This is a genomic window from Magnetospirillum aberrantis SpK (genome assembly GCF_011022235.1).
Lineage (GTDB): Bacteria > Pseudomonadota > Alphaproteobacteria > Rhodospirillales > Magnetospirillaceae > Magnetospirillum > Magnetospirillum aberrantis.
The window spans coordinates 1-57130 of the sequence record NZ_JAAIYP010000039.1 but is presented as its reverse complement, the minus strand read 5'-3'; the positions used below and the strand labels follow the sequence as shown (position 1 = coordinate 57130).

General features: G+C 65.8%; 51 protein-coding genes (1 of these 51 cut by a window edge). 32 read left to right on the top strand and 19 right to left on the bottom strand.

All coding sequences use genetic code 11. From position 1 onward, the window contains the following. The 10 genes from G4223_RS13340 to G4223_RS13295 form a co-directional block, all read right to left on the bottom strand. Positions 1-387, bottom strand: partial view of an electron transport complex subunit E gene (locus G4223_RS13340; protein ID WP_163680578.1) — the 5' portion only. The gene continues 291 nt to the left of window position 1, outside the view; the window shows 387 of its 678 coding nt (coding positions 1-387); its start codon is at positions 385-387; its stop codon lies beyond the left edge, outside the window. 1 nt (position 388) lies between these two features. Further along, on the bottom strand, positions 389-988 hold the full coding sequence (rsxG, locus tag G4223_RS13335; RefSeq protein WP_163680575.1) for an electron transport complex subunit RsxG: 600 nt from the start codon (positions 986-988) through the stop codon (positions 389-391). Further along, the gene (locus tag G4223_RS13330) at positions 985-2058 is read right to left on the bottom strand and encodes an RnfABCDGE type electron transport complex subunit D (RefSeq protein WP_163680571.1); all 1074 of its coding nucleotides are present in this window, start codon (positions 2056-2058) and stop codon (positions 985-987) included. The genes rsxG and G4223_RS13330 overlap by 4 nt, the downstream gene beginning before the upstream one ends. Beyond that, positions 2055-3551 carry an electron transport complex subunit RsxC gene (gene rsxC / locus G4223_RS13325; RefSeq protein WP_163680569.1) on the bottom strand — a complete coding sequence of 499 codons (1497 nt, stop codon included), beginning with the start codon at positions 3549-3551 and terminating at the stop codon, positions 2055-2057. The genes G4223_RS13330 and rsxC overlap by 4 nt, the downstream gene beginning before the upstream one ends. Before the next feature lie 13 nt (positions 3552-3564). Then, positions 3565-4104: an RnfABCDGE type electron transport complex subunit B gene (locus G4223_RS13320; protein ID WP_163680565.1), complete on the bottom strand. Its 540-nt coding sequence runs from the start codon at positions 4102-4104 to the stop codon at positions 3565-3567. Positions 4105-4116: 12 nt separating this feature from the next. Beyond that, on the bottom strand, positions 4117-4698 hold the full coding sequence (gene rsxA, locus G4223_RS13315) for an electron transport complex subunit RsxA (protein ID WP_163680562.1): 582 nt from the start codon (positions 4696-4698) through the stop codon (positions 4117-4119). 13 nt (positions 4699-4711) lie between these two features. Continuing rightward, the gene (locus G4223_RS13310) at positions 4712-5209 is read right to left on the bottom strand and encodes a SoxR reducing system RseC family protein (RefSeq protein WP_163680558.1); all 498 of its coding nucleotides are present in this window, start codon (positions 5207-5209) and stop codon (positions 4712-4714) included. 8 nt (positions 5210-5217) lie between these two features. Further along, entirely contained in the window at positions 5218-6210 is a 993-nt protein-coding gene (locus G4223_RS13305) for an FAD:protein FMN transferase (RefSeq protein WP_163680554.1), read from the bottom strand. Positions 6211-6667: 457 nt separating this feature from the next. Beyond that, positions 6668-9670 carry an HD domain-containing phosphohydrolase gene (locus tag G4223_RS20405; protein WP_338086879.1) on the bottom strand — a complete coding sequence of 1001 codons (3003 nt, stop codon included), beginning with the start codon at positions 9668-9670 and terminating at the stop codon, positions 6668-6670. A 126-nt stretch (positions 9671-9796) separates the two neighbouring features. Further along, positions 9797-11980, bottom strand: a complete 2184-nt coding sequence (locus G4223_RS13295) for a heavy metal translocating P-type ATPase (RefSeq protein WP_163680551.1) — start codon at positions 11978-11980, stop codon at positions 9797-9799. 88 nt (positions 11981-12068) lie between these two features. Between G4223_RS13295 and G4223_RS13290 the strand changes: the two genes are divergently transcribed. Beyond that, positions 12069-12461 carry a MerR family transcriptional regulator gene (locus tag G4223_RS13290; protein WP_163680547.1) on the top strand — a complete coding sequence of 131 codons (393 nt, stop codon included), beginning with the start codon at positions 12069-12071 and terminating at the stop codon, positions 12459-12461. 131 nt (positions 12462-12592) lie between these two features. Here G4223_RS13290 and G4223_RS13285 read toward each other — a convergent pair whose 3' ends face one another. Then, entirely contained in the window at positions 12593-12763 is a 171-nt protein-coding gene (locus G4223_RS13285; RefSeq protein ID WP_163680544.1) for a hypothetical protein, read from the bottom strand. 478 nt (positions 12764-13241) lie between these two features. On the opposite strand from G4223_RS13285, the gene glpA reads away from it, so the two are divergent. The 10 genes from glpA to ptsP all read left to right on the top strand — a co-directional run bounded on the left by glpA (position 13242) and on the right by ptsP (position 24753). Next, positions 13242-14864 carry an anaerobic glycerol-3-phosphate dehydrogenase subunit GlpA gene (glpA, locus tag G4223_RS13280; protein WP_163680541.1) on the top strand — a complete coding sequence of 541 codons (1623 nt, stop codon included), beginning with the start codon at positions 13242-13244 and terminating at the stop codon, positions 14862-14864. 4 nt (positions 14865-14868) lie between these two features. Then, the gene (locus G4223_RS13275) at positions 14869-15951 is read left to right on the top strand and encodes an FAD-binding protein (RefSeq protein WP_163680538.1); all 1083 of its coding nucleotides are present in this window, start codon (positions 14869-14871) and stop codon (positions 15949-15951) included. After that, entirely contained in the window at positions 15938-17191 is a 1254-nt protein-coding gene (locus G4223_RS13270; protein ID WP_163680535.1) for an anaerobic glycerol-3-phosphate dehydrogenase subunit C, read from the top strand. The genes G4223_RS13275 and G4223_RS13270 overlap by 14 nt, the downstream gene beginning before the upstream one ends. Positions 17192-17255: 64 nt before the next feature. Further along, complete coding sequence (locus tag G4223_RS13265; RefSeq protein ID WP_163680530.1) at positions 17256-17894, top strand: glycerol-3-phosphate responsive antiterminator; 639 nt, start codon at positions 17256-17258, stop codon at positions 17892-17894. A gap of 111 nt (positions 17895-18005) precedes the next feature. Further along, the gene (locus tag G4223_RS13260; protein WP_163680527.1) at positions 18006-18224 is read left to right on the top strand and encodes a hypothetical protein; all 219 of its coding nucleotides are present in this window, start codon (positions 18006-18008) and stop codon (positions 18222-18224) included. 110 nt (positions 18225-18334) lie between these two features. After that, positions 18335-19834, top strand: a complete 1500-nt coding sequence (gene glpK, locus G4223_RS13255; protein WP_163680524.1) for a glycerol kinase GlpK — start codon at positions 18335-18337, stop codon at positions 19832-19834. Between the two features lie 18 nt (positions 19835-19852). Further along, positions 19853-20581, top strand: a complete 729-nt coding sequence (locus G4223_RS13250; RefSeq protein ID WP_163680520.1) for an MIP/aquaporin family protein — start codon at positions 19853-19855, stop codon at positions 20579-20581. Positions 20582-20636: 55 nt separating this feature from the next. Beyond that, positions 20637-21638: a dihydroxyacetone kinase subunit DhaK gene (gene dhaK / locus G4223_RS13245; protein WP_163680517.1), complete on the top strand. Its 1002-nt coding sequence runs from the start codon at positions 20637-20639 to the stop codon at positions 21636-21638. A 63-nt stretch (positions 21639-21701) separates the two neighbouring features. Next, positions 21702-22322, top strand: a complete 621-nt coding sequence (dhaL, locus tag G4223_RS13240) for a dihydroxyacetone kinase subunit DhaL (protein ID WP_163680514.1) — start codon at positions 21702-21704, stop codon at positions 22320-22322. Positions 22323-22335: 13 nt separating this feature from the next. Beyond that, positions 22336-24753, top strand: coding sequence for a phosphoenolpyruvate--protein phosphotransferase (ptsP, locus tag G4223_RS13235; protein WP_163680512.1), 2418 nt, complete (start codon positions 22336-22338; stop codon positions 24751-24753). Here ptsP and G4223_RS13230 read toward each other — a convergent pair. The 5 genes from G4223_RS13230 to G4223_RS13210 form a co-directional block, all read right to left on the bottom strand. Beyond that, positions 24750-25853: an FUSC family protein gene (locus tag G4223_RS13230; protein ID WP_338086878.1), complete on the bottom strand. Its 1104-nt coding sequence runs from the start codon at positions 25851-25853 to the stop codon at positions 24750-24752. The genes ptsP and G4223_RS13230 overlap by 4 nt on opposite strands. Before the next feature lie 37 nt (positions 25854-25890). Continuing rightward, the gene (locus tag G4223_RS13225; RefSeq protein ID WP_163680509.1) at positions 25891-27768 is read right to left on the bottom strand and encodes a hypothetical protein; all 1878 of its coding nucleotides are present in this window, start codon (positions 27766-27768) and stop codon (positions 25891-25893) included. A 289-nt stretch (positions 27769-28057) separates the two neighbouring features. Next, complete coding sequence (locus tag G4223_RS13220; protein WP_163680507.1) at positions 28058-29341, bottom strand: TRAP transporter large permease; 1284 nt, start codon at positions 29339-29341, stop codon at positions 28058-28060. Beyond that, positions 29338-30126, bottom strand: coding sequence for a TRAP transporter small permease (locus tag G4223_RS13215; protein ID WP_163680504.1), 789 nt, complete (start codon positions 30124-30126; stop codon positions 29338-29340). Before G4223_RS13215 ends, G4223_RS13220 begins: the two co-directional genes overlap by 4 nt. Positions 30127-30194: 68 nt before the next feature. Next, a complete protein-coding gene (locus G4223_RS13210) occupies positions 30195-31208 on the bottom strand; it encodes a TRAP transporter substrate-binding protein (RefSeq protein WP_163680501.1) in 1014 nt (337 codons plus the stop codon). Between the two features lie 211 nt (positions 31209-31419). Here G4223_RS13210 and G4223_RS13205 point away from each other — a divergent pair, with 211 nt between their 5' ends. The 14 genes from G4223_RS13205 (at position 31420) to G4223_RS13140 (ending at position 47085) form a co-directional block, all read left to right on the top strand. Then, complete coding sequence (locus G4223_RS13205) at positions 31420-33339, top strand: sensor histidine kinase (RefSeq protein ID WP_163680498.1); 1920 nt, start codon at positions 31420-31422, stop codon at positions 33337-33339. Beyond that, positions 33336-33947: a response regulator transcription factor gene (locus G4223_RS13200; RefSeq protein WP_163680494.1), complete on the top strand. Its 612-nt coding sequence runs from the start codon at positions 33336-33338 to the stop codon at positions 33945-33947. The genes G4223_RS13205 and G4223_RS13200 overlap by 4 nt, the downstream gene beginning before the upstream one ends. Further along, a complete protein-coding gene (locus G4223_RS13195; protein ID WP_163680491.1) occupies positions 33944-35515 on the top strand; it encodes an MASE1 domain-containing protein in 1572 nt (523 codons plus the stop codon). Before G4223_RS13200 ends, G4223_RS13195 begins: the two co-directional genes overlap by 4 nt. Further along, on the top strand, positions 35512-36132 hold the full coding sequence (fixJ, locus tag G4223_RS13190; RefSeq protein WP_163680487.1) for a response regulator FixJ: 621 nt from the start codon (positions 35512-35514) through the stop codon (positions 36130-36132). The genes G4223_RS13195 and fixJ overlap by 4 nt, the downstream gene beginning before the upstream one ends. 79 nt (positions 36133-36211) lie before the next feature. Beyond that, entirely contained in the window at positions 36212-37420 is a 1209-nt protein-coding gene (gene nhaA, locus G4223_RS13185) for a Na+/H+ antiporter NhaA (protein ID WP_241004116.1), read from the top strand. A gap of 83 nt (positions 37421-37503) precedes the next feature. Then, a complete protein-coding gene (locus tag G4223_RS13180) occupies positions 37504-37953 on the top strand; it encodes a CBS domain-containing protein (protein ID WP_163680484.1) in 450 nt (149 codons plus the stop codon). Beyond that, positions 37954-39282: an ArsB/NhaD family transporter gene (locus G4223_RS13175; RefSeq protein ID WP_163680480.1), complete on the top strand. Its 1329-nt coding sequence runs from the start codon at positions 37954-37956 to the stop codon at positions 39280-39282. It begins immediately after the preceding gene. 180 nt (positions 39283-39462) lie between these two features. Then, positions 39463-39984 carry a sigma-70 family RNA polymerase sigma factor gene (locus tag G4223_RS13170; RefSeq protein WP_241004115.1) on the top strand — a complete coding sequence of 174 codons (522 nt, stop codon included), beginning with the start codon at positions 39463-39465 and terminating at the stop codon, positions 39982-39984. A gap of 114 nt (positions 39985-40098) precedes the next feature. Further along, positions 40099-41052 (top strand): FecR family protein, encoded by a 954-nt coding sequence (locus tag G4223_RS13165; protein ID WP_163680478.1) that lies wholly within the window; start codon positions 40099-40101, stop codon positions 41050-41052. Between the two features lie 93 nt (positions 41053-41145). Beyond that, positions 41146-42363, top strand: coding sequence for an MFS transporter (locus G4223_RS13160; protein ID WP_163680475.1), 1218 nt, complete (start codon positions 41146-41148; stop codon positions 42361-42363). Between the two features lie 142 nt (positions 42364-42505). Continuing rightward, the gene (locus tag G4223_RS13155) at positions 42506-44821 is read left to right on the top strand and encodes a TonB-dependent receptor (protein WP_163680473.1); all 2316 of its coding nucleotides are present in this window, start codon (positions 42506-42508) and stop codon (positions 44819-44821) included. 124 nt (positions 44822-44945) lie between these two features. Then, complete coding sequence (locus tag G4223_RS13150) at positions 44946-45230, top strand: hypothetical protein (protein ID WP_163680470.1); 285 nt, start codon at positions 44946-44948, stop codon at positions 45228-45230. Next, a complete protein-coding gene (locus G4223_RS13145; protein ID WP_163680466.1) occupies positions 45227-45505 on the top strand; it encodes a hypothetical protein in 279 nt (92 codons plus the stop codon). The genes G4223_RS13150 and G4223_RS13145 overlap by 4 nt, the downstream gene beginning before the upstream one ends. Positions 45506-45507: 2 nt before the next feature. Beyond that, on the top strand, positions 45508-47085 hold the full coding sequence (locus tag G4223_RS13140; RefSeq protein ID WP_163680463.1) for a PepSY-associated TM helix domain-containing protein: 1578 nt from the start codon (positions 45508-45510) through the stop codon (positions 47083-47085). A 14-nt stretch (positions 47086-47099) separates the two neighbouring features. On the opposite strand, the gene G4223_RS13135 is transcribed toward G4223_RS13140, so the two are convergent. Both G4223_RS13135 and G4223_RS13130 read right to left on the bottom strand, forming a co-directional pair. Further along, positions 47100-48677 carry a sensor histidine kinase gene (locus tag G4223_RS13135; RefSeq protein ID WP_163680461.1) on the bottom strand — a complete coding sequence of 526 codons (1578 nt, stop codon included), beginning with the start codon at positions 48675-48677 and terminating at the stop codon, positions 47100-47102. After that, entirely contained in the window at positions 48674-49387 is a 714-nt protein-coding gene (locus G4223_RS13130; RefSeq protein ID WP_163680458.1) for a response regulator, read from the bottom strand. The genes G4223_RS13135 and G4223_RS13130 overlap by 4 nt, the downstream gene beginning before the upstream one ends. Before the next feature lie 138 nt (positions 49388-49525). Between G4223_RS13130 and G4223_RS13125 the strand changes: the two genes are divergently transcribed. From G4223_RS13125 to G4223_RS13095, 7 genes are all read left to right on the top strand, one after another. After that, positions 49526-49717 carry a hypothetical protein gene (locus G4223_RS13125; RefSeq protein ID WP_163680455.1) on the top strand — a complete coding sequence of 64 codons (192 nt, stop codon included), beginning with the start codon at positions 49526-49528 and terminating at the stop codon, positions 49715-49717. Beyond that, the gene (creD, locus tag G4223_RS13120; RefSeq protein ID WP_163680452.1) at positions 49714-51003 is read left to right on the top strand and encodes a cell envelope integrity protein CreD; all 1290 of its coding nucleotides are present in this window, start codon (positions 49714-49716) and stop codon (positions 51001-51003) included. Before G4223_RS13125 ends, creD begins: the two co-directional genes overlap by 4 nt. After that, positions 51000-52256, top strand: coding sequence for a glycoside hydrolase family 3 protein (locus G4223_RS13115; protein WP_163680449.1), 1257 nt, complete (start codon positions 51000-51002; stop codon positions 52254-52256). Before creD ends, G4223_RS13115 begins: the two co-directional genes overlap by 4 nt. Positions 52257-52354: 98 nt before the next feature. Then, positions 52355-52570: a hypothetical protein gene (locus G4223_RS13110; protein WP_163680446.1), complete on the top strand. Its 216-nt coding sequence runs from the start codon at positions 52355-52357 to the stop codon at positions 52568-52570. Positions 52571-52682: 112 nt separating this feature from the next. After that, positions 52683-53471, top strand: coding sequence for an enoyl-CoA hydratase (locus G4223_RS13105; protein WP_163680443.1), 789 nt, complete (start codon positions 52683-52685; stop codon positions 53469-53471). Positions 53472-53589: 118 nt separating this feature from the next. Then, complete coding sequence (locus G4223_RS13100) at positions 53590-54582, top strand: M48 family metallopeptidase (RefSeq protein ID WP_163680440.1); 993 nt, start codon at positions 53590-53592, stop codon at positions 54580-54582. A gap of 138 nt (positions 54583-54720) precedes the next feature. Beyond that, complete coding sequence (locus G4223_RS13095; protein ID WP_163680437.1) at positions 54721-55500, top strand: mechanosensitive ion channel family protein; 780 nt, start codon at positions 54721-54723, stop codon at positions 55498-55500. 49 nt (positions 55501-55549) lie between these two features. Here G4223_RS13095 and G4223_RS13090 read toward each other — a convergent pair whose 3' ends face one another. Then, positions 55550-56926, bottom strand: coding sequence for a M23 family metallopeptidase (locus tag G4223_RS13090; RefSeq protein ID WP_163680433.1), 1377 nt, complete (start codon positions 56924-56926; stop codon positions 55550-55552). Between the last annotated feature and the right edge of the window lie 204 nt (positions 56927-57130).

The window sequence follows — 57130 nt, the reverse complement described above, 5'->3', positions numbered from 1 at the left end:
GGACGGCAGCACCGGCTCCTTGGCGGCGAAGGATTCCAGGCGGGCCAGCGGCAGGCAGTTGGAAACGATCAGCGGGATGAACAGGCCCAGCACCTTGTACAACTCGTGCATCCAGGCGTTCATGGTCAAATCGACCAGCGTCACCATGGACGCCACGATCAGGATGAACACCGGCACGCGCACTTCATAGGTGATGTAGCCGCGGAAGATGGCGACCAGAAGGTTCGACGACGCCATCACGGCGGCCGTCGCCAGCCCCATGCCGAAGCCGTTGGTGGCACTGGTGGTCATGGCCATGGTCGGACACATGCCGAGCAGCATGCACAGCACGCCGTTGTTGTCCCAAAGGCCGTCCTTGACGATGGTGGAATAGGAGGGAGTGGCCATGTCAGCGGACCTCCAGCAATTGGGTCTTGTTTTCGGCGAAGAATTCCAGGCCGTGGCGAATGGCCGCGACCACGCCGCGCGGGGTGATGGTGGCGCCCGAGAACTGGTCGAACACGCCGCCGTCCTTCTTCACTTTCCACTTGTCGGCCGGCGGGTTGCCCAGGAACAGGCCGTCGAAGCGGGTGATCCAGTCGGTCTTGGCGGTGTCGATCTTGTCGCCCAGGCCGGGGGTTTCCTTGTGGGCCAGGGCGCGCACGCCCAAAATCTTGCCGTCGGCGTCGACCGCCAGCATCAGCCGCATCTCGCCGGCATAGCCCGAGCCCTCGATCTGATAGGCGACGCCCGTCACCTTGCCGCCCTTGGTGGCGCGGTAGATGGTGATCGGCTTGCCGTCGTGGTTGGACAGCGTGATGGTGTCGGTGACCGGCACGTTGTCGTGGATGCCCGGCGGGATGACCTTGGACAGGGCGTTTTGCTTGTCTTCAAGCGCACGCTGGGCGATGGGGGCGCTGGTCACCATGTCGGTGCCGGCCAGCACCACGCCGAAGCCCAGGCAGAACGCGCCGAGGATCAGGCCATGGACGTAGGATGGCTTGCTCATTTCTCCCCCTTCAGCGGCAAGGGTTCGCCCTTGCGGGTGCGACCGAAGGCACGCGGGCGGAATTGCTGGTCGATGATCGGCGTCAGCGAGTTCATCAGCAGCACCGCGAAGGCCATGCCCTCGGGATAGCCGGCATAACTGCGGATCGCCCAGGTCAGCAGACCGACGCCGACGCCGAACACCAGTTGCCCTTTCTTGGACACCGGCGAGGTGACGTAGTCGGTGGCGATGAAGAACGCGCCCAACATGGTGGCGCCCGACAGCACATGGAACATGCCCGGCGTGTAGCGGGCGGGGTCGAGGGTGTTGAACAAGGTGCCCAGCACGAACAAGGTGCCGATCACCGCCACCGGGATGTGCCACGAGATGATCCGGCGCACCAACAGGAACAGACCGCCCAACAGGATCAGCACCACCGAGGTCTCGCCCATGGAGCCGGGCTTGGATCCGAAGGCCAGATCCATCAGGTCGGGGACGTGCCGAAGCGATTCGGCCACCGGGATACCGCGCGACAGCTCGGTCTTGACGTAGCCCAGCGCGCTGGCGGCGCTCATGGAATCGACCGCGCCGGCGCCGAAGGTGATGGACAGCGCCTCAAGGAAGCCCGGCGCGCCGGCGCTGAACAGCGGCTGCGGCGCCACGAACAGCGTCATCTGCACCGGGAACGACACCAAAAGCGCCACGCGCGCCACCATGGCCGGGTTGAACACGTTCTGGCCCAGACCGCCGAACACATGCTTGGCCAGGGGGATGGCGAACACCGCGCCCACCACCGGCACCCACCACGGCGCCCACGGCGGCAGGCTCATGGCCAACAGCCAGCCGGTCAGCGCCGCCGAACTGTCGCGCAGGGTGGGGGCGACCGGCTTGCCGGCCAGCCAAAGGCATCCGGCCTCGGCCAGCTTGCACGAGGCGACGGAGATGACGAACAGGAACACCGCCGGCCAGCCGAACAGGTAAAGCTCGAACAAGGTGGCCGGTGCCAGCGCCAGCAGCACCGTGTTCATGATCCGGGGGACGGAGTTGGGCGCGTGGGTGAACGGCCCGCTCTTGTCGGTCAACGCGCTCATGGATTGCCCTGCTTGTCGGCGGAGGTTTCGGAAGAAGCCTGGGCGGCCGCGGCTTCGGCCGCGCGCTTGGCGGCGGCCGCGGCGGCCGCGGCTTTCTTGGCGGCCAGCGCCTTCTCGACGCGGTCGTTATGCGCCTCGATCAGGGCCTTGGTGCTGTCCTGTTTGCGGCGGTCGCGATCGGCGGCGGTGATGGCGCCCTTGGCGTAGTTGAAGTAATGCACCAGCGGAATGTGCGACGGGCAGACGTACGAGCACGACCCGCACGACACGCAATCCATGACGCCGACCTTGGCGGCGGCGTCCAGCTTGTCGTGGCGGATATAGGCGGCCATCTCGACCGGAACCAATCCGCACGGGCAGATGGTGACGCAGGTGCCGCAACGGATGCACGGTCCCGGCGGTTGCTCGTCGCATTCCCCGGCGGTCAGCGCCAGGATGCCGCAAGTCCCCTTGACCACCGGCACCTCAAGGCCGGGCAACGGCTGGCCCATCATCGGGCCGCCGTTGACGATGCGGCGCGGCGGCTGGGTCAGGCCGCCGCAAAAGGCGACCAGATCGGAAACCAGCGTGCCCAGCGGCACTTCAAGGTTGGCCGGCTTGGCGACGGCGCCGCCCGACACGGTGACCACACGGGACAGCAGCGGCCGGCCGAAGCGCACCGCGTGGTGCACGGCGCGTGCGGTGCCGACGTTGTGCACCACCACGCCGAGATCGGCGGTCAGCTTGCGTGCCGGGGTCTCAAGGCCGGTGATGGCCTGGGTCAGGTGGCGTTCCGACCCCATGGGATATTGCACCGGTACCGGCACCACTTCGACGTTGCCGAATTGCTTGGCTGCGTCGGTCATGGCGGCGATGGCGGCGGGTTTGTTGGCCTCGATGCCGACCACCACCTTGGGGGCGCCCAGGATGTGGGCCATGATGCGGGCGCCGTCCACCACTTCGGCGGCGTGTTCGCGCATGACGCGGTCGTCGCAGGTCAGGTACGGCTCGCATTCGGCGCCGTTCAGCAACAAGGTGTCGATCTTCTTTTGCGTGCCGAGAGACAGCTTGATCGCCGACGGGAAGGTGGCGCCGCCAAGGCCGACGATGCCGCTTTCCGCCACCCGACGACGGAGGATCTCGGGGGCGGTGGCGAAGGGATCGGCGATGGGGGCGGGCAGTTCGGCCCATTCCTCGCGGCCGTCGGGCAACAGGACGATGGTCTTTTGCGTCAGCCCCGACGGATGCGGCGCCGCTACTTCGGTGATGGCCTCGACCACGCCCGAGGTGGGGGCGTGGGTGGGGGCGGAGACCGAGCCGCCGGCATGGGCCAACAACTGGCCCTTCAACACCCGTTGCCCGGCCTCGACCACCGGCTCGGCCGGGGCGCCGATATGTTGTTGCAGCGGCAGGTACAACGCGGTCGGCAGCGGCAGCGGGGTGATGGCGGCTTCCGAGGTCGCGTCCTTGCGATACTCGGGATGGATGCCGCCGCGCACGGGAAACAGCTTCATGGCCGATGGCTCCTTAATGCGTGGCGGCGTCGGTGTGGGGTTTGTCCCAGTGCCAGGTGCCCAGCGTCACCGGAACCTTGCACATGTGGATGGCCTCGGTCGGGCAGATCTTGAAGCACTTGGCGCAGCCATGGCACTGGTCGGCGATCACGGTGTGGACGTGTTTCACCGATCCGACGATGGCGTCGGAGGTGCATTCGCCGATGCAACGCAGGCAGCCGATGCACAGATCCTCGTCGATCACCGCGTATTCGGGGCCCTTGTCCTCGTGCTCGGACAGGTCGGCCTTGACGCCCAGACGCTTGGCCAGCGTCTCGGCGGTGGTCTTGCCGCCCGGCGCGCACAAGGTGACGGGGGCGTGTTCGTGGGCCAGGGCATGGGCGTACTGGCCGCAGCCCACATAGCCGCATTGACCGCATTGCGAGCCGGGCAGCATGCCCAGCAACTCATGTTCGATGGGGTCTTCCTCGACATGCAGCAACTTGGCGGCGACACCGAGCAAGCCGCCCAGCGTCACGCCGATCACGGTGAGCGAACCAACGTCGAGCAACATTCTCCGTGTCTCCTACTTGGCGCCCATGCCGGAAAAGCCCATGAAAGCCAGCGCCAACAGGCTGGCGGTGATGAAGCCGATGGGCGGACCGGCGAACAGCCTCGGCACGTCGTTGAGCGCCACCCGCTCGCGCAGGCCGGCGAACAGCACCATCACCAGCGAATAGCCCACCGACGAGGCGAAGGCGAACACCACCGAATCCATGAAGCCGTAGCGTCCCTCGACCAGCAGCAGACAGACGCCCAGCACCGCGCAATTGGTGGTGATCAGCGGCAGATAGATGCCCAGCAGCTTGAACAAGGTGGGCGAGTAGCGGCGGAACAGGGCTTCGTTCAACTGCACCGCCGAGGCGATGATCAGGATGAACGCCACCGTGCGCAGATAGCCCAGCCCGTATGGCTCCAGCAGCCATCGTTCGATCGCCCAGTCGCCGATCGAGGAGATGGTGATGACGAAGGTGCAGGCCGCGCCCATGCCGAGCGCGGTATCCACCCGCGTGGTCACGCCCATGAACGAACACAGGCCCAGGAACCGCGCCAGGATGACGTTGTTCACCAGGGCCGCGCCGACGATCAGAAGGATGATGTCCTGCATGGATCTTGGGTCCCTAAGAGCGGTCCAGTCCGCACGCGGCGTCGATGCCGGAAGCGCGGCGCAGGTAATGGGGCGTGTACTCGACGCGCTTCGACAGGCGCGACGATTGCAGATGGACGATGCCGATGCCGAGGGCCAGACCGCCCAGGGTGGCGACCGCCGCGCCCAGGTCGCCGCCGCCCATTTTCTGGACGGTGACGCCCGACACCAGCATGGTTGCCAGCGGGATGCCATAGGCGGTCAGTGCGGCGCGGCGCACCGATTGCTCGGCGACGCCGACGACGATGCGCTCTCCCACCTGGAAGTCGTGGTCGTTGGGCAAGGTGAACCGCCGCGCCACCAGCCGGGCGCTGCCCGGTTTGGCGCCACAGGCGGCCGAGGCGTGGCATGAGCCGCAGGCCGAGGTCTGTTCCGGTTCCAGCCAGACGACGTCGCCGTCCACGTCGATGACGCGGACGACGCTTTCGACAACGTCGCGATCCTCGGGAAAGGGTTGGCCGGACGGCGACATTTCCTGCCTCAGGCCTCGATGCGTTCGGCGACGCCGTCCGGGGTCACCGTCAGCGCCAGACTGCCGCCGGCGGCGCGCAGGATGTGGGCGCGGCGGTCGGGGGCGGCCAGCAACAGCGCGGTGGACAAGCCATCGGCGCGGGTGGCGGTGTCGGCCACCACCGAAACGCCCAACAACGCCGGCGCGGTGCGCCCGGTGCGCGGGTCGATCAGGTGGGTGAAGCGGCCCGCATCGTCGAACAAGGTGCCATAGCCGCCCGAAGTGGAGACAGCTTGGTCGACCAGCGACAATTCGGCGACGGCGCGGCTGGGGTCGGCCGGATTGGCGACACCGATGCGCCAGGCGGAACCGTCGGGCTTGGTGGACAACGCGCGGGGTTCGCCCATGTCCACCAGCATGCGGTCGAAACCGTGTCCGCGCAGCACCTCCGTCACCTTGTCGGTGATATAGCCCTGGGCACCGGAATTCAGCGTCACCGCCATGCCCGGCTTGGCGAAGGCGACGGTGGCGCCGGAAATGTCGACGCCGTGCCATCCCACCAGCGACAGCGCCGCGTCAAGGTCGCGGGCATCGGGGCCCGAGGCCGCGGGATTGGGGCTGGTGAAGTGGCGGAAATAGGTTTGCCACACCGGCTGGACCGTGGGGTCGTAGGCGCCGTCCGAGACGCGAGCCAAGTCCAGGGATTTGGACAGCAACCGGATGAAATCGTCCGGCGCCTGCGAAAGGCGTCCTTCGCGGTTGAGAATCGAGATGGCCGAATCGGCGCGGTAGACGCTGAAGATGGTTTCCAGCCGTTCCAGTTCGGCCAAGGCGGCGGTGATGGCGGCGTGGGCCTTGCCCTCGTCCGTGGCCACCAGCTTGATGGAGGACGGCGCGCCCAGCGTGGTGCCCTCCCACGTCACAAGGCGGGCCTGGGCGCCGCCCGCTTTCAGGATCAGCGGCAAGCCGGCGGCGGCGGCGGCCACGGTGATCAGGCGGCGGCGGGTGATCTGCACGGTCATCGCGAAAGAATCCTCCCTCCGGGTAGGACCGGAGTGTCGCAAGAGGTCGGAAACGGCGAACTCCCATGCCGCGGACGGCTTCATCCCTTCCGCAAGCCTTGGGTTCGCGCATGTTACCTAAGGACATGCGCGGATGTCCCCAAAAAACATCGGGGAAAACCTTTGGAAAAAAGGATTTTTTCGCCCTCACCCCCCCTGTTCGGGTAGGCATTTTCCACTGGCGATGGCGTGACGGCTGGGGAAATGAGAGAAGTTGTCGTCATGCGCTGCACATCGCGCATGACTGCATTGCGCCAAAAGAAATATGTCTATTTTCTGACCATCTCTTTGCTGCACTGCGAATGAGCAGCGAAAGTGCTGCGTTGCACAAAAAGATGCCGCCGCAATGTGTTCTTTTTATTGCGCAGAAATTAGGCGAGTCCTGGCGAATGTTTCTTGCCCGTTTTGTGGGCGCCCGTCAGCGGACCCCCACATAGGCGGCGACGTCCACGTCGTCGATCTGGTCGGGCAGCAAGAAGCGTTCGGCGTAGTCGCGATAGACGCCCGAGGTCAGGAACAGGTCGAACAGGTCGGGGTCGATGTGCCCGTCTTTCTTGAAGAACGACAGGATCTTGACCGATTCCGACAAGGTCTTGGCCTTCTTGTAGGGACGATCGGAGGCGGTCAACGCCTCGAAAATGTCGGCGATGGCCATGATGCGGGCGGGCACGGACAGTTCCTTGGCGGTCAGCGCACGGGGATAACCGGTGCCGGCCAACGCCTCGTGGTGGGTGCCGGCATATTCGGGAACGCGCTTCAGATGCTTGGGGAACGGCAGACGCTCGAGCATGGCGATGGTCTGCATGATGTGTTCCTTGATCTTGAAATGGTCCTCGACGGTCAAGGTGCCGCGGCTGATGGACAGGTTGTAGATTTCGCCCAGATTATAGAGGTTCTCGGGCACCGGCACCTTGAAGCCGAGATCGGTGTAGGCGCGGTTGATGCCGCCGTCGCGGGCGATGACGTGCCAGGGTTTGTCCGACAACAGCGGCTCGGTGGCGGGCAATGGCGCCGGGGGATGGGCGGCGTAGCGCTTGAGTTCTTCGTGCGCGAGGCCCAGACGGTCGTCGAAATGACGCTTCCAGGTTTGCGCGGCGATCTGCTTCAGGCGTTCGACCTTTTCCGGGGCGAAGAACTCGCTGCCGACGTTGCATTCGGCGACGAAGGCGAAATCGTCCATCAACTGCGCCTTGCGCGCCTCGAACGCTGTGTCGGTGGCCGCCGCGTCGGCGCCGGCCGCCACCGCCTCGAGCCGTTCGATGGCTGCGTCGCGCAACAGCACCTCGAAGCGCATGCGCACTTCGTGGATGCGGTTGTAGATGGTTTCCAGCTTGGTCGCCTTGTCGACGATGTATTCGGGCGTCACCACCTTGCCGCAATCGTGCAGCCAGGCGCCGATTCGGAACTCGCGCCATTGCTCGGGGGTTTCGAAGCGGAAAGCAGCTAGCGGGCCGGCGGTCTGGCGGGTGGCCTCCTCGGCCAGCATCAGCGCCAGTTCGGGCACGCGTTCGCAATGGCCGCCGGTATAGGGGCTTTTCGCGTCGATGGCGCCGGCGATCAGTTGGATCATGGAATCCATCAACCGTTCCTGCGCCGTCAGCAGTTCGCGGTTGTAAAGGGCGGTTGCCGCCTGGGCGGCCAGGGCCTCGATGAAGCGCTGAATCTCGGGCGAGAACGCGATGACCTCGTCCGATCCCGGCTGTCTGGCGTTGATCAGTTGCAGCGCGCCGATGACGTCGCCGCCGCGCGGCTTCAACGGCACCGTCATGAACGACTTGGAGCGATAGCCGTTGCGTTCGTCGAACACGCGGGTGCCGGAAAAATCGAAGGTGTTGGAATCGTAAGCGTCGGCGATGGTCACCGTCACCTGTTCGTGCACGGCGTGGCTGACCACGTTGCGATGGTTGGCGTGCCCTTCATCGTCGAACATCGGCACCGGCGGGATGGTCACGGCGTTGCCGGAGGTGCCGCCCAACGCCACGTTCAGCGTGTCGTTGCGCAGGATCTGGAAATGCAGCCGGTCGTCGTCGCCACGGATGTAAAGGGTGCCGCCATCGGCGTTGGTCAGTTCCTTGGCGCCCAACAGCACCATTTCCATCAGCCGGTTGCTGTCGCGTTCGGCCGACATGGCGATGCCCAGGTCGATCAGGCGGGCCAGCTTGTCCTGGGTCTGCTCCAGTTGCTGTTTGCGGACGGCCAAGGTTTCTTTCATCAATCCGAAGGATTGGCCCAGTTCGTCGAATTCGACAATGCGCGAGCGCACCGGCCGGGCTTCGTGGAAGTCCAGGTGGCGGACCCGTTCGGCATCGGCGACCAGGGCGCGCACCGCGTTGGCCATGCCTTTCGAGAACAGCATGGCGGCCGGAACCAGCACGATCAGGCTGGCCAGCGCCAGCGCCAGAATCTGGCTGCGCATGGCCTGGATGTGTTTGCCGAAATCGTCGGCCGGGGCGATCACGGCGATGGTGATGCCGCCGCCGCTGGCATTTTGCCAGCGGTCGCGATGCAACAGAAGCGAGCGGTCGTCGCGTTCCACCGCCCGCATGTCGGGCTGGTCCGGGGTGCCCATGGCGGCCACCGTGCGAAGCAGGGGGTCGGCCATTTCCTGAAGCGGGGCTAACGGTTCGTTCAAGACGCCGAGATTCGGGCTGAGCGCCAGCATGCGCAAGCCGTCGTCGTACAGCACCATGCCGCCATGTTCGGAGATGTATTGCCCGGCGACGAAGGCGCCCAGGCCGGACAAGGTGATGTCGACGCCGAACGCGCCCTTGCCGTCCGGCAGTTGGTGCGACGCGGTCAGGCCCGGTTGCTTGAGCGAGTTGAATACATAGGCGGCCGACAACTGGCTGTCCCCGGACGCCAGGGCGGCGCCATACCATGGGCGCAGGCGGGGGTCGAAGGCGGGGCGGGGTTCGGCCCGGCTGGCGATGGTCGCCCGGCCGTCGTTCAGGAACGTCCAGTTTTGCGTGCGGGCCTCTCCCTGACCGACAATCGCGCGCACGATCCAGGCGGTGTCGGGGGGGGCTTGGTGGGCATCGATGATGCGACGGTCGCCGCGTGTGGCGATCACCTGAAGAAAGTCGCCGTCGGCAAAGCCGTAATAGAGGGAATAAAGCGCCTGTTCGCGGGTCAGGGCGTTGAACAGGAACGGAAGCGCCGGCGAGGACAGCCCGTTGCCGGTGACGCCGTCCATGCCGGCCTGGACCGAGCCGAGGTCGGCCAGCAACAGCGTCTGTCCCACCTGACGGTCGATGCGGGCGCGGGCGCTTTGCGCCACCTGGGCGAAGAAGTGTTCGGCGGTCTGGTGGGCGGTTCGGGTGGTGGCGACGTAGACGCTGATCAGCGTGGCGCCGGTCATGGCCGCGATGATCAGCAATATGGCGGTGACGATGCTGACCTGGAATTTGATCCTGAACGACATGCCCGGCCCCCCTCCGGCAAAGGCTTCGGCCGCATTCATGCATAGAACGGGGCGTCAGTCTAAAACAAAGTGTGAATGCATCCCTCTTTGGTTGTGCGTTGCGACAGCCAACGCAGGTGATGTGGGTCAATATCCGCCGCGACGCAACATACGCAGACCGTTGAACACCACCAGCAACGACGCCCCCATGTCGGCGGCGATGGCCCCCCACAAGGTGGCGACGCCGACGAAGGCCAGTCCGGTGAACACCGCCTTGACGCCAAGTGCGAAGCCGATGTTCTGGAACAGGACGCGGCGCATGCGTCGGGAATGCCCGACCAGCCAGCCCAGCCGGCCCAGGTCGTCCGACATCAGCGCCAGGTCGGCGGTTTCGATGGCGGTATCGGTGCCGGCGGCGCCCATGGCGATCGCCAGCGACGCCTTGACCATGGCCGGGGCGTCGTTGACCCCGTCGCCGACCATGGCGACCGTGCCGTGACGGGCGACCAGGTCCTGCACCGCCGCGACCTTGTCCTCGGGCAGCAGTTCCGCCCGCACTTCGTCGATGTCCAGGCTGGCGGCGATGCGTTCGGCGGTGGCACGGTTGTCGCCGGTCAGCATCACCAGCCGTTCGATGCCGGCCCGGCGCAGGGCGGCCAGGGCGGCCTTGGCCTCGGGGCGGATTCTGTCGGACAGGGCAACCAGACCGCAGACGTGGCGGTCGGAACCGATCACCACCACGGTATGGCCCTCCGTTTCCAATTCCGTCGCCAGGGCGTGGAGCTCGGGCGTTTCCTCGCCCCGTTCTTCAAGGTAGCGGTGCGATCCCAGCCAATAGGCGCGGCCGTCGATGGTTCCGACGGCACCCTTGCCGGGAAGTGCCCGCACCGCTTCGGCCGGGGCCGGCGCCACGCCCCGTGCGGCGGCGTGGGCCAGGATGGCGCGGGCGATCGGGTGGGAGCCGCGTGCCTCCAACGCCGCGGCGCGGGCCAAAAGCGCCGCCTCGTCATGGCCGTTGAGCGGGACCACCTTTTCCACCGCCAACTTTCCTTCGGTGACGGTGCCGGTCTTGTCGAAGGCCACGACCTTCAGCCGTGCCGGGGTTTCCAGGTGTTCGCCGCCCTTGACCAGGACGCCGGCCCGTGCCGCGGCGGCCATGGCCGCGACCACGGTGACCGGGGTCGAGATCACCAGCGCGCACGGGCAGGCGATCACCAGCAACACCAGCGCGCGGTAGACCCATTCCTCCCACATCCCCCCCAGCGTCAGGGGCGGCAGGGCCGCGACGGCGAGGGCAAGGATCATGACGACAGGGGTATAAGTGGCGGCGAAGCGGTCCACCCAGCGTTCGGTGGCGGAGCGGCGGGATTGCGCCTCGCTCACCAACCGCGTGACGCGGGCCAAGGTGGTGTCGTCGGCGGCCCTGGTGCTTTCCGCCACCAGCACGCCGTCGCCGTTGATGGTGCCGGCGAACAATTCGGCGCCCGGCATTTTGGCGACCGGAACGCTTTCACCGGTGATGGGGGCTTGATCGACGGCGCTTTCGCCGGACAACACGCGCCCATCCAGCGGGATGCGCTCGCCGGGGTGGATGACGAACACCGCCGCCACCGGCACCTGTTCGGGGGCCATTTCGACTTCGCCGCCATCGGGTTGGCGCACGCGCGCGGTGGGCGGGCTCAGATCCATCAGGGCGGCGATGGCGCGGCGCGCCCGGCCGGCGCTCCAGCTTTCCAGCGCCAGCGACAGGGCGAACAGGAACGACACGGTGGCCGCCTCGAGCCAGTCGCCCAGGGCGACCGCGCCCAAAACCGCCACGCACATCAGCAAATTCATGTCCGGGCGCAACCGCCGCACCGCCAGCCACGCCTTGGGCAGCACCACCCACAATCCGATCAGGATGGCGGCGCCCAGCGCCGTGTGGGGCACCCATGGCCCGGAGCCCAGGCTGTCAGCCAGCGCGCCAAGGCCGGTCGCCAGACCGCTGGCCGCCGCCAGCACCGCCTGAAGCTTGCGCCGTCGGTCCTGGTCGTGGCCGGGATCGTCGGACGACCACGGCACCGCCTTCATGCCGGTTCGCGCCACCGCGGCGAGGACGGCCCCGCTGTCCACCGTGTCGGCCAACACCACCATGCGGCCGTTGAGCACGTCGAAAGCCAGGTTGTCGCCCCCGCCGACCAGCGGCCCAACCTCGGCCTTGAGGATGGCGACCTCTTCCGCGCAGTCGAGGCCGGTGACCCGGAACGAGGTGCCGCGGCCGGTGGGCGGTGGCGCGGAAGGCTGTTCGGGCTGGTGGTCATGACAATGGTGCGAACAGCAATTGACGCCCATGGCGATGCTCCCTGGTGCTTTCCCGGACTGGACAAAACGTCCGATATGGGCACCATGGACCCTGTAGTCACTACAGGGTCAAGCGGCAATGAAGGCATTCACCATCGGACAGCTTGGCGACCGGACCGGGGTCAACGTCGAAACCATCCGTTATTACGAAAAGATCGGCCTGTTGCCGGAACCGGCGCGCAGCGCGGCGGGATATCGGCAATACGGCGACGACCACTTGCGACGCCTGCATTTCATCCGCCGGGGCCGCGACCTTGGCTTTTCCATCGAGGCGATTCGCGCATTGCTGCGGCTGGCGACCCACCCGGATTATCCATGTCAGGACGCCGACCGGCTGGCGGCCGAGCATCTGGCCGAGGTCGAGCGCAAGATCGCCGAACTGGAGCGGTTGCGGCACGCGTTGGGCGAGATGGTCAATTGCCGTGCCCACACCGTGGCCGAGTGCAGGATCATCGACGCTCTGGCGTCGTGAAGAAGGCAACGCCTTGGCGTCGTAAACAAGAGGACGCCTTGGTGTCGTGACGCAGGGGCGTCTGGAAACGGCACAGGCCGCGATGGGACTTGCCCGTCGCGGCCTGGCCTCTTGGGCCGCCTCGGCGGCGATCAGTAACCGAGAGGCCCGCGGGGGGTGGCGGGGGCGCATTGCGCGCCGATGGCGGAACTGACGCCCGGAAGGGCGACGGTTTCGGCGGCGGCGGGGGCCGGCGAGAGCACGGTGGCTCCGGCGGTCAGACCGAGGGCGATCACGGCGGCGAGGCGGAGGGACTTGGTCATTGGCATGGCTCCTGAAATCTGTCTTGGCGGCCCCTGGGGGCGTCGTCTTTCTGGAGACAACAATGCCGCTGTGGTTGAAATAAGTGAAATTGATTTATATGTAATTAGTAATCGACTCAGTAGATTGAGCGGGAAGGTTCACGCATTGACAAAATGCCGCCGCCGCGTTCACAATGTCCTTGGTAACCCTAGGGATTACCCCCGCTCATCGCGAAGAGCTGCGTAGAGAAACCGCGAGAGAGTGGCAGGACGCCGTTCCCGGTGAACCGTTCCGCATGTTGGAGAGGTTCGGGAGGACGCGACCGTTGCCACGCTGTCGAATCGCGGTCTGGCTTTTCCCTTCTCCCGCCTGTCCAGTCCGCACCGTTCGCATCCTGGCGCGCGTGCACCCTCCCCTTGGCCGAGACGGCGTCCCTGCGCCGGCCTGCCCGTCGTCATGGGCATGGCCGCTTCTCAACTTCGGACGCGAGGGGTTGTCATGGATCGGACGCAAGTGGTCATCATCGGTGGCGGCGCCACGGGCGCGGGCATCCTGTGGGACTTGTCGCTCAGGGGCATCGCCGCCGTTCTTCTGGAAAAGCGCGACCTCGCCAACGGCGCCACCGGCCGTTGCCACGGCTTGCTGCATTCCGGTGCCCGTTATGCGGTCAAGGATGCCGAGGCGGCGCGGGAATGCCTGCGCGAGAACCGTATTCTCAAGACCATCGCCCCCCATTGCATACATGATGTGGGCGGGTTGTTCGTGCGCTATCCCCAGGACGATCCGGCATTCTTCACCGCCTGGGACCGGGCCTGTGCCGATATCGGTCTGCCCACCGCGCCGCTTTCGGCGGCCGAGGCGCTGGATCTCGAACCCAACCTGCCGTCCGGCATCCTGGGGGCCTCCACCTGTCCCGACGCCCATGTGGACGTGTTCCAGCTGACCTTGTCCAACCTTCAGGCGGCGGTGGCGCGCGGCGGCCGTTTCCGCGCCTATGCCGAGGTCACCGCCATCGAACGCCGGGGGGGACAGGTGACGGGCGTGCGCTTTCGCGACACCCTGAGCGGCGACGAAGACAGCATCGATTGCGAGATGGTGGTCAACGCCGGCGGCGGTTGGGCGCAACAGGTGGCGGCGCTGGCCGGGCTGCACGTCCCTGTCCGTTGCGACAAAGGCTCGTTGCTGGTGCTGAACCACAATCTGGTGACGCGGGTGGTCAACCGGTGCCGCAAGCCGGGCGACGCCGACATCCTGGTTCCCGCCGGGCCGGTGTGCATCCTGGGCACCAGTTCCATCACCGTTTCCGGTCCCGAGGGGTTGCGCGCCGAGACGGACGAGATCGAGGCGTTGTTGAAGCTGGGAACGGAATTGGTGCCGTGCATGGCGGAAAGCCGCGTGTTGCGTATCTTTTCCGGCGTCCGTCCGCTTTACGTGCCGCAAGGCGCCGACAAGGCCGGCGGCCGCGAGATCAGCCGTGGCTTCGCCCTGTTGGACCACGGCGTCGAGGATAACCTGGACGGGTTCGTGTCCATCGTCGGCGGCAAGCTGACCACGTATCGGCTGATGGCCGAGAAGACCTGTGACCTGGTGGCGTCGCGATTGGGTGTCGATGAACCTTGCCGCACGGCGGAAACGCCGTTGCGTCCGCCGACCCCCGAGGCGGTGACGCGCAAGATCCGCCATCTGTTGCCCGCCCAGGCGGCCAGCATCGTCGAACGGCGTCTGGGCCCCGCCATGGCCCAATTGGCCGAACGGATCGAGGCCGATCCCGACATGGCGGAAATCCTGTGTGAATGCGAACAGGTGACGCGGGCGGAAGTGGCCATGGTGATGGCCGTCGACGCCAAGGTTCCGGTTCGCACCATCAACGACGTCGGGCGCCGCTGTCGGTTGGGATTCGGGTCGTGCCAAGGCACTTTCTGCGGCTACCGGGCCATGCTTGAAGGATATCGCCAGGGATTGTGGCCGGCCGAGGCCGCGGCCGCCGATTTCAAACGCTATCTGGACGAACGCTGGAAAGGGCAGGCACAGATTCCAAACGGCAAGCAACTGGAACAACTGATGCTGAGCCATGACCTGTTCGGCCCCAGTCATCACTTCCACTCGGACGGGGAGGGCTGACGTCATGGGACGCCAAACTTTCGACCTTGTCGTCGTCGGCGCCGGTCTGGCCGGTCTGGCCGCCACCGCCACTGCGGTCGCCGCCAGTGGCGGCGCCCGTGTCGCCCTGGTTCATGCCGGTCTGGGCACCTTCGTCTATGGTGCCGGCGGTGTCGCCGACCTGGGGGGAGTCGCCGCCGACCATCCGGCGGTGCGGGACTTCCGCGCCCTGGTGGACGCGGCCGGTGTGCCCTATGACGGTGATCTCGGGCAAAGTCAGTTGTTGCCCACCATCCTGGGGACCTTGCTGCCGGTCAACCTGGCGCCACGCAGCCTGTGGAACGGCCGGGTGCGATCCGGTACGCGGGCGGCGGTGGTCGGAATTGCCGGCCTGTCGGCGTTCGATGCCGATTTCGTCGCCGAACGCCTGAACCGTCTGGCCTGCGGATGTTGCTATCAGGCGCGCAGGATCGAACTGCCGCGCCAGGACGGCCTGCCCCACAGCGTCCTGGAACTGGCCAACCGCTTCGACCGCGACCCGGCGTTCCGCCAGACGCTGGCGGAACAATTGCGGCGCGTGGCGGCCGACTATGACGTTGTCTTGATTCCGGCGATCCTGGGGCAATGGAGTGATGCCGGGCAAATGGCTGAACTGGAGACGGCTGTCGGTTGCCCCGTGGCCGAGATGGCCACCTTGCCGCCATCGGTGGCGGGGTTGCGGCTGTCCAACCGGCTTTTGGCCCATCTGCGCGGCCAGGGCGTCGATATCTTCGGCGGCTATCCGGTGACGGCGCTGGAAGTGGAAAACGCACGTTGCCGGGGCGTACACGTCGCCACGCCGGGCCATGCCCGCCATTTCGCCGCCTCGGCGGTGATCCTGGCCAGCGGCCCCCATTCCGCGAACCTGTTGCCCGGATGGTCCGGGGACCAGGACAGCCGGCGCCGTCCGTTGGACCACCAGGGCCGGTTCCTGGCCGACAACCTGTATCTTGCCGGCGCCCTGGCCGATCCCGAGGCCCGGCACGGCGGCAACGGACGCGCCATCGTCGGCGGCCACGGTGCCGCCCTGGCCGCTTTCGAGCGGGAGGACGATCATGCGACACACTGACGTCACCCTGGACAATTGCCTGAAATGTTCGGACTGCAACGCCGCCTGTCCGGTGATGACGGCTCATCCCCGCTATCCCGGCCCCAAGCATCTGGGGCCTGAGTTGGAGAAGCTGCGGCGCGAGGGCTTGCCGTGCGACAGTGAATGGCTGGAATACTGCCTGGGGTGCGAACGCTGTGACATGGCCTGCCCCAATCAGGTCAACGTGGCCGAACTGATCGCGCGGGCCAAGGCCGCCCACAAAAAGCCGTTGCGCCGGCGTCTGCGCGACTGGCTGTTGGCCCGGCCGGGACTGTTGGGCCAGGTGATATCCTTGGCGCCGGCTGTCGCCAATCGCGTGCTGGCGTTGGGCGTGGTTCGCCGGTTGATGTCGCTGACTGCGGGCATCGCCGCCGAACGCAGTTTTCCCGCTTATGCCCGCGTCAAGCTGGCGGGCGTCCACGGCCGCAGCCGCGGAGCCGAGCGGGTGGTGTTCTTCCAGGGCTGTTCCATGCGCTACAACGAACAAGCCCTGGGCCGCGACTGCATCGCCCTGTTGGCCGAGAACGGCATCGAGACGGAAATGTCCGAGGCCGGGTGCTGCGGCTATCCGGCATTGGCCAACGGCGACCCGGCCGAGGCCCGGCGCCGCGTCCGCGCCAATCTGGAGTTGTTGTATCAGGCGGCGGAAAACGGTACGCCCATCGTTACCGCCTGCACCAGTTGTGGCCAGATGCTGAAAACCGGTTTCACCTTGCTGTTGGGGGACGATCCCGAGCTTGCGGCCAAGGCGCGTGTGGTCGAATCCGCGGTTCGCGACCTGGGCGAATTCCTGATCGAGCGGGCCGACCAGGGACATCTCAGTTTGCGCTTCGGCGATTGCGGGCATCTGGGACGGCTGGCCTATCATTCGCCTTGTCATCAGGCGACCCAAGGGCTGTCGCGTCCGTGGTTCCATCTGTTGCGGATGGTTCCCGGCATCGAGATCGAGGATTTGAACGCCGGATGTTGCGGCATGGCCGGAACCTTCGGTTTCAAACAAGAGAAATACCCGGTGTCGCTGTCCATCGGACAAAGGCTGTTCCAGGCCATCGCCCAGGCGGCGCCCCGGCAGGTGGTGTCGGAATGCCCGACCTGCCGCATGCAGATAACCCATGGTTCGGGCGTGCCGTCCGTTCATCCGGCGACCTTGCTGGTGATGGCATACGAGCAACGCAAGGTAGTGGATGGCGGCGGGGGTGGAGCGCGCTTGGCGTCATGACAAAACGGTTCGGCCGGCTTACCCTTGGGACCTGCGTTTCCGCATGTCCCAAGGGAGGGAAGACATGTCGTTCCATCGTGGTGTCAGGGCGCCTTCCGGCAGAGGGGGCGGCGCGGGGGACCGTCCTGTCACCCATTCCCACTCGCTGATGCCGCTGCTCAAGGATTGCGGCATCATTCCTGCCGTGCGCAAGCCCGAACACCTGGATCAGGCCCTGGCGGCACACGGCCGCATCATCTACCTGTTGTGCGGCGACCCCGAGAACATCGGCGATCTGATGCAGCGCATCAATGCCGCCGACAAACTGCCCATGGTCAACGTCGACTTGCTGAGTGGCTTGGCGCGCGACGTCGCCAGTCTGCAATATCTGGCACGCCGGGGGGTGCGCGGCATCATCTCGACCCATGGCGAACCGTTGCGCCATGCCCAGGCCATGGGGCTCTACACCATCCAACGCACGTTTTTGTTGGACAGCGGCGCGCTCGACGCCATTTGCCACCAGTTGAAACACAGCAGCATCGATGCCTTGGAGGTGTTGCCGGCCATCGCCTTGCCCAAGCTGGTGGACCGGCTCAAATCGGTTTCCGCCGACATGCCGCTGGTCGGCGGTGGTCTCATCACCACCTTGCGCGAGGCTCAGGACCTGTTGGCGCAAGGGTTGGCGGCGGTGTCGGCCAGCGATCCTCAATTGTGGATCCCCTGACCCGCGTCAGGCGCGGGACTGGGCAAATGAGCGTCCGAAAAGCGGATTGTCTTTGTCCTGTCACGGCCGTATAATTCAAGTGTTGCGGTTGAGATTTAGAGAAGCCGCCTGTTGATTGCGCAGCCGTGTTGCGCACGACAGGCGGCTTTTGTTTTGTGGTCTTCCTGTCAGGCTCTTTCGGGAATTGAAATTATAGTCATTCCAGATGGTGCTATCGCAGGGTGTTTGTTGCAAAGGAATTTCGCCTTTATTGCTAAGCGACGTTCCGAAAAGGAAAAATATTTGAGTGAAATGCAAGGGGTGGAGCCGGAAAAAGACTGGCGGGCGTAAACGAAATGTTCGTCGTGCCCATGTCCGTTCCGGTCCAGCCCACGCCTTGAAACTGCGCCGATGGCCGCGAAGTTTCGCCTGCCTGACGCGCTGAAACGGGGGTAACGCACATGGCAACCTATATCGGCGCAATCGACCAAGGCACGACCAGTTCGCGCTTTATCGTGTTCGACCGCACCGGACGCATCGTCAGCGTGGCGCAGAAGGAGCACGAGCAGATCTATCCCAAGCCCGGCTGGGTCGAACACGACCCGGCTGAAATCTGGCGCCGGCTGGAAGAGGTGATTTCCGAGGCGATGGAAGCCAAGGGGCTGCGCCCCAGCGATCTGGCCGCCATCGGCATTACCAACCAGCGCGAAACCACGGTTGTATGGAACAAGAAGACCGGTCAGGCGGTCTATAACGCCATCGTCTGGCAGGACACCCGCGTCGCCGACGTGTTGCCGCACTTCGCCGCCCATGGCGGCCAGGACCGCTACCGCACCAAGACCGGCCTGCCGCTGACCACCTATTTCAGCGGTCTCAAGATTCGCTGGGTCCTGGAAAACGTCCCCGGTGCCCGCGCGGCGGCCGAGGCCGGCGACCTGTTGTTCGGCAACATCGACACCTTCGTCATCTGGCACCTGTCGGGCGGCGTCAACGGCGGCGTGCACGTCACCGATGTCACCAATGCCAGCCGCACCCAATTGATGAATCTCTCCACCCTGCAATGGGACGACGAGATTCTGGCCGATTTCGGCATTCCCAAGAAGATGTTGCCGGAAATCCGTTCCAGCGCCGAGGTTTACGCCAACGCTACCTTCGCCCCGGTGGCGGGCGTGCCCATCGCCGGCGACCTGGGCGACCAGCAGGCGGCACTGTTCGGCCAAGCCTGCTTCAAGCCGGGCGAGGCCAAGAACACCTACGGCACCGGCTGCTTCATGCTGATGAACACCGGCGAGAAAGCGGTGCCGTCCACCTGCGGCCTGTTGACCACGGTCGGCTACAAGATCGGCGAGAAACCCGCGGTCTACGCCCTCGAAGGGTCCATCGCCATCACCGGCGCCTTGGTGCAATGGCTGCGCGACAATCTGAGCATCATCGAGAAAAGCACCGACATCGAAGCCTTGGCCCGCACCGTCAACGACAATGGCGGCGTCTATTTCGTGCCGGCTTTCTCGGGCCTTTACGCGCCCTATTGGAAAGACAGCGCACGCGGTGTCATCGCCGGCCTGACCCGGTTCGTCAACAAGGGCCACATCGCCCGCGCCGTCCTCGAGGCCACCGCCTTCCAGGTGCGCGAGGTGGTGGACGCCATGGAAAAGGATTCGGGCATCGCGCTCGACAATTTGCGGACCGACGGCGGCATGACGGTCAACCACCTGTTGATGCAGTTCCAGTCGAACATCCTGAACAAGCCGGTGGTGCGGCCGGTGGTGCTGGAAACCACGGCCTTGGGCGCGGCCTATGCCGCCGGTCTGGCGGTGGGCTTCTTCAAGGACACCGACGAACTGGTAGCCAATTGGGCCGAGGACCATCGGTGGATTCCGTCGATGGAACAAGAGAAACGCGACAACCTGTATCACTTCTGGAAGAAGGCCGTGACCCGTACCTTCGACTGGGTCGAGTGATTTTCGGAGGATGCCATCATGACCGGACCTGTATTTGGTGAATTCCTCGGAACCATGATCCTCATCCTTCTGGGTGACGGCGTGGTCGCCAACGTTCTTCTCAATAAATCCAAAGGCCAGAACAGCGGCTGGATCGTCATCACCACCGGGTGGGGCCTGGCCGTCCTGGCCGGCATCATCACCAGTCTGGGCGTGGGCGGTGTCGCCCACCTCAACCCGGCGGTCACCGTCGCCTTGGCGGTGGGCAGCGGCGATTACGCCAATGTCGTGCCCTATATCGCGGCCCAAGTGGCCGGCGCCTTCGTCGGCGCGGCCATCGTCTGGCTGGTCTACCTGCCGCATTGGGCGGCGACCGAGGACGCGGGGCTCAAGCTGGCGATCTTCTCGACCGGCCCGGGCATCCGCAACATTCCCGCCAACGCGCTGACCGAGTTCCTGGTTACCATCGTGCTGGTGCTGGTGGGCTTCGCCATCGGTTCCAAGGGCGTGGCCGCGTCCGGCTTGCCGGCCGGTTTCGGTCCCTACCTGTGGGGCATGCTGGTGTGGAGCCTGGGTCTGTCCCTGGGTGGTCCCACCGGTTACGCCATCAACCCCGCCCGTGACCTTGGTCCGCGCATCGCCCACCAGGTTCTGCCGATCGCCGGCAAGGGTGGTTCCGATTGGGGCTATGCCCTGGTGCCGGTGCTGGCGCCGCTGGCCGGCGGTGTGGTCGGTGCGGTTATTTGCAAGCTGACCGGTATCCTCTAGGTCGAACCCTTCCCCCGGCGCCTTTGGGCGCCGGGGGTCTTTTTCGGAGGCTTCCATGAAAAAGCTCATCAACGCGCCCGAAGACGTGGTGCGCGAGGCACTGGAAGGCATGCAGGCCGCGCACGCCGACCGTCTGCGGATTTGCTTCGACCCGTTCTACGTGGTGCGCAAGGACGCGACGGCCAAGGGCAAGGTCGCCCTGGTCTCGGGCGGCGGCAGCGGCCACGAGCCCATGCATGGCGGGTTCGTCGGCTACGGCATGCTGGATGCCGCGTGTCCCGGCCATGTCTTCACCAGCCCGACCCCGGACCAGATGTACGAGGCGGGCAAGGCCGCCAACGGCGGTGCCGGCGTCTTGCAGATCGTCAAGAACTATACCGGCGACGTCATGAACTTCGACATGGCCGCCGACATGCTGCGTGACGAAGGCATCGCCGTGGAATCGGTGCTGACCGACGACGACGTGGCGGTCGAGGACAGCCTTTACACCGCCGGCCGGCGCGGCGTCGGCCTGACGGTGCTGATGGAGAAGCTGTTGGGCGCCGCTGCCGAGAAGGGCATGGACCTTGCCGGCCTCAAGGCGCTGGGCGACCGCATCCGCGCCTCGGGCCGCAGCATGGGCATGGCGCTGACGCCTTGTACCGTGCCGCATCTGGGCAAGCCGTCGTTTGAACTGGCCGAGAACGAGATGGAAGTGGGCATCGGCATCCATGGCGAGCCGGGCCGCCATCGCGTTCCCATCGCCAAGGCCGACGAAGTCGCGGCCATGCTGATGGAGCCGGTGTTGTCCGACCTGCCGTTCAAGGCCGGTGAAAGCATCATCTTGTTCGTCAACGGCATGGGCGGCACGCCCCTGATCGAGCTTTACATCGTCTATCGCAAGGCGGCCGAGATCGCCGCCAAGCACGGGCTGACCGTCAGCCGTTCGCTGGTCGGCAGCTATATCACCAGCCTTGAGATGGCGGGAACTTCGGTCACCGCGTTGCGGTGCGACGACACGTTGCTTGGTTTGTGGGATGCTCCTGTGAACACGCCGGCCTTGCGCTGGGGTGTGTGAGCCCGGTCCGCGCCCCTTGCGGGGCGCGGATTCCCCTTTTTTCTTCAACGCCGCGAGGTCGCCATGTCCGCCTTTTCCCTGTCCCAGGCATTGGCCTGGATCAAGGCCGCCGCCCAATCCATCGACGCCAACGCCGCCCATCTCAGCGAGTTGGACGCCGCCATCGGCGATGGCGACCACGGTGCCAACATGGCGCGCGGCATGGCCGCGGTGACCAAGAAGATCGATTCCGCGCCGCCTGCCGATCTGGCGGCGCTGTTCAAAAGCGTGGGCATGACCTTGTTGTCCAGCGTCGGCGGCGCCTCGGGGCCGCTTTATGGCGGTTTTTTCCTGGAACTGGGCAAGCAAAGCGCCGGCAAGACCGAACTGGACGCCGCTGGCCTGGCGGCCGTGCTGGGGGCGGGATTGGGCGATATTCGCCGTCGCGGCAAGGCCGAGCCCGGCGACAAGACCATGGTGGACGCCCTGATTCCAGCCATCGACGCCTTGGCCGCCGCTTCCGATCTGGCCCAAGGCACCGCCAAGGCAGCCGAGACCGCCCGTGCCGCCGCCACCGCCACCGCGCCCATGCTGGCACGCAAGGGCCGCGCCTCTTATCTGGGCGAGCGCAGCATCGGCCATCAGGACCCCGGCGCCAATTCGGTGGCCTTGCTGTTCGCCGCCCTGGCCCAAGCCTGCGCCTGAACGGAGGCCGGTCATGGTCGGCATCGTCCTGGTTTCCCATAGCAAGGCCCTGGCCCTGGCCCTGGCCGATCTGGTCGCCCAGATGGTCGGCCCCGATTTTCCCGTGGCGGTCGCGGCCGGTGTCGGTGACGATTTCGCGGAACTGGGCACCGACGCCGTGCACATCTCCGAGGTGCTGAGACCGTTCTGCGACGGTGACGGCGCCTTGGTGCTGATGGATCTGGGCAGCGCCGTGTTGTCGGCGCAGACGGCGGTGGAACTGCTGGAAGCCGACGACGTGCCCGACGTTGCGGCCAAGATCCGTTTGGTGGCCGCCCCCTTGGTCGAGGCGGCTGTCGCCGCCTCGGTACTGGCCAAGGCCGGTGGCACCTTGGACGACGTGGCCGCCGAAGCCCTGGCCGCCCTGGCGCCGAAACAGGGACAATTGGGCGACGAACCCACCGCCTTTGCTTCCGCTCCGCCTGTTGTCGCGGTGGGCGAAGCCGTCGAGATCGAGGCCGACATCGCCAACCCTCACGGTCTGCACGCCCGTCCCGCCGCGACCTTGGTTCAGGCCATGGGCGGTTTTGCCGCCGAGGTCACGCTTGTCAACCTGACCAACGGGCGCGGCCCGGCTTCGGCCCGCAGTCTGACCGCGGTGGGGCTGGTCCAGGCCCGCAAGGGCGACCGTCTGCGGTTCAGCGTGCGTGGCGCCGATGCCGGTGCCGCCGCCGATCGTCTGCGGGCGTTGATCGCCGACCATTTCGGCGAGGCCGATCTGGTGGCGCACGGGGAGGCGTTCGCCGTCGCCCCCGAGCCCAAGGACGACGGCAAGCCGGTCGGCGTGTCGGAAGGGATTGCCCTGGGCCGGGTCATGGCCTTGTCCGCTGCCCTGCCCGTGCGCAGCGATTACCGGGCGGAAACGCCGGAACGGGAACTGGCCCGTCTGGACGCCGCCTTGATCCGTGTGGCCGACGAATTGCGCCGCCCTGCCGGACTGGACGCCAAGACCGCCGCCATCTTCGCCGCCCAGGCGCTGATGCTTGAAGACAATGCCTTGCTGGCTCCGGTGCGGGCCAAGGTGGTCGCCGGCGAGGCGTCCGCCCTCGGGGCGTGGCGCGATGCGGCCCATGCCGTCGCCGACCAATATGCCGCCATGGATGATCCCTATCTCAGGGCGCGGGCCGCCGATCTGCGCGACATCGCCGGCCGGGTCGAACGGGCCTTGGCCGGGCAATCCGCGTCGGCCCCCATCGTTCCCGATCCGCCGGCCATCCTGGTGACCGACGAATTGCTGCCCAGCGAGGCCATGGCCTGCCGGCCGGGTTCGGTGCTGGGCATCGTGGCCCAGCGCGGCAGCCCCACCGCCCACGCCGCCATCCTGATCCGCGGCCTGGGGATTCCCATGGTCGTCGGCGCATCGCCTGACCAGTTGTTCGCCGCCGGCCTGATCGGCATGGACGGGGCCAGCGGCGAAATCTGGGTCGATCCCACTGCCGAACAACAGGCCACCATCACGGCGCGCCGACAGGCGCTTGAAAGTGCCCGTGCCGCCGACCGCGCCGGGGCGGATCAGCCGGCGGTGACCCGTGACGGTGTCGCCGTCGAGGTTCTGGCCAATGTCGCCACCGCCGCCGATGCCGCCGCTGCCAAGGCCAACGGCGCCGAAGGGGTGGGGCTGCTGCGCACGGAATTCGCCTATCTGTCGTTCTCTCACTCTCCGTCCGAGGAGGAACAATACCGGGCGCTTGCCGACATCCTGGCGCCCCTGGGGGCCGGGCCGGTGGTCGTTCGCACGCCCGATATCGGTGCCGACAAACCGGCACCCTATCTGCCCCCCCGGCCGGAACAAAATCCGTTCCTGGGGGTGCGCGGGGTACGTCTGTCGCTGCGCGAGCCGGATTTCTTCGCCTCGAACCTGCGGGCCATCCTGCGGGCCGGATTGGGGCGGGATCTGTGGATCATGCTGCCCATGGTCACCGTGCCGGACGAGGTGGAGCAAGCCCGTGCGCTGCTTGAGCAGGCGCACGAACACTTGTCGGATCAAGGCGTTTCCCACGCCTGGCCGGTATGCCTGGGCATGATGGTCGAGGTTCCCGCCGCCGCCCTTTGCATCCAGTCGTTCCTGGGCAAGGTCGATTTCCTGTCCATCGGCACCAACGACCTGACCCAGTATTTGCTGGCGGCAGAGCGCGGCAACGCCGAATTGAGCGAGCTTCAGGACGCAACCCATCCCGCCGTGCTGCGGGTCATCGGCGATCTGTGCGCGGCGGCCGACGCCGTCGGATGCCATGTCTCGGTATGCGGCGACGCCGCCTCGAATCCCGCCGCCGCCGCGTTGCTGGTCGGTGCCGGGATTCGATCGCTCAGTGTCCGCCCCAATCAGGTCGGCGCCATCAAGGCCCGAATCCGGGAATGGTCGGTGCGCGATCTGGCGGCCGGAGGTGCTTAACCGCGCAGTCGTTGCGGTGTCAGGCGCAATAACACGGCGCGCAACGGCCCGCGCAGGCGCGGGTCATGCAGGCAAAAGCCGCCGGCAAGGCCGATGGTGCAGCCCAGAACGGTGTCGAAGAAACGCGCCTGGACCAATTCGGCGGTGGGGCCGTGGCCCAGGGTCGCGGCTTCGGCCAGCAGGATGGTCAACGGCGTGATGAACACCACGGCGACGGCGTAATGGCGCACCACCGCCGTCTCGATGATGAAGCTGAGCGCCATCATCACCAGGGCGATGGTCCATTTGTCCAGCGGCAGCGACAACAGGCCCCACGCCACCATCAATCCGACCGAGGTGCCAAGGATGCGGTGCACCTTTTTCGTCCACACCGCACGCAACGAGGTGCCCTGGATCACCGCCAGGCAACTGACCGGCACCCAATAGGCTTTTTCCAGTTGCAGAACCTGGGCGGCGGCCAGCGACAGGCCGACGAAGGTTCCGAACACCACGGGTTCCAGCACCATGGATTCGAAGTTGACCGGCGGCCGTTCCGGCACCGGCTGGGCGGGACGCAGGCTCAAGGCGTGCAGGCTGTAGAAAAAGCCGATCAGTCCGGCCAATAGCGTGCCCATGCTGAACAGCCCCACCATCAGCGGAACCTCAAGGATGCCGATGGGGGAATAGGCGCCGATGGATGCCACCATGATGAAGAACAGGCTGCCGGGCATGCCGACCCCGTAAAAACGGCACAGCATGGCCGCCAGGACGGCAATGAAGATCAAGGTCGGCATCATCAGTATCGGCACGAAATGGCTGATGACGCCCAGGGTGTAACAGGCGGTCATGGCGAAGGCGCAAGCCATCAGGAACACCATGCGGTGCGACAGCGGCGTCGGCGGCATGTACAGGAACACCAGACCGGCCAGCGACGACACCAGCCCGTAATCCAGGTGGTCGAACCATGCGCCCACCAGCAATGGCAGGCCGCTGGCCAGGGCGGCGGCCACCGGCATCTGCCACAGCCGGTCGCTGACGTTGACGCGGGCCAAGGCGCCGATTTCCGCTTTGGCGCCCATATACAGGCGGCGCCACCATGGCATGCTTTGCTCCTCGCTCACTTTTCCGCGTTTCCTTTCGTCTTTCGCCAAGGCGTCGTCAGTTCCGACAGCCGCAATCCGTTTCCAACGGTCCGCGCCACGTCCTGGCCCGCCGCGTCCATTCCGAATGGGGAAAACGCCGGTGCAACAGGACAAAGGCCCGCCGGGCCAGGGGTGTCACGTCGTCCATCTCGGGATCGGCATGGCGTGCCAGCCTGACCACCCGGTAAAGCGCCTCGGCGGTCAGGTCGGGGTGCAGGAACAGGCGCTTGACGGCGTTCGAGGATTCCGCCTCGGCCCAGGGCAGCAACGTCTCGCTGATCCGGCGCACCACGCCGTTGTCGCCCCGCAGCCGCTTCAGTTCCGCGAAATCGGCCAGCCGGGCCAGCCCGAACGGCGAATCCTCGGCGAACAGGGCAGGAGTCGGGGCAATGGTCACGCGCCATGAATAGCGGCCGCGGCCGTTAAGACGGTCCAGTGCATCCCATGTCATGCCATGCATGGCACGAAAGCGGTACCAGCGTTGCGGCAGCAACAGCCAGGTTTCCAAATCGCCCTGAACCGCCGCGCCGCTGGCGAATTCCGCCGGCAGTTCCAGGCGGTAACGGTTTTCGTACAGGCTGATGCCGGTGTCGTATTCGAAGTCCTCGGGATTGGTGCTACTGACCAGCGTCGTCAGGCCGGGCAGGCGGGCGGCGGCCAGGGCCATGGCCACCTCCTCGGGCAGGCGGTGTTCCAAGGCGGGGATGTATGCTTGGGGATCGACCCGCCGCAGGGCGTTCAACAGCCGCTTGGCGTCCTTGGTGTTGCCCAGTGCCATCTGCCGGGTAAAGGCGGCCCGCAACAGGGCGACACGGTCGTTACCCCTGAAGGCGTCGGACAACGCCAAGCGTTGCAGGCCAGCGGCCGGAAGTACGTTCAACGCCCGCAAGCTCTTGTTGTTCACCGGCCGGTTCCGGTGCAATTCCTCGATTTCCGTCAGTGACGACGCGGCATAGGTTCGCGCCACCGCCAGCCAGGGGGCGAAGCGGTGGTCGGCATGGCCAAGGGCGGCCAAACCGCCCGGTTCACCCTTGGCCACCATGGTCATGGCGATGTTGCGGTTCACCCACAGGGCAGTTCTAGTCGGCAACAGCGCCGGATCGACCCGCTCGGCGGCGGAGGCGGTGCTGGCGACGGCGAAGGCGGCGTATTCGGCCGGGCTGGCACTGCAATCTTGGACCTTGTCGCGCCATTCGGCGGCCTGGGCGCGCAACTCGGCGTCTTCGGCGGCACCGGGACGCCCCAATATCTGGGCCGCCACCGCCCATTCCAATCCGTGTCCGGCCCGCGCTCTGTCCAGCGCGTCGGCGCGCAGGCGGTCGAAGGCCTCGGTGCGGTCGCCCTCCTGGAGGTCGGGCAGGTGCCAGCCCATGGCCCAGGGGGCGTCCGACGCCGCCAGCACCACTTGCAGCCAGTCCAGAAGGGGGCGCTGCGCGGCCAGGGCCACCAGGGCGGCGCTGTTGCTGTCGGGGCGGGGTGTGTCCTGACGCCACCAATCGGGGGTGTCGCCCAGGGCGGTCGCCAGGTCCAGCACCAGGGCGGTTTGGGCTAGGGCCTCCGGGGCGGGGGTGTCGGCCTCGACCGTGTCCAGCGCCTCGCCCACCACCTCGGCATAGCTGAGCGGCCCGAACAGCGGCATGTCGACGGTGACGGGCCGTTCCGCCATGCGAAAGCCCACGTCATCCTTGCCGCGCCACAGCCGCAGCAGATCCAGCGTCGCGGCCACGTTGTCCAGAGAGTGCCAATGGTTGCCGCCGGAATACAGCGTGCCGTATTTCCCGATGGCGGCGTCCACCATCTGCGCCGCGCCGTCGTAACGGCCGTCGCACAGCGGCGCGGCCATCCCCGGTGCCGCCAGCATCGTCAGGGCGGCGGCCATCAATCCCATGCGCATGATTTTCCCCCTGGTGGGCCGAACGGTCGGACCGGCGGTCCCTTCCGTTTGGCCTTAACCTATCACGGGATTGATGATCATGCCGCCAGTGCGTGAAGCGACACCATTTCCAGAGTATGCCCCGGAAATGGTGTCGGCGGGTTTTGATGATACGCTTCGTCGGGCGTGCGTCCAGCCAAAGACGAGCGTGGGCTGGTAAACGGGCCGCCCTGTTTGGTGTTGAAAATCTTCGGGGCACCTTTCCGGTGGCCGTCCCTTGCGGGCCAGCCACCGGTTTTGTGAGGTGACGCTACATGATGCCCAGGTATTTGGGCAACCACAGCGACAGCGGCGGCCAATAGGTCACCACGATCAGGAAACCCAGCATGGTCAGCAACCATGGCATGACCGCGACGGTCAGCTCGGTGATGCCCATCTTGGTGATTCCCGAGGCGACATAGAGGTTCAGGCCAACCGGCGGATGGCACATGCCGACCTCCATGTTGACGATGATCAGGATGCCGAAATGCACCGGGTCGATGCCCAGCTTCATGGCCACCGGGAACAGGATGGGGGCCATGATCAGGACGATCGACGACGGTTCCATGAAGTTGCCGGCCGCCAGCAGCAGCACGTTGGTCACCAGCAGGAAGGCGATGACGCCGAACTGGTTGGCGACGATCCAATCGGCGATGGCCTGCGGGATGTTCTCGTTGGCGAGAACGAAGCTGAACAGCACCGCGTTGGTGATGATGTACAGCAGCATGGCCGACATGGAGGCCGACGACAGCAATATCTTGGTGACGCCCTTGAGCGGCATGTCCTTATAGACGAACACCGCGACGACGAAGGCGTAGACCGCGCTCATGGCCGCCGCTTCGGTGGGGGTGAACACGCCGGAATAGATGCCGCCGATGACGATGACGATCAGCATCAGCCCCCAGATGGCCTCGCGGAAGGTGCGGGCGCGTTCCTTCCATGTCGCCTTGGGCAGGCGGGGATAGTTGTTTTTCTTGGCGATCGCCCAGGTGGTCAGGCCCAGCAGGGTCGCCAGCACCAGACCGGGGATGACGCCGGCCATGAACAGCGCGCCGACCGAGGTGTTGGTGGCGACCGCGTACATCACCATCACCAGGGACGGCGGGATCAGGATGCCCAGGGCGCCCGAGGTGGTGATGACGCCGGCGCCGAACTTGCGCGGGAAGCCCTGTTTGACCATGGCCGGCAGGATGATCGAGCCGATGGCCACCACGGTCGCGGGCGACGAGCCCGACACCGCGGCGAACAAGGCGCAGGCGACCACGCCGGCCAGGGCCAGGCCGCCATGCCAGTGTCCGACCATGGCCGTGGCGAAATTGATCATGCGCCGTGCGACGCCGCCATGGGTCAGGAAGTTGCCGGCCAGGATGAAGAACGGGATGGCCATGATCTCGAACTTCTCGATGCCGGTGAACAGCTTGAGCGCCACCGACTGGATCGGAACGTCGGTCATGGTGAACAGGAAGGTGAGAACGGTCAGGCCCAGCGAAATCGAGATGGGCATGCCGGTCAGCATCAGGACCAGAAGAAGCCCGAAGATGACGAACGCGCTCATTTGCGGGGCTCCTCTTGCTGCTTGGCAGAGGCGTCGCCGCCCTCCCAGTCGTCGGGGGTGGGGTCCTTGGGGGTCGAGATCCTGCCGTCCAGCGACGGGTCGCCGCCTTCGCCCTTGTGGTGGGCCAGGTCCTTGGGATGCAGTCCGTCGTCCATCTCGAACCAGTTGATGTCCTGGGCGCTGCGCTGTTCGTCGCTCTTGTCCTCTTCCAGTCCCTCGACGTGGCCGTGGTCGTGGTGCGGCAACTCGCCGGTCTTGATGAAGCTGGCGCACACCTGGAGGAAGCGGAAGCACATCAGGCCCGAGCCCAGCGGAATGGCGGAATAGACGATCCAGGTCGGCCATTCCAGGTCGGCGGTGATGGGGCCTTCGTACAGATCCTCGCCGGCGATGCCGAGCGTGCTGAAGATCGAATAATGGGCGCCGTTCTCCCACACGAAATCACCGCCAAGGATGGTGATGGTGCCGGTGAAGGTGGCGCCGGCCAACAGGCCGAAAACGATGAACCTGCCGCGCATGCGGTCGTCGAGACGGTTGATCAGCACGTCGACGCCGACATGGATGCCGGTGCGCACGCCGTAGGCGGCGCCGAACTTGGCCATCCACACGAACATGATGATGCACAATTCCTGGGCCCAGGAAAAATCAAGGTGATGGACCAGGGGGTACAGGAACGACACGCCGGCGGCGTAGCGGTGCATGACCGCGACGAAAATGATGACCGTCGCCGCGGCCATGAGGAAGGCGATCAGCCATTCCTCGATGTGGTCGATAATTTTAGACATGGCAGCTCCGCATGCGCAGACAAAAGGGGTGCCCGATGCAAGCGGGCACCCCCCTCGCACTTACAAGATCAGTTCTTGAAGCCGAACTTTTCGGCTTCCTTGTAGATGGACTGGATCAGGGCGGCGCCGACGCGGCCTTCCATGGCCTGATGCACCGGCAGCAGGGCCTTGCGCCAGACTTCCAGCTCTTCCTTGGTGGGCTGGTGGAACTCGGTCTTGCCCGACGCCTTCATGGCGGCGAGCGCGTCGTCGTTCTCGGTCTGGGCGATGGCGTTGGCGAAGCGGGTGGATTCGTTCATCGCGCCCTCGAGGACGGCGCGGATGTCGGCCGGCAGGCCTTCCCAGAACTTCTTGTTCACGATCACCGCATAGCCCAGATAGCCATGGTTGGTGACGGTGCCGTACTTCTGCACTTCGTGCATCTTCTGGGTGTACATGTTGCTGGGCGGGTTCTCGGTGCCGTCGACGACGCCGGTCTGCAACGCCTGATAGACTTCCGAGAAGGCCATGACCTGCGGCAGGGCGCCCAGAGCACGCATTTCGGCGTCCAGAACCTTGGACGACTGGATACGCATCTTGAGACCCTTGAGGTCGTCGGGCTTGATCAGCGGCTTGTTGGCCGACAGCACCTTGAAGCCGTTGTCCCAATAGGCCAGGCCGATGATGCCCTTGCTCTCAAGCTTCTTCAGCAGGCTGCTGCCGATCGGGCCTTCGGTGACGGCGCGCAGCACGTCCTTGGACGGGAAGATGTAAGGCAGGTCGAAGACCTCGAATTCCTTGACGCCCAGCGGGCCGAACTTGGCGAGCGAGGGGGCCAGCATCTGCACGGCGCCCAACTGCAACGCCTCGAGCTCTTCCTTGTCCTTGTAGAGCTGGCTGTTGGGATAGACCTCGACCTTGACGCGGCCCTTGGTCCGTTCCTCGGCCAGCTTCTTGAACATCTCGGCGGCCTTGCCCTTGGGGGTGTCGGCGGCCACGACGTGGCTGAACTTGATGACGATGGGCTGGGCGTCTTGCGCCATGGCGGTGCCGGCGGCGAGAACACCGGCGAGCACGCAGCCAACGAGGGTACGGAATTTCATCAGGGTCTTCCTCCCGAAAAGATTATGCAAGCCTTTATCCCCGTGATTGTTCGAAAGTTTCCGCAACTCGGCTATTGTGGATTTCCGAACAAGCGGGTAACAGGGCTGGGGAACACCAGGAAAAGTGCCTTTTTGGGCATGGTGTCAATGGCGCGATTGGACGGGGGGGACGGTCATTCCGGGATTTCACGCACGTTCTCCGCTGCAAGGGATGACCATCGCCGCCATGGCGTTGGTGATCATGCTGTTGGGCGTGCTGTTGTGGCTTTTGCACCGCAACGAGGTCGAGGACACCCGCGTCGCGCTGATCAAGGACATCTTGTGGGTCGAACAGAACCTGCATTTCCACCTCGTCTCCGGCGAGGAGAAGCTGGGACAGCTTGCCGCCGAGATGGTGCGGGGCAAACTCGAGGGCGAGGTCTTTGCCGTCCACGCTCAGGGGTTGATCAACACCGGCGGTGAATTCGACCGGATCTTGCTGCGTGACCCCGAGGGGCAACTGGCGGCGGCGGTGCCGCCGCTGGACAGCGAGGCGGCGGGGCCTCCCCCCGGCGAGGCGGCGCCATGGTGGTCGGCTTTCGTGCTGGCCCGTTCCATCGGCCGGGTGGCGTGGTCGGCGCCCTTCACCTTGCCGGGAAGCGGCTATCTTTTCGAAGCCTATGTGCCGATCTACGACCGGGGGCGGTTCGTCGGCGAGCTTGTCGGCGTGGTCAACGTGGAATCCCTTTTGGCCCGGCAGGTGCCATGGTGGGTGGCGGAAAAGTACAAGGTCGAAATCATCGACGGCAACGGCACCGTGCTGGGGGCCAAGACCAACGTGCAATTGCCCGAGCCGGGGCCCAGCCATCAGGTGCGCCTGGAACCGCCGGGCCAGGGGCTGGCGGTGGTCGCCACCGTCTACGCCGCCGAGGCCGATCTGGCCCGCAACGTCCTGGTGGCGGCGATCTTCGTGCTGGCGGTGCTGGCGGTGTCGTCGCTGTGGGCCATGCGCCGCCACGGCCGGCGGCGTCAGGCCGCCGAACAGGCGCTGAGGGTCGAACACGCCTTTCGCAAGGCCATGGAGGATTCGCTGACGGTGGGTATGCGGGCCCGCGACCTCGACGGCCGCATCACCTATGTCAACCCGGCGTTCTGCCGCATGGTCGGCTGGTCCGCCGAGGAACTGGTGGGGTGTCTGCCGCCCATGCCCTATTGGTCGCCCGACGCGCTTGAGGTGACCATGGAATGGCACCAAAGGGTGATGGCCGGCAACGCCCCGCCCGAAGGCTTCGAAATCCAGTTCCGCCGCCGCAACGGCGACATCTTCTGGGCGCTGATCTACGAGGCGCCGTTGATCGACGCCGACGGGCGCCAATCCGGCTGGATGGCTTCGGTGCTGGACGTCACCGAGCGCAAGAACGCCGAGGAAATGGAAATCCTTCAGCGGGAAAAGCTGCAACGGACCGGCCGCCTGATCACCATGGGCGAGATGGCCTCGACCTTGGCGCATGAACTGAACCAGCCGCTTTCGGCCATCGCCAGCTACAACACCGGCTGTCTCAATCGCCTGGAGAGTGGCAATTTCCGCCCCGAGGAACTGAAGGCCGCCCTGGGCAAGTTGGGGGTGCAGGCGCAGCGCGCCGGCCAGATCATCCGCCGTGTGCACGACTTCGTCCGCAAATCCGAACCCCAGGTGGGGGAATGCGCGATCAACGCGGTGATCGAGGACACCGTCGGCTTTATCGAGTTCGACGCCAAAAGCCGCGGCGTCACCCTGACCACAAGACTGGCGCCGGAAAATCCCCGGGTGACCGCCGACCGCATCTTGCTGGAGCAGGTTGTGCTCAATCTGGCCCGCAACGGCATCGAGGCCATGGCCCAGACGCCGCCCCGCCAACGCCGCCTGTCGGTCGAGGTGGCGATGGTCGACGGCCGCGTGGTGGTCTCGGTGGCCGACAACGGCCATGGTATCGACGCCGAGGTGGCGGGGAACCTGTTCCAACCCTTCTTCACCACCAAGGCGGAAGGCATGGGCATGGGCCTCAACATCTGCCGTTCGATCATCGAGGTCCACCAGGGACGATTGTGGTTCGAACCCCATGACGGCGGCGGCGCCGTGTTCCGTTTTTCCCTGCCGGCGAGGTCAGAATGAAATATGGCAAGGTGTTCGTCGTCGATGACGACGAGGCGATCCGCGATGCGCTGACGTGGCTGTTGCAATCGCGCGGCGTCGAGGCCGAGGCCTTCGCTTCGGCGGAAGAGTTCCTGGGCTGCTGGGACGCCGACATCGCCGGTTGTCTGTTGCTCGACATCCGCATGAGCGGCATGAGCGGGCTGGACCTGTTCGACCGCTTGCGCGAGGTTCAGGCGCGGATCCCGGTGATCTTCCTGACCGGGCACGGTGACGTGCCCATGGCGGTGGGGGCGCTGAAGAGGGGAGCGCGCGACTTCGTCGAGAAACCGTTCAACGACAACGATCTGGTGGACCGGGTGATCGAGGCGCTGGAATGGGATTCCCAACGTCGCCTGGACGAGGCCGCCGCCGCCGATCTGGCGGCGCGACTGGAGCAGTTGACGGCGCGTGAACGTCAGGTGATGGAGCTCGTGCTGGCCGGCAAGCTGAACAAGGTGATCGCCGACGAGTTGGGTATCACCATGCGCACGGTCGAGGTGCACCGCGCCCATGTGTTCGAGAAGATGGGGGTCAAGACGGCGGTGGAACTGGCACAATTGCTGTCCAGCCACAAGGGCGAGCGGTGATCCTGCGCCAGGTGTGGCAAGCCGTTTTCTTCGTCTGCGCCTATGTGGCGCTTGACCACGCCAGCTTCATCCATTCCCTGAACGCGCTGAACATCACGCCCTGGAACCCGCCGCCGGGACTGGGGCTGGCGTTGTTGCTGGTGGTGGGGCCACGGGCGATGCCGCTGGTGTTCGCCGCCACGTTGCTCGCCGATTCCTCGGTGCGTGGCTTGCCGCATCCCATATGGGCGCCGATGGCGGCCGACGCCGCCGTGGTGCTGTCCTATGTCGCCGCCGCGACGGTTTTACGGCGGTTTTGCCGCTTCAACGCCGATTTGGGCGGATTGCGCGACGTCATGATCTTGTTGGCCGCGACGGTGGCGGCGGCGTCCCTGGGCGGGCTGGGATATGTGGGGTTCCACCTGCTTGGCGGGTTGATTCCCCCCTCGCTGTTTTCGCAAGCCTATCTGCGTTATTGGGTCGGCGACCTGATCGGCATCGCGGTGTTCACGCCGGCGCTTTTGCTGTTTCGTACGATGGAATGGCCGTCGGCACGGGTCATGGCGGAAGCCGCCGCCCAAGGGCTGGCCCTGGGGGCGGCGCTGTGGCTGGTGTTCGGGCTGGGGGGCGCCGAGAACTTCCAGTTCTTCTATCTGTTGTTTCCGCCCTTGATCTGGGCGGCGACCCGCTTTGGCCTCAAGGGGGCGGCGGCGGCCAATTTGGCGGCGCAATTGGGACTGATCGCCGTGTTCAGCGCCGAGGACGCGGGCATCGTCGTGACCTTCCAGGCGTTGATGCTGGCGTTGGCCACGGTGACGCTGGTGCTGGGGGCGGCCATCAGCGAGCGCCGCCGCATCCAGGCCGAACTGCATTCCCGCCAGGAGGAACTGGCTCAGGTGGCGCGTCTGTCCACCGCCGGCGAGATGGCGGCCGTTCTGGCGCATGAACTCAACCAGCCTTTGCTTGCCGCCATCGCCTTCACCCGTGGTGCCCAGCGCCTGTTGACGGCGGAAGTCGCCGACACGGAAAAGGTGCGCGGCGCCCTGGACCGGGCGGTGGCGGAAAACCAGCGGGCCGGCGACATCGTGCGGTCCTTGCGCGAATTCATCGGCACCGGCCGCAGCGCACGGGCGCCGGCCCAGGTCATGGCGATCGTCGCCGAGGCGTTGGCCGTGGTGCGGCCGGAATGCGCACAACGCGGCATCCGTCTTGCCGTTGGGGTGGACAAGGCGTTGCCGTCCGTCCATGTTGACACGGTGCAGATGAGCCAGGTGGTGCTTAATCTGGTGCGCAACGGCATGGACGCCCTGGATGGAGGCGGCGAGATCGCCGTCGCCGCCGAGGAAACGGACGGCATGGTGGTGGTCGAAATCGCCGACACCGGCCCCGGTCTGTCGGACGAGGTGGCGGGCCGTCTGTTCCAGCCCTTCAACACCTCCAAGGCGGCCGGGATGGGGCTGGGGCTCAGCATCTGCCGTTCGTTGGTGGAAGCCCACGGGGGCTCGTTGTGGCTGGAACGTTCGGGGGCCGAGGGAACGGCCTTCCGCTTCAGCCTTCCCGTGGCCGAGGAAACGCAAGGGAGGAGATGATCGTGCAGCCGGTGGTCCATGTGGTCGATGACGACGGCGCCATTCGCGATGCCCTGGTGCTTTTGCTGGAAGCGGCCGGGCATGCCGCGCGGGCCCATGCCGACGCGGCCTCCTTCCTGGCGGTGCTGGACCCCGCCCAGCCGGGCTGCGTGGTGGCCGACGTCCGCATGCCGGGCATGAGCGGGCTGGAGCTGTTGCGCCATCTCGGGCTGTCGCGCATCGACTTGCCGGTCATCATCATCACCGGCCACGCCGACGTGGCCATGGCGGTCGAGGCGCTCAAGGCCGGCGCCGCCGATTTCATCGAAAAGCCGTTCGACGAGGACGTCTTGCTGTCGGCGGTGGAACGCGCCCTGGACCGGGGCGCGCGGGCGTTTCGCGAACGCCGCCACGTGGACGAGATCGCCGCCCGTGCCGCCAGCCTGACCCCGCGTGAGCGCGAGGTGATGGATCTGGTTGTCCAGGGCATGCCCAACAAGGCGGTGGCGGTGGAATTGTCCATCTCGGCCCGGACGGTCGAAATCCACCGGGCCCGCGTGATGGAGAAAATGGCGGCCGCCAGCCTGTCCGATCTGGTGCGCATGGCGCTCAGGCTGGACGAGGGGGACGGGGTTTGAACCCCTTGGGGAAAGCCGAAGGTTGTGTCCGGCGATTGACCGCCTATATTGCCTCCCTCAACATCGGAAAAGGAAAGCGATGAGCGGAACGCGTGACGGCAAGGTCAGGACCGGAGGGCGCCTGGCTCAGGCCATGCGTGCGTTTCTGGCCATGGAATCGGCGGGCGGCATCTTGCTGGTTGCCATGATGGTCATCGCCCTGGCGGTGGTGAACTCGCCGTTGGGGCCATGGTACGACCGCATCCTGCATTGGCACGGCGGCATCTCGCTTGACGGCTTCAGCCTCAACCTCTCGGTGTTGCATTGGATCAACGACGGCCTGATGGCCGTGTTCTTCCTGTTGGTGGCGCTGGAAATCAAGCGCGAGATGCTGGAAGGCGAGTTGTCGCAACTGGGCCAGGTGCTGTTGCCGGCCTTGGGCGCCCTGGGCGGCATGGCTGTTCCAGCGCTGATCTTCGTGGCGTTCAACGCCGATGGTCCACACCTGCACGGCTGGGCCATTCCGTCGGCCACCGACATTGCCTTCTCGCTGGGCGTGCTGTCGGTCCTGGGCCGTTCGGTGCCGGTGTCGCTGCGGGTGTTCCTGGCGGCGCTGGCGATCATCGACGACCTTGGCGCCATCCTGATCATCGCCTTCTTCTACAGCAGCGACCTGTCCTGGGGCTATCTGGCCGGGGCTGGTGGCGCCGTGCTGGTGCTTGCGGCGCTGAACCGCTTCGGCGTTCGCCGTCTGCTGCCCTATATGGCGGTCGGGTTGGTGTTGTGGGCCTGCATGCTGCAATCGGGGGTTCATGCCACCGTCGCCGGCGTGCTTTTAGGTCTGTTCATTCCGCTGCGGGGAGGCGAGGGGGCGGCCAAGAACGCGCCGTTGCGCGTGCTCGAGCACGAGCTTCATCCATGGGTCGCCTTCGGCATCCTGCCGATTTTCGCATTGGCCAATTCCGGCCTGTCGTTCGAGGGCATGGGGCTTGGCGCCCTGGCCGACCCGGTGTTCCTGGGCGTGGCCTTGGGACTGTTCGTCGGTAAGCAGGTGGGAGTGTTCGGCTGTGCCTGGCTGATCATCCGGGCCAAATGGGCACATTTGCCCGAAGGCGCGAGTTGGGGCCAGCTTTACGCCACCAGCGTCCTGACCGGCATCGGCTTCACCATGAGCCTGTTCATCGCCGGTCTTGCCTTCACCGACAACACGGCCATGGCCGACACCCGGTTGGGGGTGCTGTTGGGGTCGCTGGTATCGGCCTTGGTGGGCTATGGCCTGTTCAAGGTGTTCAAGGCGCGTCGGGCATAGCTCCCCTCCGCAAAGGCCGGCTTGCCATAAGGGATGTCGCGTAGGCACAATCGGGCCGACCTTCACGCAAAGGCCGGCCCGCCATGACCTGCGCTCCCTATGTTGTTCCGGCCTCGGCCGTCCTGCGCTGCGATGACAGCGTCGCCAAGGCCATGTCGCTTGTCGCCGCCAGTTGTTTCGCGCCGTTGCCGGTGCTGTCCGCCGAGGGGCGGGTGGTCGGGCTGTTCGGTCCACGGGAGTTGGCGCGGCTTTTGTTGCCGACCGGGGCGCGTCTGGCCGGCGGCAACTTCACTCTCGGCTTTCTGTCGGAACAGCCCGAGGGGTTGCGGGAACGGCTGGCTTCGGTCGCCGGGGACGACGTCGCCCGCCACATGGCCCCGCATACCCCGATCCGGGCCGAGACCTCGCTGCACGAGGCCCTGCGCCGCATGCATCACGGCGCCACCTATCAATCGGTGGTCGACGACCAGGGGCGTCTGGTGGGGATGCTGACGGCTGCCTCGGTGCTGACGACCTTGGTGGAGGAACGGTAGATGCCGGCTGCTTCGGTAATCTTCGGCTTGCCGCCCATGCTGGTGGCGACCCTGGTCCTGGCCGTTACCTACGCCGCCATCATCAGCGAACGGGTCAACCGTGCGGTGGTCGCCCTGTTGGGCGCCGGGATCATGATCCTGTGCGGCGTGCTCGACCAGAAAGAGGCGCTGGCCGGCATCGACTTCAACACCATCGCGTTGCTGGTGGGCATGATGATCCTGGTGGCGATCACCCGCCGCTCGGGGGTGTTCCAGTTCGTGGCGGTGTGGACCGCCAAACTGGTCAAGGCCAATCCCGCCGGCATCCTGGTCATGCTTCAGGTGGTGACGGCACTGTTCTCGGCCTTGCTGGACAACGTCACCACGGTCTTGCTGGTGGTTCCGGTGGCGCTGGTCATCACCGAGCAACTGAAGATAAGACCCTGGCCGTTCCTGGTGGCCATGATCTTCGCCTCGAACATCGGCGGCACCTCGACCTTGATCGGCGATCCGCCCAACATCCTGATCGGTTCCGCCACCGGGCTGAGCTTCAACGATTTCGCCATGAACCTGGCCCCGGTCATCGTCGGCATTCAGGCAGTCACCATCGGGGTGTTCCATCTGGTTTACGGCCGCGCCCTGAACGCCTCCCCCGAGGCGCGGGCCAAGGTCATGGGCATGTCGGCCCGCGCGGCGATCACCGACATGGTTTTGTTGCGGCAATCCCTGGCGGTGTTGGCGGTGGTGATCGGCGCCTTTGTCTTCGCCCATCCGCTGGGGCTGGAACCGGGAACCATCGCCTTGGTGGGGGCGGCCCTGCTGATGTTGCTGTATTGCCTGGGGCGCGACGCGGAAAGCCAAAGCCGCGAGATCAACCGGATCTTCGGCGAGGTGGAGTGGATCACCATCTTCTTCTTCATCGGCCTGTTCGTGGTGGTGCGTGGCGTCGAGGTGGCCGGGGTGCTGCATTGGCTGGCCCAGCACCTGATGGCGGTCACGGGGGGCGACAGGGCGGTGACCGCGATGTTGATCCTGTGGGCCTCGGCCATCTTGTCGGCGGTGGTGGACAACATTCCCTTCGTCGCCACCATGATCCCGCTGGTCAAAAGCATGGCCCCCACCATGGGGGGGGACGCGGGGCTGGAGCCGCTGTGGTGGGCGCTGTCCCTGGGCGCCTGTCTGGGCGGCAACGGCACCTTGGTCGGGGCCTCGGCCAATCTGACGGTGGCCGGAATGGCCGAACGGGCGGGACATCCCGTGCGCTTCATGCCGTTCCTCAAGGTGGCCTTCGGCCTGATGCTGCTGTCGGTGGCGATCGCCAGTCTATATCTGTGGCTGCGTTATCTGTGACGCCCGGTTCTTTCCGGCGGGGCGAATTAAACCAGAGGTGCCACGCGGTATAGCGCCAATCAGCGATCCCATTTGTTTGCCGGCTGGCAGGGCATGCGTGCGATAGTGATAATCATTCGCATATTGAGCGGATGTTCGCTATCTTGCCTTTCCGCCGCGCAGCAATGCCATGGGGCAACGTTGAAGAGCCGTCCCTCCAAGCTTTCCTTGTACATGACCCATCGGTCATCCCTGGTGAACTACGCGACCCCCATCGTCGGATGCCGGGCGCGGGCCGAGGATATCGTCCAGGATGCCTATTTGCGATTCGACACGATGGAAAGGCGGCAGCAGGCCGCCGACGACGACGCCATCTCCCATCCCGTCGCCTATCTTTACCGGATTGTCCGCAACCTTTCCCTCAACTGCGTCCGGCGCCAAGCCTCGGAAGGATTATCCGCGGGCTCCGAAGTTCTGGAAAGCTTGTCCACCACGGCCCCCACGCCAGAGCGTGAGGTGCAGTGCCGCGAAGAACTGCAATTGGTGGCCGAAGCGCTGGCGGGGTTGCCGGAACGGACCCGGCGGGCCTTCGAACTGTATCGGCTTGGGGGACACACCTTGCAGCAGGTGGCCTCTATCCTGGGCATCTCGGTCGGGTTGACCCATCAACTGGTTCGTGACGCCATGACCTGCTGCGCCGATCGTCTGGGGGGGCGGGATTAAAATGTCGAATCTTCGCCAGGGTTGTTCTGAAAAATCAGGCAGGGTGCGTGTCTTTGTCTGTGACGCTCCACTTTTACGAGCGCGGATCGGAAAAAAGGCGGCAAGGTGCCAAGCATGAGCGGAATGTCCCATGGTGACGACCCCGTCTGGGAACAGGCGCTGAACTGGGTGATTCTTCTCCAGGAAACGCCTGGGGACCAGGATGTGTCGCGTCGGCGAGACATCTGGCTGGCCGAAAGCGAGGCGCATGTCAGGGCCTATCGCAAGGCGGAAAAAATCTGGCGCCTGACCGGTCAGGTGGTTCCGGTTGTGGCCGAGCCGTCTCCACCCAGCCGGCGAAGGGTTCGGGTCGGGGTGATGTCGGTGGTGATGGCCATGGCGGCCGCGGTGGCCTTGCTGGTGTTGCCCGGTTACGGCCGCTTCCTGTGGTCCGACTACCATACCGGCAGCGGCGAGACCAGGCAGGTGACGCTGGCGGATCAAAGCGTTGTGGTCCTGGATGCGGAAAGCGCTGCCAACGTGACGTTTTCTTCTGACCGGCGTGCGGTGTCGCTGTTGTCCGGGCGGGCCTTCTTCAAGGTTTCCCCGGATCGCTCCCGGCCGTTCGTGGTGTCCGCGCAAGGAATGACCGTGACGGTCACCGGAACGGCGTTCGAGGTTTCGTCCAGGGGGGACGACGTGGCGGTCGAGGTCCAGTCGGGGACCGTCGCGGTCGCGGTGGCGCAGGGCGGCCGCCACATGACCGCCAGCCTCGGGCAAGGGGGGCGTGCCCATGTCTCGTCCCAGGGCGGTTCGTTGGCGGTGGACGATGTGCCGCCCGCGCAGGTGGGGTTGTGGCGGAGTGGCCGGCTGGCCGTCAATGGCGCCACGGTGGCCGAGGTGGTGGCGGAATTGCGCCGTCGCCATGCCGGTGTGATCTTGTTGCAAGATCCTGTTCTGGCGGCCCGCCGGGTGACCGGCGTGTTCGACATGAATGATCCGGCGGTGGCGTTGGATGCGGTGTTGCAACCCCATGGCGGGAGGGTACGTCAGTTGACCCCTTATGTGCTGGTGGTGTCCCCGCGCTGAAACGCCAGGCGAAAACCTGAAAAATTTCCAAGACGGCGTGTCTTTCCTGACATGGGCCGTTGCGGCGGCCGGATTCTTCGGGAGATGGAAGACATGGGTGACGCGTCCTTCGATGACGGCGGTTCCGCGAACAAGGTGCCGTTCGATTTCAAGCCGCTGATGTTCCAGGTGTTCGCCTGTACCATGGCGATGACCGCGTTCACTGCCTTGGCCGGTCCCATCGGCAAGGAACTGCGCTTGGCGCCATGGCAGATGGGATTGGCGGTCACCGTCGCCGGGATCGCCTGGATGCTGTTGTCCCGTCCATGGGGAATCGCCAGTGACTGCCATGGTCGGCGGCCGGTACTGCTGTGGGGGCTGGCCGGCTTTGCCGCCAGTTATGCGTTGTTGTGCCTGTTTGTCGCGTTGGCCTTGCGCGGGTGGGTTCCTGCGCTGGCGGCTTTTGCCGGCATCGTCTTGTTGCGTGGAATTTCCGGTGGTTTCTATGCGGCGGTTCCCACCGCCGGAAACGCTCTGATTGCCGACCATGTGAGCGCCGAGCGCCGGGCCGGGGCCATGGCGGGTCTGGGCATGGCCAGCGGTGCCAGCATGGTGGTCGGCCCCGCCGTGGCCGCGCTGTTGGCGCCGCGAAGCCTGGACCTGCCCTTGCAGGTACTTGCCCTGTTGCCCGTTCTTGCCCTGGCAGTGTTGTGGAAGGCGCTGCCGCGTGTCGAAGCGTCCCACGCCCCCCATGAGATGTCGCCGCCCCGTTTGAACGATCCGCGCTTGCGTCGGCCCGTACTGTTCTCCCTGGTTTGTATGTTCGGCGTGTCGGTGGCGCAGATCGTGGTCGGGTTCTACGCCATCGACCGGCTCGGGCTGTCCTCGCAGGAAGGAGCGCGGGTGGCGGGAATCGCCCTGACCTGTGTCGGGGTGGCCTTCACCCTGGCCCAGATGGCCGTGCGGCTGTCGCGGTGGACACCGGAAACCCTGATCCGGCTGGGAACCGTGGTTGCCGGCCTGGGGTTCCTGGCGGTCTCGACGGTGGGTTCCGCGCCGGCTTTGTGGTTGTGCTATTTCGTCGCGGCGTCGGGGATGGGGTTGGTGTGGCCGTCCATTTCGGCCCTGGCCGCCAACGCCGTCGCGCCGCATGAGCAAGGTGCCGCCGCCGGCACCGTGGCCGCCGCCCAAGGGTTCGGGCTTATTCTTGGGCCGGTGGTCGGAACCGCCCTCTACAGCGCCGAGGTTTCCGCCCCTTATCTGATGGTCGGGCTGATGCTGTTGGCGCTGGTGCCCCTGGGGCAAGGGCGGCTCGCCGAAGAAAAAGCGTGAAAATCTGAAAAACGGTGAACGTGGCGTGTCCTATGGATGATATGCGAATGCGAATCGTTTGCGTTCGTCGTGTTTGCGGAGTAGGACGATGCAGCAACGGGGTGTGCTCGGAAGGACGGTGGTTTTGGGGAAGACGGGGCATTTGTTGGGAACCTGCGCGGTTCTGGGATTGCTGGCTGCGGTGCCGGCCTGGGCGGCGCCGGATGCCGAAGCGGTGCAACTGGCCCAGGCGGGAACCAAAAGCTTCGACATTCCCACCCTGCCGTTGGCCGACGCCTTGATGGCTTTTGGTATCCAGTCGGGATTGCAGGTCAGTGTCGATACGGCCTTGTTGGCGGGCTTGCGTTCCCCTGGCGTACAAGGGGGGCAGACCCCCGAGCGGGCGTTGTCGGCGTTGCTGGCGGGAACCGGCATGACGTGGCGTTTCAGTTCCGCCAATACGGTGGTGGTCGAGCGGGGTGCCGCGTCATCCTCTGTGACGATGCCTTCCCGATCCGCGACGGTTGCCGCCGCGCCCTTGGTTCTGGACCCGGTCACCGTTGCCGGCGAACGGGTCGAGCGGTCGTTGCGTGATACCGCGTCGTCGGTGTCGGTGGTCGACGCCAAGACCATCGACACCCAGCCGGGCCTGACCGGGACCAACAAGGTGATGGAAAGCCTGGCTAACGTCGTCGCGGTCGAGCCCAGCAACTATGCTCCGGTTATCCGCGGTGTGGACGGTTCCGGTGCCGCCGTGGGCGCCACCGCCTTTTTCGCCGGGGTGCGTCCGCGTCTGACGACCCAGGTGGACGGCCGCGCCGCGTCGTTCAACGAAATGATCTTCGGCGACGTGTCCATGTGGGACGTCGAACAGATCGAGGTGTTCCGCGGGCCGCAAAGCACGGTACAGGGACGCAATTCCATTGCCGGCGCGGTGGTGGTGAAGACCAAGGACCCGACTTTCGCGCCCGAGGCCAAGGCCCGTGCCATCGTCGGCAACCACGACACCCGCCAATATTCGGGTATGGTTTCTGGGCCGGTGGTCGAGGATCAGGTGGCGGTGCGCGTGGCGGTGGACCGCTGGACCAGTGTTTCCGAATTGCCGTTCACCGCCTATCAGGGCGAGGCCGACCCCGAGGATTACCAATCCACCACCTTGCGCGCCAAGCTGTTGCTTGAGCCCAAGAAGCTGGACGGTCTGCGGGCCTTGCTGACGCTGAATCACAGCAACTACGAAGGGCCGCAGGGCGAGATGGTCAAATATCCGTTTGGAGACGGCGTGCCGCAAAACGCCAACGTCTCGACCTTCAACCCACGTTCCACCAGCGGCATCCTGGATACGACCTGGGTGTTGACCGATTCCTTGACCTGGGAAAACCGTCTGACCCTGACCGATTTCAGCGTCCGCCGCCACTCGGCGCCGAGCACCGGCAACCTGGAGATTTCCGGCAATGAAGGGTCGTTGGAGCCGCGTCTGCGCTTTTCCGCCCTTGACGACCGTCTGACCGGCTTTGGCGGTTATTACGGCCTGCGCTCACAGCAGACGGAATTCATCGATCTGTGGGGAGGACATGGTTATTCCGACAAGACCTCCACCGACGCCTTGTTCGGCGAGGCGACGCTGAACGTCGCCGACCGCTACGACCTGACCGCCGGCATGCGTTTCGAACAGGAAGACCGGGATCGCGAAGGCGGTTCGGGTAATTACGCGCTCAACTTCCATGAAACCTACAAGACCTTCCTGCCCAAGCTGGGGGCGGCGTGGCATGTCACCGAGAACGCGACCGTGGGCGCGGTGGTGTCGCGGGGCTACAACGGCGGCGGTGCCGGCATGACCTTCGCGGCTCCGTTCATGACCTACACCTACGAGCCGGAATACGTCTGGAACTATGAAACCTACGGCCGAGTCGACCTGATGGGCGGCGCCTTGCGGCTGAACGGCAACCTGTTCTACGCCGACTACAAGAACATGCAGCTTCCGGTCAGTATCGGCACCAATTCGTCGGTGATCCGCAACGCCAACGAGGCGGTCACCTATGGCGCCGAGATCGGGGCACGGTGGAAAGCCTTGCAGGAACTGGAGCTGTCCGGCGAGATCGGCCTTTTGAAGACCGAGGTGGTTCGTTATTCCGGTTCCGGCCTCGAAGGCAACGATCTGCCCCACGCGCCGGCGCTGACAGCCACTTTCGGTGCTCTTTACCGGCCGATCGAGAATTTGGACCTGGGGATCGACGCCCGTTATTCCGAAGCCTATTACACCGAGGTCACCAACGCCCCGCGCGGCAAGACCGATCCCTATTGGGTGGTCAACGCCCGTGCCAGCTATGACCTGGGCGGTCCCCGTGTGTTCGGCTACGTGAACAACCTGTTCGACACCGACACCCCCATCGACATCTTCGCCGGCACCACCCAAAGCGCCGACTACGCCATCATGCTCAGGCCCCGGACGTTCGGGCTGGGCGTGGAAATGTCGTTCTAAGGCTTCAATGGCGGGGTTGTCCTCTGGGCGGCCCCGCCCCGCGAGGAGAATGCCGGGTGACGCCGCGAGCCCTGGGGCGGTGGTCTGTCATCCGGGGTTCGCCCGTTATCCATGGGGGGACGCGATGAGCGATGGTGTTCTTTCCCTGCTGGCCGTGGCCCTGGTGGCGGCCGGCGGGATTTGCTTCTATCTGGGAACCGGTCGTCAGCAATGGCTGGACCGGTCGTGGACGATCCGCGCCAGCGGCGGCGGCGGAATTGCCCTGTTGGGGCTGGGCTGGCTGGTCTGGTGTGGCGAGATACGGCCGGCGACGGCACTGTTCGCCGTCCTGACGGTGATCATGGCCGCCTTGATCCTGGTGCCCGCCGCCGTGGCGCTGTGGGCCGCGTCCCGGAGGGGCGGGGCATGAATGCGCGTATCCAACTCAACTGGTGGGGAAGAATTCTGGCCGGCACGGTGCTGGGGTTCACCCTGGCCCTGGCGGTGGCGGGCGTCTTTCAATGGGGGATGCCGCCGGGAATCGCCAAGTTCCAGCTTGTCATGTGGCTGGTGGTGCCGGTGTGGCTGGGCGTCCTGTCCGCCGTCTTCCTGTTCCGCGACGTGGTACGGGCCTGGCTGTGGCTGGGCGGCGCCAACGTCGCGGCCTACGCCTTGATGTTCCTTCTCCGCTCTCTCGTCAGGTGACCATGCGCTCCGAAACCATCCGCACCTACAAGACCGTGCACACCTGGACCGGCATCGTGGCCGGGCTGTTCCTGTTCGTGGCGTTCTATGCCGGGGCGCTGTCCATTTTCGAGCCGGCGTTGACCCATTGGGCGTCGCCGCCGCGTACGTTGCCGCTGGTGTCGCTGGCACAGGCCCCGGAACTGATCGAGCGGACCATTGCCGCCGAGCCCCAGGCCCGGCGCGAGTTCACCTTGCATCTGGGCGAGGGACACGAGGTCCCGGCTCGCCTGACATGGCGGATGTCGCGCCACGACATCGAACCCCACGCCGCGACCCTGGACGAGGATGGAGGCGTTTCGGTCACCCGTCTGCGGCCGGCCGGATTGGGGCAGTTCGTCGACGACCTGCACCGTAGCGCCGGTCTGCCGGGCGACGTGGAACTGGGCGCGGCCTTCATGGGGGGGGTCAGCATGCTGTACGTCCTGGCCCTGGTGTCGGGGGTGGTCATCGTCGTACCGTCGCTGGTCCGCGATCTGTGCGCCCTGCGCATCGGTCCCAACCTCAAGCGCATGTGGATGGATGCCCACAATCTGGTGGGAATCGTCAGCTTGCCGTTTCATTTCTTCATCGCCGTGACGGCGGTGGTGTTCGGCCTGCACGACGAGATCTACGACGTGCTCGACCGCGTGGTCTATGAAGGGCAGTTGAAGAAGGTATTTCAGGTCGAAAGCCCGTTCGCCGGTTTCGGCGGCAAGGGCGGTTCCGCGCCGATGCTGCCGCCGACGGAACTGCTGTCGCGGCTTCAGGCGGCGGCTCCCGACTTTCAGCCCACCGCCATGGATTACCGCAACGCCGGAACCCGGGATGCCAGCGTCATGGTGTGGGGCGTCGACGAACGCCAACTGATGCGCGGGCGGGGCTTCGCCATCATGGACGCCGTCAGCGGCGAGGTGGTCAACGCATCCTATCTGCCGGGGCACCAGAATGGCTATTCCGCCACGGTGTCGGCGTTCTTCGCGCTGCATATGGGCAGTTTCGGCGGGCCGGCGGTGAAATGGGGATATTTCGTCCTGGGGCTGGCTGGGGCCTTCTTGTTCTATTCCGGCAATCTGCTGTGGATCGAAACCCGCCGTCGTCGCGACAAGGACACTGGCGGCGGGCAAAGCCGCTCGACCCGCGTCATGGCGGCCCTGACGGTGGGAACCTGTCTGGGGTGTGTGGCCGGAATCTCGGTGGCCGTGGCGGCCAGCAAATGGCTGCACGGCGTGGTGGACGATCTGGGGGCGTGGCAGTGGGGGCTTTATTACGCAATGTTGGTGGCGGCGGTGGCCTGGGCGTTCATGCGAGGCGCCGCCCGTGCCGGATACGAGCTGTCGTGGCTGGCGGTGGCCGCGACTCTTGCCGTTCCGCTGACCTCGATGTTGGCTTGGCTGGTGCCGGGGTTGGGGCTTTGGGCGTGGGGTGGTGGGATCGGGATCGACCTGGGCGCCCTGGCCGGGGCCGTCGGCATGGCGATGTTGGCCCGTGCGGCGCGGCGGCGGGCCTATTCGATGCCCGCCGACAGTGTATGGGCGCGGGCCGGGTCGGTGCCGGCCTAGGCGGAAAAGGTCGCCTATTGCGGCAGGACGACCCGGAAGGTGGCGCCGCGCCGGCCGGTGTCCACCAGGGCGATCGAGCCGCCATGCGCGGCCAACAGGGAATGGACGATGGCGAGACCAAGGCCGGTGCCGCCGGTGGCCCGTTCGGTGGTGAAGAACGGGATGAACAGACGGGCGGCGTTGGCTGTCGATACGCCGGGGCCGTCGTCGCTTACCGTCAGCACGACGTGTTCCGCCTCTGCCGCCAGGGTCAGGGCGACGCGGCCTTTGGGACCGGCGGCGCGGCGGGCGTTGTCCAACAGGTTGGCCAGGACCGAGGACAAGGCGTCGGCGGCGATGGCCGCCGGCAGCGGCGCGTTCGGCAGTTCGGTTTCGGCGCCCACCCGTTCCGCCTGGGCGACGGCCACCGCTACCGCGTCGCACGTTTCGCCTTGCGTTCCGGTCATGACGTCGGCACGGGCCAGTTCCAACAGGCGGGCCACCAACCGCGACAGCCGGCCGGCCTCGCAATCCAGGTTGGACAGGAAACGCTCGCGTTCCTTGGCGTCCATGCTGTCCAGGTGGTCGCGCAGTAATTCCACGGTGCCACGGATGGTGGTCAGCGGCGTCTTGAATTCGTGCGAGACATGGGCCGCGAAATCGCGGATGTAGTCGGCACGGTTTTCCAGCGTCGCCGTCATGCGGGCCAGGGATTCGGCCAGTTCCGCGACCTCGCGCACCACCGGGCCGTCCAGCGGCGCCAAGGCGCCCCGCTCGCCGTTGGCGGCGCGGCGGGCGCGGTCCATGACCATGCGCAGCGGCCGGGTCACCGCCACCGCCCCCAACCGAGCCAACAGGAACGTGGCGGCCAGGGTCAGCCCGGCCAGCCCGGCCAGATGCCAGCGCTTGCCGTAAAGCGCGTCGGCCAGGGTGCGTGGGGTGCGCGACAGCAACACCACGCCCGCTACCTTGTCGCCTTCCAGGACCGGTTGGGCGACGAACACGCGCATGGCGCGGCTGCGTTCCAGCAATCCCGACGGGGTCGGTCTGTTGTGGCGGCTGATGCGGTGGCGCAAGGTGCTGACCGGTTCGCCGGCCAGGGCCCGGCTGATTTCTTCCATGTTGGTCAGGCTCAGGTCGACGTCTTCGCCGGTGGTCGCCACCACGACGCCGCGATGGTCCACCACCCGCATGGCCGCCAGGGTCACCCGTTGGGCGTCGCGCAGGGCCGGTTCCACCGCCTCTCCGGCGGCCAGGGCCGGCGGGTCGGCGGGTCGGGCCGCCCAATCGGGATCGGGGGCGGCGGGCAACACCATGTCCTCGGTCAGGTCCAGCCCGGCGAAGCGCGGCAGCCACGGCGAATCGTAGCCCCGCCGCCGTGTCCAGCGTTCCTCCACCGGGGCACCCAATTGTTCGGGCTTTCCCCCGGCGGCGCGCCACGATTGACGGTACATGGCCGCCGCCATTCCCGCCTGGGCGATCAATTCGGATTCGGTCTGACGGATCAGCGCGCTTTCATAGACCCTGAGCGTCCAAAGGCCGCTCAGTGGCAGCACCAGCACCACCAGGTTAAGGGTCATCAGCACCGTGCCGATGGTCGGCCGGCGTTTCATCGGCATTCCGACAGCTTGTAGCCCAGGCCGTGCATCGTCTCGACCGGTTCGCCGCCCACCGCCTGGAACTTGGCGCGGATGCGGCGTACGTGGCTGTCCACGGTGCGGTCGGCGACGGTGCGGAAGTCGTTGTAGGCGCCATCCATCAGGGCGTCGCGGCTGAAGACCTTGCCCGGCCGCTCGACCAGGGTGCGCAACAAGGCGAATTCGGTGACGGTCAGCACCACCTCGCTGTCGTCCCAAAATGCGCGATAGCCGTCAAGGTCCAGGCGCAGGCGGCGATGGCGCAGTTCGGCAGGGACGGTGACGGCAGAGGCAAGGGATGGGGGAGGGGCAGAGGGTGGTGTGGGCGTGCGCCGGCGCAGCACCGCCTTGACCCGTGCCACCAGTTCACGCGGCGAGAACGGCTTGGCCACGTAATCGTCGCCGCCCAGTTCCAGCCCCAGCACGCGGTCGATCTCGTCGTCGCGCGACGACAGGAAGATGATGGGCACGTCCGAGGCGCGGCGCAGACGGCGACAGACTTCGGTGCCGTCCATCTCGGGCATCATCACGTCCAGCACGATCAGGTCGGGGGGCTGGCGTTCGGCGGCGGCCAGCCCCTGGGCTCCGTCGCCGGCCTCGATCACGGCGAATCCTTCACGCGACAGCGCGAAACGGACGATGTCGCGGATGTGGGGGGCGTCGTCGATCAACAAGACGGTAGCCATGGCGAGAGGCACTGTACCCCATCGTCTGCACAAATTCCGCACACACTTTCCTTGTCCCTTGCACGCGCCGGTCATCGGCGCCGCACGGTCGGGCTCCATGCTGGCGGCGTTCAGTCAACGTATCAGGGGAGTATCGCCATGCCCGCCTATCGTCATGCCAACGCCGCCCTTCGTCTTCAGGTGGCGCTTTGCCTGCGTGGGGGCGCCGATCCGGGCCGTCTGCTGGGCCGTTTGCGCCTTGATCCCGCCGCCGCCGCGCATTGGCTGGACGTGCTGAGCAAGGGCAGCGTCCGCTGGCGCTTCCGCTCGGGTCGGGGGTGGTGGCTGTGAGCGCCGCCGTCTCCACCCGCAAGTTGCTCCAGATGGCGGCCATCCTGCTGCTGACCGTGGTGGCCGGTTGGATGGTCGCCAGTCTGGTGGACGAGCGCGAAGCCCGTCAGCGCGAGTTGCTGTCCGACTTCACCAAATCCTGGGGACCGCGTCAGGTGGTGCATGTGCCGACCCTGGTGGTTCCCTATCGCGCGGCCGCCGACCGTCCCTGGCGCTATCTGAAATTCGCTCCGGCACGCTATGCCGCCGAAGGCGCGCTGTCGCCCGAATGGCGGCGGCGCGGTCTGTTCGCGGCACCGGTCTATGGGATGGCGCTGACCGTGGACGGTCGCTTCGTCGTACCCGAGGCGCGGCGGCTGACCGGCATCGCCGAACCGGGCGGCAGCATCGCCTGGGAACGCGCCTTCATTACCGTCGAGGCCACCGACCTGTCGCGGCTGGGGATGGCGGACGGCATGCAGGTGGACGGCACGATGCGGTCGTGGCAAGCCTGTCGCGAGGTGGTGGGGCGTGACGAGGATTGCCAGGGGTCGGTGTTGGCGGTGCCGGTGGCGTTGACCGCCCAAGGCGGCACCGTGCCGTTCCAGATGGTTCTTACCCTGCGCGGTGTCGGCGGCATGCGGTTGGCTTCCGAAGGACGCAACGGCACCTTGGCCCTGTCTGCGCCGTGGCCGACCCCCAGTTTCGTCGGTTCGGCCTTACCCGAAACATCGACGGTGGGAGAAAACGGTTTCACCGCCCATTGGTCGCTGGTCAATCCGGCCGGCCGCCAGATGTGGACCCAAATCCGCGCCGACGCGGTCGAGGCGGATGCGGTTCAGGTGGGCGTCGACCTGCTGGAGGCCACTCCCACCTATCGCATGGTCAACCGGGTGTCGAAATACGGCATCCTGATCGTCGCCTTGTCCTTCACCGTCTATTTCCTGTTCGAATTGCTGAGCGGCCTGCGGATACATGCCGCGCAATACGCCCTGCTGGGGGCATCGCTGACCCTGTTCCCGCTGTTGCTGGTGTCCTTGGCCGAACCGTTGGGCTTTGTTCCCGGCTACGCGGCGGCTTCGGCGCTGGTGCTGGCCCAGGCCTCGGGCTTCACCGCGTTGGTGACGCGGCGGTGGCTGGCGGCGGGTGGCTTCCTCGCATTGTTGGCCGGGCTGTTCGGCTTCATCTATGTGCTGCTGCGCCTGGAAACCTATGCCTTGCTCAGTGGTTCGCTGGCGCTGTTCGTGGTGCTGTCGGCGGTCATGGTTCTGACCGGGCGGGTGAACTGGTGGGGGGAACGGGCATGATCCGCGTCGTCTTGGCCTTGTTCGCGGTGTTGCTGGCCGTGGTCGGCGCCAACGTCAACGACCCCTATCTGGTGCCGGTCCAGCGCTGGATCGGCCCGGTAGTGGCGGTCGCCGGCTTGGCCGGAGCGGTGACGTTGCGCCGTCGGGGCTGGTTGTTGGTGGCGCTGTTCCTGGCTTCGCCGTTCGCCGTGGCGGTGGCCGAAGGGATGTTCGCCTGGCGTAAGTCGGCGGTGTTGTCGGCCCCCGCCGCCCAAGTGTTGGGGCGCCATTTCATCGTCGGCTATCGCAAGGTCGAGGAGGTGGAAGAGTTGGCCGCGCGCGGTCTGATCGGCGGTGTGTTCGTCACCCGGCGCAATCTGGTGGGGCGAAGCGTGGCGGATTTGCGGGCCGAACTGGATCACCTTCAGGATCTGCGCCGTCGGGCCGGGTTGCCGCCCTTGCTGGTGGCCGCCGACCAGGAGGGCGGTGCGGTATCGCATCTGTCGCCGTGGTTGCCGGCGCGGCCGGGTTTGGCGTCGTTGGCCGAGTTGCCGCCGGATGCCCGCATTGCCGCCGCCCGTGATCTGGGGCGTGCCCATGGGCGCGATCTCGGCGCGGCGGGGGTCAACGTCAATTTCGCCCCGGTGGCCGATCTGCGGCTGAAGCGTGAACGCAATCCGCTGGATTTCCACAGTCTGATCGCCCGCCGCGCCAGCTCCGCCGATCCGGTCGTCGCCGCCGAACTGGCCGCCGCCTATGCCGAGGGGCTGGGGGACGAAGGTGTCCGCCCCACTCTCAAGCATTTTCCCGGCTTGGGAAGGGTGTCCGCCGACACCCATCACTTTCGGGCCAATCTGGATGTGCCGCCCGAACAATTGGAAAAAGCCGATTGGCTGCCGTTCCGCCAGGTCCTGGCGGCCCAACCTGGGACATTGGTGATGGTCGGACATGTGACGGTGACCGCCCTCGATCCCGGCCGTCCCGCATCGCATTCGCGTCGGGTGGTACAGGGGGTGATGCGTGATCGCTGGGGATATGACGGGTTGGTGGTGACCGACGACATGGTCATGTCGCCTATCTACCACCATGGCCTGTGCACGGCGGTGACCGAGGCGTTGAACGGCGGCGTCGATCTGCTGCTGCTGTCGTTCGACGGCAAGCAATACTATCGGGCCATGAGCTGCGCGGTGTCGTCCTGGCGCCAGGGGGCTTTGTCCTCGGTCATGTTGGGGGCCAGCCGGCGGCGTCTGGATGGCCATGCCGGAGGCTTGTAATTCGGGCCATGGCCTGAGTATTGGGCCGGCGATGAGAGTTGATTCCTTGGGCCGGCTGGGCCAAGCTTTCCCTGGGGGTTCGCCCGACGGGGGATAAGATGAAAACCGTTGCCGCCATTTCCTTTCGCGACAACCACAGCGTCAGCATGGACGTGGAAGCGGTCAACCGGGTCGAGACGACCATTCCGGTCCAGTTGGACGAAACGCTTTGGTGTTGCGAGCTGTTGATCCGTTCCGCCAACGGCACCGTCGCCTTGCAATTGCTCTCCGACGATCCGAACAAGCTGCGCGTGGAGGCGCAGGGATTGGAATAAATCCCTTGAGGGTGAAAACAGCGTTCGTTCCGTCGCCGTATTCGCATATTCTGATTGAGCCGGGTCTTTGCCCGACTCAATCAAAGATGCGACATACCGCACGGGAGGAAACATGAGCACCGGGACCGAACCCATCTTGTTGAGCGACATCCAAGATGGCGTCGCCACCATTACCCTGAACCGTCCCAAGGCCCGCAACGCCCTTTCCATCGAGCTGATGACCGAGGTCGAGGCGGCGCTGGCCCGTCTTGCCGCGGATACCTCGGTCAAGGTGTTGATCCTTGCCGCCAACGGCCCGGCGTTCTGTGCCGGCCATGACCTCAAGCAGATGAGCGGCCTGGACGGCGCCGACGCGGTCGAGGCGGTGTTCACCCAATGCTCGCGCATGATGAAGGCCATCGTGCGCTTCCCGCGTCCGGTGATCGCCCGTGTCCATGCCATGGCCACCGCCGCCGGTTGCCAATTGGTGGCGTCGTGCGATCTGGCTTATGCGGCGGAGACCGCCCAGTTCGCGACCCCCGGCGTCAATATCGGTCTGTTCTGTTCGACGCCGATGGTCGCCCTGGCGCGCAATGTCGGGCGCAAGCAGGCCATGGAACTGTTGTTGCTGGGCAAGCCGGTGGATGCGGCGCGGGCTGAATCGTGGGGGCTGATCAATCGCGCGGTTGCTCCCGACCAGTTGGACGCCGCCGTGGCCGAGGCCGCGAACACCCTGGCCGCCAAGTCGTCCTTTACCCTGAAACTGGGCAAGGAAGCGTTCTACGCCCAGGCCGAGATGGGGCTGGACGAGGCTTACGACTACGCCACCCGCGTCATGGTCGCCAACATGCAGGCCAAGGATGCGGCCGAAGGCATCGACGCCTTCCTGGGCAAGCGCCATCCGGTGTGGTGCGGCGCCTGATCCGGTCATAAGTGGCATGTCTTGCGCCCGCGTCGCCTTGGCGGCGCGGGCGTTCCCCCTTCGCCTCGGGCGCAACTCGCGCTAAGCTGCCGTGTCGGTTTCTGCACCTGGGGGAAAAATGGGGACAACACGTCGGACCATGCTGGCGGGCCTTGCCGGCCTGGGCGTTACCGCTTCCGCGTGGGCTCAGGTTATCGGGCCGCAAAGCGATCCCTGGGCACAGGTCGATCCCTACGACGACCCCAGGAACGGTTTCCCCCGCGACAAGCGTGATGACGGCGGATATGAGGGGGGCAGGCCCGAGCCGCCCGCCAACACGGGAAACGATGTGTTCCGGCGCGCCCCCATCCGTCAGGTGACGGAAGAGGAAGAGGCCGAGGAAGTCGCCACCGCCGAACATTTTTATCTGGCCAGCATGGAAAAGGACGGCGGGCCGGTGGCCGACCCGCGGGTACAGCGGGCCATGCAGGCGTTCATCGAGCCGCTGGTGGCGGTGGTCGATCGGCCGCATTTGCCCTGGGAAGCACGGGTGGCGAAAAGCGGTTCCATCAATGCCTGGACGTTGGGCGGCGGCAAGATGTCGTTCAACGCCGGACTGATCGCCGCCTGCGACCATCCCGGCGAACTGATGGCGGTGGTGGCCCATGAAATGGGACATGTGGACCGTTTGCACGGTTTGATGCGCCAAGAACTGATGCGGACCCTGGAACAGGCCAATGCCCAGGGCATGTTGGACCTTGGCAAGATGCTGGCCGGCGATCTGGTGCCGGGGGCGAAGGGCAACGTCAGCGTTCTTGATCTGCTGCATTCCGGTTTTCGGCGCGAGAACGAATACGAGGCCGACGAACATTCCATCGAACTGATGCGTCGGGCCGGCATGGACCCTGCTTGGGCGGTGTCGCTGATGCGGAAGCTGGAACGCCAGGACCTTGAATACGGTCATCACCTCGTTTCCGAGTTGCTGCAAGGCCATCCGCTGGCTTCCGAACGTGTGGCCAATCTGGAAAGCAAGACCCGGTTCAACCCCCGGCCGTCCGCGAAGATCGAGGCCGTGGGCTGGGACGTGTTGAAGGCGGCGTTCCCGACGCCCGCCAAATGGCGGAACATCTGATATCGGTTCCGCGAATTTAACCGGTTTGCGGCCATTGCGGCCGCGGCCAAGTGGCCGGAGGGCCACGCCCGGCGAGGGACAAAAAGAAATTCCCGACCTTTGGTCGGGAATTTCTGAAACAAGTATGAGGGGTTTTTCATGCCCGAACTTTCTTCGACGTCGCTGGCGTATCTGACCGAATTGGGAATGCTCTGGGGCAGTAACGGTGCCTGGGCGCTGTTGATCCTGGTGCTCGGCTGGATCGCCGCCGGTTGGGCCGAACGAGCCTTGAAAAGCGGTCTGGCCCGCGTGCGGGTGGCCGACGACATGTTGCGCGGCTTCTTCGGATCGCTGACGCGGTGGGTGGTGCTGGCGGTGACCGGCATCGCCGTGCTGGAACGGCTGGGCGTGCAGACCACGTCGGTGGTCGCCATCATGGGTGCCGCCGGTCTGGCTGTCGGTCTGGCGTTGCAAGGAACGCTGTCCAATCTGGCGGCGGGAGTCATGCTGTTGCTGTTCCGCCCGTTCAAGGTGGGCGATGGTATCGAGGGGGGCGGGCTGGCCGGCAAGATCAAGGAGGTGTCGCTGTTCCACACCCAGTTGGTGACCGGCGACAACATCCAGGTGATCGTTCCCAACGCGACGCTGTGGAACGCGGCGTTGCGCAACCTGTCCTTCTATCCCACCCGCAAGGTCGAGATCGTCGCCCCGGTGCCCTATGGGGCCGGCGCCGATCGCACGCTGGACACCATCAAGGCCTTGATCAAGGCGGATTCCCGCATCCTGGCCGAACCGGCGCCGGCGGTGACCTTGGGCAAGTTCAACGACAGGACCGTCGACGTTTCGGTGGCGGTGTGGTGCGCCAGTGGTGATGTCGGCGCGGTCAAGTCCGACCTGATGGCCGCCATCTGGCGGGAATGTCCCTTGGGATTGCCCTGAGGTCGGATCGGAACCGGGGCAGAGGGTTCACAGGCCGTGAACCCTCTGTTCAGTTGGTCAACGCGCCGCTTTTGATGGAATTGGCGGCGACGCGGGTCGAAGGCGCGATCTTGGCCAGCAACGTGTCGGTCTCACGCTTGATGGCGTTGAAGCGGGCCAGGTCGCGGCCTTCCAGACGGGTACTGGTCGGCATCTTGACCGATAGCGGGTTGATCTGGGAATTGCCCTTCAGCACTTCGTAATGCAGGTGCGGGCCGGTGGAACGGCCGGTCGAGCCGACGAAGCCGATGATCTGTCCCTGGCCGACGCGCTTGCCGGATTTCATGCCGACGGCGATACGGCTCATATGGGCGTAGGCGGTGGCGAAGCCGTTGCCGTGGCGGATACGAACGTAATTGCCATAGGCACCGTTGGCGCCGGCCATTTCGACGATGCCGTCGCCGGCCGCCTGGATCGGCGTGCCGGGGGGGACGCCGAAATCGATGCCTTTGTGCATCTTGGTGAAGCCCAGGATCGGGTGGTTGCGCATGCCGAAGCCCGAGGTGATCCGGGCGCCGTCCACCGGCGTCTTGAGCAGCGCCTTGCGGACGCTTTCACCCTTTTCGTTGAAGTATTCGACCACGCCGCCATCGCGCTCGAAGCGATACATGGCGATCGGCAGGCCGCCCAGGCCGACGCTGGCGTAGAGCATTTCGCCGCTGCGGGCCAGCTTGCCCTTGGTGTCGTAGAAGGCTTCGAACATCACATCGAAGGTGTTGCCCGCCTGGATGTCGCGCTGGAAGTCGACGTCATAGGACAAGGCCTTGATCATGGCGACGATGATCTGGGCGGGAATGCCGGCGCTTTGCGCGCTTTCGAACAGCGACGACTTGATGGTGCCGCTGTAATGGGCGATTTCGCGGCGGACCTGACGCTGAGCCTCGATGCCCTGGAAACTTCCGCTTTCGGTGCGCTGGGCCATGACTTCCCGGATGGGGTCGGCGTGCAGCGAGACCTTGGTGAAACCGCCGATGCCAAAGCCGTGGGACGGCTTGTCGAAGGTCACCGTGACCTTCTGTCCGGCGCGCAGACCTCGCGGATTGTAAACGTCGCGCAAGGCATCGATGGCCAGACTGGCATCGGAGACATCGACGCCGGCGCGGATCAGCACGTCCATCAGCGTGTCGCCCGAAGCGACCTGAACATGGTTTTCCACCGGTCGGGTGGCACGATCCTCAAGTTCACTGTCCGAGGCGATTTGTTCGGCGCGAACCGAATGTTCCGCTTCCAGATCCACATAGGCCGGTGGCGTGGCGTCCAGCGGCGTATCGGAATCGCCGAACTGGACGAAGGGACGGGCGGCAAGTAAGACGCCGATTCCCACCAGGCCAACCACTCCCGCCGCCTTCAAGGATCGCTTGATCTTGGCCCTCAGGTGGTTGCGCAATGGACTTGTCCGTTCCGTGAAAAGGCAATGAAAAGGGTTATCGCAGCCCAAGCTTATCTAGGCAAGCATAAAACCCCTAAAATTCCTCTTGACTGTTGCTGTGCTGCACTGCGGCGGTGCCGAATTCGGTGCCCCTATATATGATGAACTTCCGCCGGTGAGGTTGAACGGACGGTGGGATCAGGGCCACGGGCACGTTTTTTT

What these genes read in the sequence shown, in the direction of transcription:
- G4223_RS13215 (WP_163680504.1), bottom strand. Translation starts at nt 30,126, where the DNA reads ATGTCTAAAATTATCGACCACATCGAGGAATGGCTGATCGCCTTCCTC.
- dhaL (WP_163680514.1), top strand. Translation starts at nt 21,702, where the DNA reads ATGTCCGCCTTTTCCCTGTCCCAGGCATTGGCCTGGATCAAGGCCGCC.
- G4223_RS13150 (WP_163680470.1), top strand. Translation starts at nt 44,946, where the DNA reads ATGAGCGATGGTGTTCTTTCCCTGCTGGCCGTGGCCCTGGTGGCGGCC.
- G4223_RS13130 (WP_163680458.1), bottom strand. Translation starts at nt 49,387, where the DNA reads ATGGCTACCGTCTTGTTGATCGACGACGCCCCCCACATCCGCGACATC.
- G4223_RS13105 (WP_163680443.1), top strand. Translation starts at nt 52,683, where the DNA reads ATGAGCACCGGGACCGAACCCATCTTGTTGAGCGACATCCAAGATGGC.
- G4223_RS13250 (WP_163680520.1), top strand. Translation starts at nt 19,853, where the DNA reads ATGACCGGACCTGTATTTGGTGAATTCCTCGGAACCATGATCCTCATC.
- G4223_RS13165 (WP_163680478.1), top strand. Translation starts at nt 40,099, where the DNA reads ATGAGCGGAATGTCCCATGGTGACGACCCCGTCTGGGAACAGGCGCTG.
- glpA (WP_163680541.1), top strand. Translation starts at nt 13,242, where the DNA reads ATGGATCGGACGCAAGTGGTCATCATCGGTGGCGGCGCCACGGGCGCG.
- G4223_RS13275 (WP_163680538.1), top strand. Translation starts at nt 14,869, where the DNA reads ATGGGACGCCAAACTTTCGACCTTGTCGTCGTCGGCGCCGGTCTGGCC.
- G4223_RS13180 (WP_163680484.1), top strand. Translation starts at nt 37,504, where the DNA reads ATGACCTGCGCTCCCTATGTTGTTCCGGCCTCGGCCGTCCTGCGCTGC.
- ptsP (WP_163680512.1), top strand. Translation starts at nt 22,336, where the DNA reads ATGGTCGGCATCGTCCTGGTTTCCCATAGCAAGGCCCTGGCCCTGGCC.
- G4223_RS13290 (WP_163680547.1), top strand. Translation starts at nt 12,069, where the DNA reads ATGAAGGCATTCACCATCGGACAGCTTGGCGACCGGACCGGGGTCAAC.
- G4223_RS13295 (WP_163680551.1), bottom strand. Translation starts at nt 11,980, where the DNA reads ATGGGCGTCAATTGCTGTTCGCACCATTGTCATGACCACCAGCCCGAA.
- G4223_RS20405 (WP_338086879.1), bottom strand. Translation starts at nt 9,670, where the DNA reads ATGTCGTTCAGGATCAAATTCCAGGTCAGCATCGTCACCGCCATATTG.
- G4223_RS13320 (WP_163680565.1), bottom strand. Translation starts at nt 4,104, where the DNA reads ATGTTGCTCGACGTTGGTTCGCTCACCGTGATCGGCGTGACGCTGGGC.
- G4223_RS13115 (WP_163680449.1), top strand. Translation starts at nt 51,000, where the DNA reads ATGATCCGCGTCGTCTTGGCCTTGTTCGCGGTGTTGCTGGCCGTGGTC.
- G4223_RS13160 (WP_163680475.1), top strand. Translation starts at nt 41,146, where the DNA reads ATGGGTGACGCGTCCTTCGATGACGGCGGTTCCGCGAACAAGGTGCCG.
- G4223_RS13270 (WP_163680535.1), top strand. Translation starts at nt 15,938, where the DNA reads ATGCGACACACTGACGTCACCCTGGACAATTGCCTGAAATGTTCGGAC.
- fixJ (WP_163680487.1), top strand. Translation starts at nt 35,512, where the DNA reads ATGATCGTGCAGCCGGTGGTCCATGTGGTCGATGACGACGGCGCCATT.
- G4223_RS13205 (WP_163680498.1), top strand. Translation starts at nt 31,420, where the DNA reads ATGACCATCGCCGCCATGGCGTTGGTGATCATGCTGTTGGGCGTGCTG.
- G4223_RS13305 (WP_163680554.1), bottom strand. Translation starts at nt 6,210, where the DNA reads ATGACCGTGCAGATCACCCGCCGCCGCCTGATCACCGTGGCCGCCGCC.
- nhaA (WP_241004116.1), top strand. Translation starts at nt 36,212, where the DNA reads ATGAGCGGAACGCGTGACGGCAAGGTCAGGACCGGAGGGCGCCTGGCT.
- G4223_RS13135 (WP_163680461.1), bottom strand. Translation starts at nt 48,677, where the DNA reads ATGAAACGCCGGCCGACCATCGGCACGGTGCTGATGACCCTTAACCTG.
- G4223_RS13200 (WP_163680494.1), top strand. Translation starts at nt 33,336, where the DNA reads ATGAAATATGGCAAGGTGTTCGTCGTCGATGACGACGAGGCGATCCGC.
- G4223_RS13285 (WP_163680544.1), bottom strand. Translation starts at nt 12,763, where the DNA reads ATGACCAAGTCCCTCCGCCTCGCCGCCGTGATCGCCCTCGGTCTGACC.
- G4223_RS13095 (WP_163680437.1), top strand. Translation starts at nt 54,721, where the DNA reads ATGCCCGAACTTTCTTCGACGTCGCTGGCGTATCTGACCGAATTGGGA.
- glpK (WP_163680524.1), top strand. Translation starts at nt 18,335, where the DNA reads ATGGCAACCTATATCGGCGCAATCGACCAAGGCACGACCAGTTCGCGC.
- G4223_RS13220 (WP_163680507.1), bottom strand. Translation starts at nt 29,341, where the DNA reads ATGAGCGCGTTCGTCATCTTCGGGCTTCTTCTGGTCCTGATGCTGACC.
- G4223_RS13125 (WP_163680455.1), top strand. Translation starts at nt 49,526, where the DNA reads ATGCCCGCCTATCGTCATGCCAACGCCGCCCTTCGTCTTCAGGTGGCG.
- G4223_RS13145 (WP_163680466.1), top strand. Translation starts at nt 45,227, where the DNA reads ATGAATGCGCGTATCCAACTCAACTGGTGGGGAAGAATTCTGGCCGGC.
- G4223_RS13210 (WP_163680501.1), bottom strand. Translation starts at nt 31,208, where the DNA reads ATGAAATTCCGTACCCTCGTTGGCTGCGTGCTCGCCGGTGTTCTCGCC.
- rsxC (WP_163680569.1), bottom strand. Translation starts at nt 3,551, where the DNA reads ATGAAGCTGTTTCCCGTGCGCGGCGGCATCCATCCCGAGTATCGCAAG.
- G4223_RS13100 (WP_163680440.1), top strand. Translation starts at nt 53,590, where the DNA reads ATGGGGACAACACGTCGGACCATGCTGGCGGGCCTTGCCGGCCTGGGC.
- G4223_RS13140 (WP_163680463.1), top strand. Translation starts at nt 45,508, where the DNA reads ATGCGCTCCGAAACCATCCGCACCTACAAGACCGTGCACACCTGGACC.
- G4223_RS13265 (WP_163680530.1), top strand. Translation starts at nt 17,256, where the DNA reads ATGTCGTTCCATCGTGGTGTCAGGGCGCCTTCCGGCAGAGGGGGCGGC.
- rsxG (WP_163680575.1), bottom strand. Translation starts at nt 988, where the DNA reads ATGAGCAAGCCATCCTACGTCCATGGCCTGATCCTCGGCGCGTTCTGC.
- G4223_RS13225 (WP_163680509.1), bottom strand. Translation starts at nt 27,768, where the DNA reads ATGCGCATGGGATTGATGGCCGCCGCCCTGACGATGCTGGCGGCACCG.
- G4223_RS13330 (WP_163680571.1), bottom strand. Translation starts at nt 2,058, where the DNA reads ATGAGCGCGTTGACCGACAAGAGCGGGCCGTTCACCCACGCGCCCAAC.
- dhaK (WP_163680517.1), top strand. Translation starts at nt 20,637, where the DNA reads ATGAAAAAGCTCATCAACGCGCCCGAAGACGTGGTGCGCGAGGCACTG.
- G4223_RS13110 (WP_163680446.1), top strand. Translation starts at nt 52,355, where the DNA reads ATGAAAACCGTTGCCGCCATTTCCTTTCGCGACAACCACAGCGTCAGC.
- G4223_RS13310 (WP_163680558.1), bottom strand. Translation starts at nt 5,209, where the DNA reads ATGTCGCCGTCCGGCCAACCCTTTCCCGAGGATCGCGACGTTGTCGAA.
- rsxA (WP_163680562.1), bottom strand. Translation starts at nt 4,698, where the DNA reads ATGCAGGACATCATCCTTCTGATCGTCGGCGCGGCCCTGGTGAACAAC.
- G4223_RS13175 (WP_163680480.1), top strand. Translation starts at nt 37,954, where the DNA reads ATGCCGGCTGCTTCGGTAATCTTCGGCTTGCCGCCCATGCTGGTGGCG.